Genomic DNA, 57,671 nt, shown 5'->3' with positions numbered 1-57,671 from the left:
GACGAAAAAGGAAGAAAAATTTCAAAAAGCATGGGAAACAACGTTGATCCCGTAGAGATCATAAAAACCTATGGGGCTGACTCGTATCGTTATTTCTTTATGGCTACGTTGACTGAAGGAAAAGATTTGGTTTATTCTGAACAACGATTGAAAGGGTATCAAAACTTTTGTAATAAAATTTGGAATTCTGCTCGCTTTGTGTTTTTGAATTTACCAGAAGATTTTCAGCTAGATTTCTCAAGGCTTTATCAATTAGACCTCGCATTAGAAAACGAAGATTATTGGATACTTTATCATTTGCATCGGGTTGAAAACATAGTTCAGAATCTACTTCATAGTTATAAATTCCACATTGTATCAGAAGAACTCTATGAGTTTATCTGGAATTACTATTGTGATTGGTATATTGAGATTGTAAAGCCACGGCTCAAAAAAGACTCTGACAAAAAAGAATCCGCATTGTATGTCTTGGTTTATGTTCTATATCAGATTTTGAATTTGCTCCATCCTTTTATGCCATTTCTTACAGAAGAATTGTTTTCGTATTTAAAGCCCTTTTTATCAAAAAAAGATGTTCCTTTTTTGATGTGGGAACTGTATGATTTCGAAATAAAGAAATGGGAAGTTTCCAGCTGGAAGGATAAGATCTCATATTTAGATGACCTCAAAGAACTAATTACGAAAACACGTTCCATTCGTGCGGATTTATCAATACCACCCTCAAGAAAAATCCAAGTTCGGATTTTTACAGAAGACCCTAATTTTCAAAATTATATCGAATCCAAAAAAGAAGCAGTTTTACGTTTGATTCAAGCAGAAGAGATCACTTTCATTCAAGAAAAAACCATAGACTCTCAAACCATAGTAGAGGTTTTACGAACAGGCTTTATGGAGGTTCCCCTCAAAGGAGTAGTGAACCTACAATCAGAGCTCCAAAAACTCCAAAAAGAAAAACAAGAATTAGAAAAAATCATTACGATTGCGGACTCAAAATTGAATAACGAAAAGTTCATTAAGTCCGCTCCCGAACAAGTAATAGAAGAACAAAGACATAAAAAAGAAGAAGCAATCGAAAGACTACAATATGTAAATCAAACCATCGAAAAACTTTTAAAGATTCAGTAAGTCTATGAGTAAAAAATATGAACTATTAGCTCCTGCAGGAAATTTTGAAAAATTACAAATCGCTCTTCATTATGGGGCTGATGCGGTATATACTGGACTTCCTGAGTTCAGTCTTCGAAGCCAAATCAAAGAAATGGATTTGGAGATCCTAAAGCAATCCATCGACTACGTAAAATCAAAAAATAGAAAAATTTACATCACAATTAACATTTATCCCCATAACAAGGATTTAGAAGCAATAAAAGAACATTTGCTTTTTTTGAATGATGTAAAACCTCATGCCATCATTATTTCGGATTATGGAGTTTTTCGTTTGGCAAAAAAATATGCTCCTGAAATTCCCATCCACATAAGCACTCAAGCCAATATCACCAACGTAGAAGCTGCGAAATTCTGGGAAGATTTGGGAATAGAAAGAATCATCTTAGCAAGAGAAGTAAGCCTAGACGATATCCGGGAATTTCGTAAAAGCCTAAATGTAGATTTGGAAGCCTTTGTTCATGGTTCTATGTGCATTGCGTATTCGGGACGATGTTTTCTTTCTGCTTATATGACGGGGCGATCTGCTAACAAAGGAGAATGCACAAATTCTTGTCGCTGGAAGTACTCAGTCTACTATTTAAAAGAAGATACAAGAGAAAATGAATTTTTCCCAGTTTTTGAGGATGATCACGGAACCTATGTGATGAGTTCAAAGGATTTGTGTATGATTGAACACCTTCCTTTGTTAGCAGAAGCAGGAGTAAATAGCTTTAAGATTGAAGGGCGCATGAAGGGTATAAACTACTTGGCAGGTGTTGTGAAGGTATATCGTGAAGCCATTGATCTCCTAGAGAAAAACAGTTTTGTTGTGAAAGAGGAATGGTGGGATGAATTAGAACAGTTTTCCAATCGTGGGTTTACCACGGGGATGTATTTTGGACAACCTATTGACGGTTATCAACATAACGGTAAAAGCAGAAATGAACCTGCCTTTTCTTTAGGCGGTGTAATCCAACATGTCGAAGAAGACGGAATTTGGGTATTAGCCAGAGACAAAATCCTATTAGAGGATCGAATCCAAATATTACGAAACGGACTAGAAAAAGAAATATTTCAAATCAAACAAATCAAAACCAGCAACAAGGATATGGATATTTTAAAAAACGGAGAAATGGCAAAATTGGTATTCGATAAAGAAATCCCAAAAAGCGTTCAACCTTTGGATATTTTACGAAAATACAAACATCCAGTGGTTATCACAAAGTGAGATTTTTTGTTTTTTTATTTTTTATTTCATTGCTTGAGGCAATCTCTTGGGAGGTGGGAGTAAACTTACATCAAAGCTATTACCCAAAAACCTCTTTTTTGGATTCTATGCGAAATCCCATTTTTCGCCTTTACGAACTATATGAACCTCATGCAAAGTTAGAACATCAAAAAAATTCTCAGTTCAATGGGGAGCTCTTTATTTCTTTGATTTCTTTTTTTTCTGAGAGGGATTTTATTTCTATCAGTTTTGGAAAGTTTTATTTTCCTTTCATGTGGGTTCAAAAAATTTATGACATAACGCAATACCAAATTGAGTGGAAAGGGGATTACAACGCTATCGTTTTTCAATATGGCATCCAAGCAAGAATCTTAAAGTGGTTTTATCTTGAATTTCCATTAGGGATTGGATACATGCCAGAAGTTCGTTTTTTCTATCAAAGTTGGAGGTTACAATCACTTGGCTTTTTAGATCCCATTACGTTTCATCAAAATTCTTTTTTTAGTGGTGAAGGTTTGTTATGGCGTATCAACGGAAATCTTGTCTATCGTCATCAACAGTGGTCAATAAAATTGGGCATGTCATATCACTACGGAATCTCATCAAGAATGACTTCCAAAAACCAAAATCAAAATTGGTATTGGATACAAAGAAAATACATTTGGATTACAGATGACATTTCTTATTACTTCAAATACCAACAAGAATATTTGGAAACGTTTTATTACGTTCTTCGAAATTTCCCACTCTTGGAGGAGGTAAAACCAATTTGGAGTATGGTTTCCATCCAACTTGGTTTTGGTTTTAGGATGTAGTCTGATTGGGTTCATGAAAAAAACTTCGAAAGGATTTTAATCTATTTGATCTCAAATGGGAATTAGCAAATTTCTTTTTCTATCAACATTTCTGAATTCTTTGTTGATCTTATTGAAATAATCTTTCAAAAGTATCAAGTCTTCATGAGATAGTGTTGTTGGATGAAGATTTGTTATTATGATAAACAGGATAAGTTGAATTCAAAAGCTTGGGATAATTTTCCAAAGAGTCTCGTTGTTGGATATTTTCTATGGCTACTTCATACGGTATTCCATAGGTTTGAGCATTCTTTATGCATTTTTCGATCATTTCTTTTTGAACATCAAAAAGAAATATATGTTTTCTGAAAAATCAACTCTTTCTTTTGCGGGAGTTCTAATATGGGAAGAATCCAATTCCCTTTTCCTGCAAACATATCTACCCAAATATATTGATAGATTTGATTTTTGATCTGAAGAATGAATGTTTTTAATATTTCAGAAGAAGTTAAATGAATCCCTAATACCCTTTTTATTTTCTTGTTAAAAAGGGAACTTCATAATTCTTTTTTATTTTCTATTTCTTGAATTGAAAATTTAACCCAAAATTGGAGTTCAAAAGAAATCAGCATTTCGTAGTTGAGTTCTGAGGTAATCCCAAAATCCCTCAAAAAGACTTTCGTTGAACCAGAAAGACCCATCTTTGGATTTTGATGGTTTTTATCGACCAGCTTTACATGAAAATCAATGCTTATGGGCTTGGTTATCCCTTTGAGAAACAAATTCCCATACGATCGAAATTCGCGATCTTGAAGCACTTGTATGTTGTTACTAAAAAAATAAATATGAGGAAAATTTACTGCATCAAAGAAGTTTTCTGCGTAAAAAGTTTCATCCCTCGTTTGATGTAAAGTGGTGATATTTTTAACGGGAATGAAGATTTGTAAGTTGAGTTTAGGGGTTATATCAACTTGATAGTTTATTTCTATTTCATAATCCTTAGCAATACCCACGAATCTATCTAAAGGAGTCATCAGTAAAAACACAATCTGAGATTGAGATTTATCTACCTCAAAAACAATATTTTTTAGTGAATGTTGAGATAAGTCTTTGTGTTCTATCATTTCCCTTAGAGAAAAGCTCATGGGTTTTTGGAGGTATCGTTTTTGTTCTTCTTCCTTGTTAAGATTAAGTTCTAAAAATTCAAATGCGAGCTGTGGCTGAAAAAGTTCTTTTGATACCACTTTGAATTTTCGACCTATACGAATATAGTCTTTTGCGATGTTATAAAGAGATTCTGAAATCAAAATATGTGTCTGGACTTTTCTATTGACTTTCGTTAAGTAATTTGCCCATTCAATTGTTTTCCCAAAAACCACATTTTCCCAGTTGCCTTTGTAGTTGGCACTGGCGAAAATCACAGCACCAAGGTTTAACCCCATTTGAACTTGGATTCCTTGAAGTTTATTGGTCTCGTTGAATTCTTTTGAGATTTCCAAGATCTCCTTTGTACAATAGAGGGCGTGGAGGGAGAGCTCCAACAATGATTGATTTTCTTTGGGAACAAAAATTGCCATTAAAGAATGTTGATTCAGTTTTTCAATGTAAGAATCAAAATTTGAAAGGACCTTATTTACTCGTTGAAAAAAATGACTCAGCGAAAAAAATACATTAGGAGTTTTTTCTATCAATTCGAAAAAATTTTGTATTTCTATGACTAAAACTGTAGCCTCTTGGTTTTCTTTAGTTTGAGAGTCTGTGATTTCTTTTTGTGCGAGTCGAGAGTCTCCTTCGTCATAGATGAGCCTTCGAACTTTGATATTTCCTTTGGGTATGGTTTGACAAGCTAAACGTATGTTATCCTTCCATCCTTTCTGGTTGGCTATGAGCTTTTCTTGGGAGTTTCTTGGTGGCAGATATTCTAAACCTTCTAAGATTTCCACACGACATGTGGAACAAACCCCATTTCCTAAACAAACGTGATAGTGAGGTATACCGTAATTGAGGGATGCTTCTAAAATCGATGATCCTACTTCGACTTCGATTTCTTTTTGATCTGGTAAAAAAAATATCTTTATCTTAGTCTTTTCGTTGGGATTGGGGACTTCAGTCAAGTCCATAGACGTAAACATCTTCTGGATAACGAACCAAGAATTTTAAATCCAACTTCTTTTCCTGATTTTGCTTGAGGGGAACTTTCCATTTGATGATACCTTGCTTATTTGAAGAAAAATTTTGTTTTGGTTCTAATAGAGAAACTTCAATCATCTCGTGTTTAGAAACTGGGATTTGATCCATCATTTCGACTTCAACCTCTTTAGGAAGAGTGTTCTTGATTTTCAAAGAAAATTCATAATGGATCTGGATTTGTTTTTTGAAGGTTCCCACAATTTCAGTGAATTTTCGTTCGAGTTTTCGTTCAATCTTGATTCGTTCTTCAGTTCCTATTGGGATAGAAATCTCTTCTTTGGGGAGGTAAGGTTTTTCTAAAAAAACTTTATTTTTGTATTTATCATCAAAGAAAACATTTGCCTCACCTACACTTAGAGGAAAATCAAAGGGATTTTCGAGTTTTACCACAACGAAAACTCCAGCCCTCAACTTTGGAACACTCAAATACTGTATTTTTGCCTGGCTTTGATTTGATATTACTTGAACTCTTTGTGGTTTTTGATTGGAAGAAATCAAGTATTTCCCCGGTAATTGAAACTCAAAAGAAGAAATGTCAGAATGTATTTTCGTAATCTGCTGATTTTCTGCCAATGGTGTTTCATCTGGTTGGGTTTCTTTTTTAGCTCTGAAAAATGCTTCGGGTTGATTTCGATAAGGAACAATCACTTCTTTTTGCACCTCCAAATACCATGGAGGAAGCTCAGGCACTATGGACTCAAAGTGTGGTTCTTGGGTGCTTAAAGTCAAAGAAACATCTTTCCAATCCTCACCAGTGTTTTGATAAATTTCTGCCTTCATGCTTACGAAAGCTTTTTCTTTCAATGGATCAATTTTTATCTCATAACTGGGTTTCCAATAGGCATCTTTTTGTAAATATCCCACCTCTAACATAATTTCTTGATCTTGGTTTGAGTTGAGATTGATTTGTATGATTTTTGTTTTTTGGGAATGAGCTTCCCACATGTTGATTTCTTCTTCGATTTTCTTTTTTTCTTGATGGAGTTCGTTGAGTTGATTTTGAAGGTTTGTGATTTTTTTTAGGTTTTCAAGAATTTTTGTTTCTTGGTATTGTAGAAAAGATTTGATGTCTTGAATAGTTATGGACTTTTCTATTGTGAGTTTCTTTAGAGTTTGAATACTGATGTTGTAGGTTTCTTTTTCGTTCTCGAGTTCTAGGATTTTATGAATGAGCTCGTTGAGTTTGGATTTTAGTTTTTCTAATTTCTCGATTTTTATTGGTCGAAGATAAGTATTCCAAATTTGAAGGTTTTGGATTTCTGTATTTCCTTTTGTAATGTGAACTTGAAGGGAAGTGTCGAGAAAACCCTCAGGCAACGGGGAGATCCAGATTTCGTTACTTCCTTTTTTGATTTTTATGCTGCTTTGACGTTTTATAAAAGCATAGTTAGGATACATCACAACTTCTTTGGGTTGAGGATTTAGAATGATTTCTTGGGAATAGAGCTCAAGAGAAACAAAAAAAAGAAAAAGAAAAAAATTAAATATTCTCATAAATCTTCTAAATATTCTTTTTTTTCCTTCATGAAAAGAAAATTTTATTCTCATGACTTTATTGAAGAAAAGAATTCTGTTTAATCTCATCAAACATCATATCCAGCTTACAAAAAAAATTTTTCGTCATTATGCCATCAAAAGAGTCCCTCTTGAGCGAATTCTTTCTTTGACTCAAAGAGTTGGAACAAATCAATTTGATGTTTATACAGGTAGTTTGAATATCTCTCAAATCATTGAAGATCTAAAATGGGAAAATGTATTGTATCACCACCCTTATCTACTACTCTTTCGTTGTAGGGATCATTCGGTTTGGTTATCTCAAGGGATTTGGAAAAACCAAAAACTTTATCATCATATTTTTCCAGCACGAAAAAACATAGCAGAAGCTCTAAGTGAAAATGGCTATTTAGAACCTTTACGAATTCATTCAAATAAATACAAGACTTTACTAATTGCTTACTGGTTGTATTTGAATCAAAGTGAACATAACGACTATCTCTACTATATCGAAAGAGCAAGGGAAATTTTAGGACTCTCAAAAATAAACCATCAACATTCAAAAGTGATGGACGACTTCATACGTTATTTTATTTAGATATTGAGTTTTAATTTAAAATTTTATTATCTCAAAACAAATCAAATTCATAAAAAAAGTTTCATCATAATTTCATAAAATTTGTGAAAAAAACTAATTTTACTTGACTTAAATATTGTTTCATTTAGAAATTGCAAAATTGCTCATGCTCAAAGGAGGGTGTAATATGAAGAAAACTTTTATGCCCAAATTGTTAGCAGTAGCTTTGGTGGGCTTGTTTTTGGGAAGTAGTTGTATTGGTATACCACCAGTAACAAATAAAACAGGAATGGGATCGATTTTTTCTGATCTTACGGAACATTTAGACGGTGTCTCAACGGCAGCACCTAATAAAAAAGGAGAAGCCTGTTCTATAATCGTTCTTGGCGTTGTTGCTATTGGGGACTCTTCAATTGATACAGCAAGAAAAAATGGTGGTATAAGTAGAATTGCATATATCGATAGAAAGTGGTTTAATGTTATATGGGTTGCTTTTGGAAGGAACTGCACGATTGTTTACGGAGAATAAAGCCTATTTTCCCTCAGCGGTTTTCCGCTGAGGATTTACGTTGTTTTTTTCGTTGGCTTTCCCAAACCGTTTCTGGCACATCCAAAACCCAATTACAATACCGAGCCAAAGTAAAAAAATAATCTGACAAACGATTGAAAAATTTTATAAAATCAGGATGAATATTTTCTTTTTTTTCCACAATGGCATAGATGAGTTTTCTTTCTACATCTCGGCATTTGGTTCTGCAAACGTGCAAAAAAGAAGCAATCAGACTTCCTCCCGGCAAAATAAACTTACGTAGTTCTGGCATGTTATTGGACCATTCATCAATCTTTTCTTCCAAGTGAAGAATGTCTTCTTCTTTCAAAATGGTTTGATTGTCTCGATAGTATCCTGCCAATTCCGCAGAATATTCAAAAATAAGGGATTGAATGAAATTTAACTCATCCCAAATTTCTTTGAGTTTTGGATTTGTCTGTTTTTCTTGGATCAAACTGCATACAACACCTATGTAAGAATTCAATTCATCGCAGTTCCCGTATAAATCAACACGGATGTGGAATTTTAAAACCTTTTCTCCACTCGCTAAATGGGTAAAACCTTCATCCCCTTTTTTAGTATAAATTTTTGGCATATATCGAATTTATTGGTTCTTTGATTCTGAAAAGATCATTTCTAAGATTTCTTTTGCGAGCTGATGAGGCTTTTTTTGAGAGTCTAAATCAACCCAAAAGATGTGATGTTTCTGACAAAGTTGTTTGGCAATTGTATAGTTTTGTTGGATTCTTTTTAACTCTTCTTCTTTTTCAAAAATTTCTTTTGCTTGTTGATTCTTTGTGCTTCGAATATCTAAGCGTTTGAGGGCTAAATCTACAGAGATGTTGAGAAAAAAAACCATAGTAGGCTTTGGATATTTGTTGTAAAAAAAATAAAAAATATCTTCGACTTCTTTTTCCTTCTGAGCTTGATATACGGAAGTAGAAATATAATATCGATCCAAAATGATTTTTTTTTCTTGATTGGGTAAAAGGTTTCTTTGGTAATTTTCTCTTCGGTCCCGGTCAAAGAGCTCAATCCATTCTTTGGTTGTCAAAAGAGTCTTTTTTTTTAAATGCTCTCGTATTTGTTTGCCGGTAGAAAAATCTGTTGGCTCATAAAAAAAAGCAAAAGAATCATGAATTTTTAGTTTTTTTATAAATTTTTTTAAATATTCTATCGCCGTAGTTTTCCCAGCTCCATCTAGTCCTTCGAGGACATATAGTTGCATAGGTAAAATGATTATCTATGAAGATGAATTCATTTCTTTTACAAATTTTTGATCACCAAAGCATAAAAAGAAAGGGCAGTTTTAATAGACTCCAATGAGATTCGCTCATTGATGCCGTGCATACCCTGGAGTTCATCTTCAGTGAGATACACGGGCAAGAAGCGGTAAATGCTATTTGAAATTTTACTAAAATGACGTGCATCCGTAGCACCAAGAACCAAATAAGGAGCAATCGAGATTTCTGGATTAATGGTTTTGAGGGAACGAGCAATCAAAGTAAATCCTAAAGAATCCACAGAAGACACAGGAGAAGCTTCCATGGAATAGGGTGTTTCTTCGATTTGGATGGTGGGATCCTGAATGATTTCTTGGACTCGCTTTTTTACTTCGGCAATGGTATCCCCCGGCAGTAGCCGAAAGTTGATGATGGCTTCGGCTTTTTCAGGTATGACATTTTCTTTAATTCCACTTTGGAGGATGGTTGTAGCCATAGTGGTTTGAAGGGAAGCTCTACCTGTGTTGGTGGTGGTTAAGTTCGAAATGATGATAGGTTCAAACAACCAGAGGTTAGCGATCGCCATCTTTTGAAAGAAAGGAAAATCAGCACCAATGAATCGAAACATTGTTTTTTGGATTTCGGTGAATTCATAATCGAACGGATTTTCGTGAAGACGATGTAATGCCGTGATCAATTTCGTTATAGAAGTTTCTTTGGGTGGCATAGAAGAATGACCACTCGTTCCTGTCGTTGTTAACTTCAAACTCAAATACCCTTTTTCGGCGATTCCAATCGTGGCAACAGGTGTATCAATATTGGGAATGATTTTGACTGTGATGGCTCCACCTTCATCTAAAACAAATTCGGGTTGGATGTTCTGCTGATGAAGATATTCGACAATCAGTTTTGCTCCTTGGAATCCGCCGATTTCTTCATCATGTCCAAAGGAAAAATAAATGGTTCGCTCGGGTTGGAAGTTTTGTTGGAGTAAAAATTCTGCTGCTTGTAAAATCCCCAAAACCGTAATTTTATCATCAATGGCACCTCTTCCAAAAAGATAACCTTCAGAAAGGACTCCGTCAAATGGGGGAAATTTCCACTCCGATGGATCCGCAGGAACCACATCATAATGCCCCATAAGAATAACGGGCTTGAGTTCTGGATTCTTCCCTTTCCATTCATACAGAAGTGAAAAATTGAACAGAGTTCTTTTTAGGTTTTTATGAACTCTTGGAAAACTTTTTTCTAAAAATTGTATGAACTTTTGAAATTCGTTTTTATCTATTTGTTTTGGGTCCTGATAGGATATCGTTTGGATTCGGATTGCTTGGGCTAAATGTTCTATAAGTTTTTTATAATGTTCTTCGAATTCCGTTGATTGAAGCCACTCTGTGTTTGGAATAGGTTCATACTTTGGTTCTTGAAGGGTAAAGGTATTGAAGAAAATGACTCCCAAAAAAATAAAAAAAATAAACACAGTGGCAACTAAGAACTTTTTCATGAACTTGAACAAAAATTACTTTGTTTGATTTGACAATCAAATTTTATGTGGGATAACTCCGCTTCTATTCTCTCGAATAGAAGCGGAGCAGGGTTAAATCTCAGAGGTTATGTCCAATAATTTTGATGAATTCTTTTAGAATGGCAGGATGCCCTGGCCATGCTGGGGAAGTCACCCAATTTCCATCTACGACTACTTGATCAAAACCGACTTCTTTATAATTGCCACCTCCTAATATTACTTCAGGTCCAATGGCGGGATAGCAAGTTAAGGTTTTTCCTTTTACCACATTTGCTGCAGTAAGAAGCTGAATGCCATGACAGATAGCAGCAATGGGCTTATTGTTTTCGGCGAAATGTTTGACGATTGAGATAACCCTATCGTTTCTTCGTATGTATTCAGGAGCCCGACCCCCTGGTAGGTATAATGCATCGTAATTTTCAGGCTTTACTTCATCAAAATCTTTATTCAAAGTGAAGTAATGTCCCGGTTTTTCGGAGTAGGTTTGCTCGCCTTCAAAATCGTGAATAGCGGTTTTTACCCTATCGCCTTTTTTCTTGCCAGGACACACGGCATCAACTTCATGACCAAATGCTAACAACGCTTGGAACGGAACCATTACTTCATAGTCTTCTACAAAATCACCAACAAGCATAAGGATTTTCTTTTGCGCCATAACTCTCTCCTTGTATTGATTTGTTTTAAAAGTGATAAATCAAGTTCTCTATATAGACAAATCATTTTTATTTTTCAATAGAAATTTTTTTAAAGGTTTCTTTTACATTTTTTTGAAGTTGGAGAAGGAATTCCTCTTTTGGAATGTTTCTCAGATTGGCTATGAATTCACCAATGTAGATAAGATTGGCAGGTTCGTTGGTTTTTCCCCGTTTGGGGACCGGCGCTAAGAATGGAGAATCTGTTTCAATCAAAAGATTTTCTAAAGGGATTTTTTGAGCAGCTTCTTGAATTACTTTCGCATTCTTGAATGTGACAATCCCACTAAATGAAATCTTCCAATCCAGTTCTAAAAACCACTTGGCTTCTTTATAAGAATAAGTATAACAATGCATAATTCCATTTGGGTATGATACTTCTTTTGCTAAGCGAAAGATTTCTTCTATGGCTTCGGTTTTTTCTTCGTTGTATTGTTTATCATCACGACAATGAACGATAATGGGGAGCTCCAATTTTTTTGCCAATTGAAGGTGTTCAAAAAATGATTCTAATTGAAGTTCTTTGGTTTCAGAATTATAAAAGTAGTCTAAACCTGTCTCTCCAATCCCAACAAAATAGGGATCATCTGAGCTCTGTTGGATGAGTTTTTGGATTTGTTGGATTTCTTCTTTTTTTGATTGTTGGATGGATTCTGGATGTAGCCCTATGGTGTAGTAAACTTTAACATGATCAGTTGGAGCTAAATAATAGTTTTGAATGAATTTTTGATTCCAACGAGAGGACTCTTCAGAAGTGGCAATTTGAATGATCACACTTATGGAGTTTTCTTTGGAGTTTTCTAAGGCGATTTTGATGGGTATTCCGAATGATTCTGTGATATCCAAATGGCAATGGGTATCAATCCACATAAGGGTAAATTTTTTTGATTAGGTTTTATATCAATTTTAATTATTAAAACTTATTAGCTTTGTATGATTTGAAATTCGTTTGCTCATAGTTGATAAACAAAAAAGTTTGCTTTGATGAAGATTCATCCAACGGCTATTGTAAGTCCAAAAGCGGAAATCCACGAAAATGTAGAAATCGGAGCCTATACTATTATCGAAGACGATGTGGTCATTGGAAAAAATACTACAATTGGTGCTTATTGCTACATTCACTCGGGAACAATTATTGGGGAGAATAACCAAATTTTTTCTTATGCAAACATTGGAGGGTTACCGCAGGACATTTCTTTTGATCCCAAAAAAAAAACAAAGATTGTGATTGGAAATCATAACATCATCAGAGAGTACGCAAACCTTCATCGTAGCACAAAAGAAGAACCCACGAGGATAGGAGATGAAAATTATATTATGGGTTCTGTGCACATAGCTCATGATTGTAAAATTGGAAATCGAAATATTTTGGTTCATAGTTCCGTTTTAGCAGGACATGTAGAAATTGGGAACCGAGCATTTATTAGTGGTCATGTAGGGATACATCAATTTTGTCGTGTGGGAGATTATAGCATTATTGGGGGATTAGCAAAAGTGGTGCAGGATATACCCCCATACATGATGGCAGATGGCAATCCCGCAGAAATCGTAGGGATAAATATAGTGGGACTACGTAGAGCAAATTTTACTGAAGAACAAAAAAGAAAAATCAAACAAGCATATAAGATTTTATATAAAAGCGAATTCTCCATATCCAAAGCGTTAGAAGAATTGAAGCTTCAGTTTCCCAATGATCCTGACATCCAAATTTTGATTGATTTTATCGAAAAATCAAAACGAGGGATTGCTTCAAGCTCAAAGACTACCCATGCAGCTGAATTTTAAAATCTCCTTTACATTTCGAAGCGAAACACGAACACGTAATCATGAAGAGTTTTAAAAAACGTTCTCCTCTGTTTGTTGTGGTTATGTCTTTGATTACGTTTGGGTTGTATTTGATTTATTGGTATGCTCAGATTTATAAAGAAATTCGCATAGCCACAGGAACAACTCCTACAGGAAATTCTTTTAGGTTGGATTTTTTGCTATCACTGTTCACGTTTGGTGTGTGGGGAATTTTTGTTGATTATAAAATTTCTACAATCCTACATCAAATCCGAAGTAGGCACCAACTCGAGGGAAGTAATACTTCACTAATAGTTGTGATTTTGGATGTTTTTGCTTATATGACGTTTTTCTTTCTGTGGGTTATCACAAGTGCCATTCAGCAAGAGGAATGGAATCAAATTTCGGAAAAACTAAATTTTGAGTTAGAAAAAACTACAACTACAAAAACTCCTACGTGGAATTCTCCATACTGATTATGAACGTAGAATTGATGGGATTGCTACAAGATGTGATTGAAGTAGGAAAACGGTTATACGAAAAAGGCATGATTGTAGCATTAGAGGGAAACCTCTCGATTCAGTATGAGGGGAAAATCATAATTACCGCATCTGCGGTTCACAAAGGAAATCTAAGTATTCATGATTTCGTGGTAGTTGACTTCGAGGGGAATGTATTGGAATCCCATCAAAAAAAACCCTCAACAGAATTGCCCATGCATCTTAACATTTACAAATCACGACCAAACATAAAAGCCATTGTGCATGCGCATCCACCCTATTGTATTGCTGCTACATTGAATGGAATTTCTTTTATGGATACGGATTTACCTGAGGTTCATTTGATCTTAGGTGATGTTCCAACGGCACCTTATGCTTTAACGGGAACGATAGAGATGTTTCATGCCCTTGAGCCATTTTTGGATTCGGAGGCTATTTTACTTTCTCATCATGGTGCTATTACATTTGGAAGTAGCATCTGGGTAGCCTACAACAAAATGGAGCTCTTGGAACACACGGCTAAGATTTTGTGTATAGCCCACTCTATAGGAAATATCCAAAAACTCCCCGAATACCGAAAACAAGAAATCCGAGAACTCAGAAAAAAACGAATAGGATATGGTAGTTAAATAACTTCTTTCTCCTAAAACAATATTCCAAAGTAAAAAAATCTGAATCCGGTAGAAAAAAATTCCTAAAGAATTGAAACAAAACCTATCTCGTCTTGCTATATATTAGGAGGAATTTATGAAAATTTTGCATACAGCTGACTGGCATCTTGGAAAGAAATTTCATGAAATATCCCTTTTTGAGGTTCAAAGGGAATTACTCAATCAAATCATAGAAAAGCTTAATGAATTAAAGCCAGATGTTTTTGTTTTGGCTGGGGATATTTATCAGCATTATAATCCCTCAGACGAAGCCGTAAATTTATTCGATGAATTTTTAGTAAAAGCAGTGAAATCTCATCCAGGAACCACCTTCATCATCATTAACGGAAATCATGATTCTTCTGACAAGCTCAATTTTGGTTCCCAACTAATGGTAGAAAATCTAAAAATCATATCCAAACTACCATCAACGAAAGAGCCAAAGCCATTAAAAATTCCCATCCACAAAAATGGTTTTGATTTTGATTTTTATGTTATTCCATTTATTCGTATTTTTGATTTCAACCAGCAATTTCCTGATCATAGAGTCGATGATCATAAGGGAGTTTACGAAACTCTGTTCTCTTCTTTAGAAATAGATCATGGGATTCCAATTTTGATTACTCACGCTGCGATAGATTATATGGGTTATTCAGAAGACAAAACTTCTGAAGATGATACTTATGGAAATGTAGGATTGGTCTCGGCTGAGGTTTTTAAAAAATTCAAGTTGGTTTTACTTGGGCATTTTCACAAGCATTTAAAGTTTTCAGATTCAATTTACTATTCGGGTTCTATTTATAAGTACTCTGAGAGGGAAGTTTCTCATACCAAAGGGATTCTTCTGCATGAATGGGATGGGAAAACATTTCAAACAAAATTAATCCCACTTAAACCCATGAGGGACGTAGTCTATATTGAGGACACTAAATCGAATATCATTAACAATTCAAAATATCATCAACACAAAGACGATTTTGTTTTTATCAATATAAAAGATACTTCCCTTTCTTATCATGAACGAGCTCGTTTGAAGGACGAATTATCTAACTATTTTAATAACATAGTATCCATTACGTATGAAGAATTAATTTCAAATTTGAGGAGTTGGCAATATAACCTTACTTATGAAGAAGTTCATGAACTATCGATTGAACAACTATTTTCCAAGTTTTTAGACTATGTAACTCAGACTCAGAAAGAAGAAACTGATGCTACATCACCAAAAAAAGAGCCAACCCTCGAGAAAACATCAGATGATGACACTTCATTACCAAGAGATGAATTCATAAAAATCATTAAGCAATACTATGATGAATTTAAAAAAGGAGATTTAATAATAGGAGGTTAAAATGAAATTGAGAAAGTTAACCTTAGAAGGTTTCAAATCCTATAAAGATCAAATTACAATAGATTTTACAAGATTACCTGAGAATCAAATCTTTCTTATTGTTGGAAACACAGGGGCGGGGAAATCTACAATTTTAGATGCCATACAATTTGCCCTTTTTGGTGAGTATAAAGATGGTTTGAAAAATTATGAGCATATAAATGCTCAAGTACTCAACTCTCTTGGTTATTTGAGTTCTCAGAAAACGAAAAAAAATTATTTATCGAAAGTTGAGTTAGAATTCGAGTATAATGGCAAAATCTATACTATTAAACGATATACAAAATACAATTTTAAAAAAGAAGATAAAAAATTAAAAGGTTCAATAAAGTCTCTACAAGAATTGGATAAAGAGGAATTACTAAAAAAAATCAAATTCGAAACTGAAACAGAAATTCTTAGTACTAAATCGGGACCTATGCAAAAGTTGCCCTTTTTCGGAGGAATTGAAATAAAAGATTTTACTGAAAAATTTTTAGATCAGTTTCAAAAAATTGTGGTAATACCTCAAAATAGGTTTAGCGACTTCTTGAAGTTGAAATCAGACGAAAGAGCTGATTTCCTTGCTAAAGTATTTCAATTAGATTTCTATGAAAAATTTATTAATTTTATTGATGAGAAAAGAAAGCAGTTAGAGAAGGAAATTGAATTAAAAAGAAATGATTTAGAGACAATTTTAGAAAGAAATTTAATCAAGAAATCCATTGAAGACAATCATGTGATTTCGGAATTTGACCTGAAAATACAAGAATTAGAAAATCAAAAGAAAAATTTAGAAGAATCAAAACGAGGTAAAGAAGAAAAGAAAAAAAACTTGAGTCAACAGGAAAATGAGAAAAAAGATGAAAAGAAAAAAATCGAGGACATCATCAAGGATTTGAATAAATATGATAAAAAAGTAAAGGAATACCAGGAAAAAATCTTATCAAAGCAAGAAGAGATAAAGCAAAAAAAAGAAAAAATCGAAAATGCGAGAAAGGTTTCGGATTTATACCCAATCTTCAAACAAATTGAAAAGTTAGAAAATGATATTAAAAAATCTCAAGAAGAGATCAATGCAAAAGAAAAGGAAAAACAGAAAAAACAAAAGGAACTTGATGATAAAAAAAAAAGAGTTAGAAGGAAAGGAAGGGGAAAAAAAATCAAAGGAGTACCAAAAGTATAAAATAGATGATATACTCAATAAAATACCAAATTTTGAAAAACTACAAGAAGAAATCAAAAATTTAAACTCCCAAAAACAAAAAAAAGAAAATATGGAAGAACAAAAAAACCAATACAAAATTAAGTTAGATAAGATTGAACATTCATTAGAAGATATTTTTAAAGTCAAATTTTCAAGTGGTTTAAAAGAAGGAGAACCTTGTCCAGTTTGTGGTTCTTTAGAGCATCCTCAACCGTACAAGTCTGCAGAAACATTTGAGCCTGAAAAATTATTGAAAGAAAGAAATAAATTAAAAGAAAAGATTGATGAGTTAGAAAAACAAATTAAAGCCATTGATGAAAAAATAAATAAAGAAGAAATAATAAATAAATTTTCAGAAGAGCTTTCAGTAAGAAATTCACTAAAAGAATTTGCTAAACAATACTATCCGGATTTACATGATATTATTGAAAAAAACAACGTAATGGAACTAAAGAATAAGTTAAACGAAAGAAAAAAAGAATTAGAAAATGAAATTAAAGAATTTGATAAAATTCAAGAACAAATCATAGGGATATCTGAAGAGATTGGAAAATTAGAAGGGGAAAAATCAAAGTTGAAAGATAATATTAAAGAATATGAAAAAAATTTAGAAGAACTTGAAGAAAAACTTGAAAATCATCTTAAACAAAGGGGATTAAAGAAAAGTGATATTGAAAATTTTTATATCGAAAGTGAAGAGTTAGATAATATAGAAAAGGAAGTAAAAGAATTCGATGAACAAAAAACCGATATAGAACCACAAAAAAATCAATTATACAATCAAATTCTAGATAAACTTCCTGAATTCAATGACAATGAAATTCAACAAACAATTGAACAAAAAAATAGTGAAAAAGCTAAGATTGAAAAGGAAATAGAAGACATAAAAAACTCTACTTCTTCAATAGAAGAAGAATTAACGAGTATCAATCAAGAAATAGGAAAATTATTAAGTAAGATCGAGAGTTTAAAGAAAGATCGTGATGAATTTGTTAATTCAATTGAAAAATATAAACAACAAAAAAATGAATATGATATTGTCAATCAGTTAACCCAGATCCTCAAGGGAGAAGGAAAGAATCTGAAAAGAATTTCTTTTGATAAGTATATTTTAAACGTTTACTTTGATTTAGTTTTGAGGAATGCCAATGAACGTTTAAAATCTATTACGAATCGATATGAGTTGTTTTATACGGATGAAAAAATTGAAGCACGTCAAAAGAAATTAGGCTTAGGGATTAAGGTCTTTGATTCTTATAATGGGGTTGAGCGAAACATTAACGAACTATCTGGAGGAGAAACGTTTTACGTGAGTTTGGCGTTGGCATTGGGGTTAAACGATATGTTTCGACAAAGAACCGCAGGTCTTGAGTTTGATTTTCTCTTTGTTGATGAAGGTTTTGGAAGCCTTGATGAGGGAACATTAGATTCAGTGATCTCAACTCTTGAGGAGTATTTCTTGAAGATGATTAAAAATAGAAAAAGACAAATTGGTATCATTACCCATGTTGAATACATGAAAAAGCGTTTCCAAAACCAAATCATAGTTAAAAACCAAAATGGCGTTAGTAGCATTCTCTATTCTTCATAAATGTAAAGCTTGACTCGGGAAAGTAAGGGAAAACCTTACTTTCTTTTTAAAGCACTAAACGTCAAAAGAGGTAAAAGATGAAAACCATAAGTATCATTGGTGTAGGAATCATGGGTAGGGGGATGGCCATCAACCTTCAAAAAAAAGGATACCGTCTAAAACTTTATGCAAGGAATCCAAAAAAAATTCAGGACTTACAAAACCAACATACAATCATTACGGATTCTTTGAAAGAAGCTGTGAAAGATAGTGATTTGACTGTACTTTGCTTAACTGAGGATTCCGTTGTTGAAAAGATTTTTTTTCATCCTGATTTTTTGGGAACACCACAGAAAGTTATTGTCGATACTGGGACCACTTCTCCTGAGTTAACCCTTCGGATGTTTGAAGAGGCAAAATCAATAGGGGTCCGCTTTTTTGATGCACCCATGACGGGAAGTAAAAACGCCGCCTTAGCAGGTCAGATTTTATATATGATGGGGGGAACAAAAGAGGATTATGAAGCTGGCAAAGATCTTTTTGAAACCTGTGGTAGAAAGACAATTTTTTGTGGACCAGTTTCCTACGGACAAAGAGCCAAGATTGCTTTGAATTTGGTTCAAGCGGGCGTGTATCAAATCCTTATAGAAGGATTTTTCTTAGCTAAAAAGCAGGGAGTTGATTTTGAAGTTTTTTATGAAATTCTCCAAAATTCAGCTGTAAATTCTCCTATTTTGGAAGCCAAAATGTCGTTAGCAAAACAAAAGAATTTTGAACCTCATTTTTCTTTGAAGAACATGAACAAAGATGTCAACCATGCTATACAACAAGCAATCAAGCATCAAGTAGCTCTTCCCTTATCGATGGGACTAAAGTCAATCTACAATGCAGGTATGAATGAAGGTTATGGAGAAGAAGATTTTGCCAGCTTAGTAAAAATCATGGAAAAATTAAATACGATGGAATTATAAAAAGAAATGATTTACAAGGACTAAATGAAATTTTTCTTGATAATTGATTTTTTTGCTTGGGTATAATGTCATGGAATTTCTCAAAATGGCGTTGATAGTTATTTTTATTATACTGAGTTTTGTTTTGATGTTTTTTATTTTAATTCAATCTGGTAAAGGGGGGAGTTTAGGTATTATGGGGGGTGCATCAAATACTCCATTTGGTGCTTCTACTATGGATATTGTAGAGAAAATCACTTGGTGGGGGATAGCTCTTTTTTTTGTTTTTGCGATTTTGTTGGCAATTTTATTTGCTGAACCACGAAGAAAAATCACTATTCCAGAAGAAACACCCCCAAATATTCCCGTAGAAAAATCTAATACCGAACAAAATTCAGGAGAAAAAAAATAAAAATTCTTAAATTCATTAAATTCGTAAAGCGAAAATACCTATAATTAAAAAGAGGAGTGGTTATGAAAGTAAAGATTTGGAAGTATATACTCATTTTTTTTGTGATGACAACCTACGTTTTTGGGCAGCAAAAACTGATTGATAGAGAAGAAGAAAGAAAAGAATACCCGGACCTACAACAAACAGAAAAAATATTGGATAGAAATATAGCGGATGCATACAAACGCTTATCTATATTTGGGCCGTTAATAAATCTTGCCAAAGATGATAGAGCGAAGTTTTTCAAACATAGAGAAGATCCTTTAGATTTTCGTCATACTCTTAAAAATATCATTTATACTCCAAGAAATACCTATATACGCTATGTAAAAGAAACTCCTGAATTCTTGTTAGTTGGTTTTGGTACTACAGAAGAAACCCTAGCAAAAATAAAAGAACGAATTGACTATGTTGTGAGTCAAGGTGTTCAAGTTCCACAATTACAGTTTAAACAAAGAGATGGGATTGAGCTCACTCAGTTTGATTTTATCTATGATGAAAATTCACCAACCAGAGAAGTAATTGGTTCAAGAAGAAAGTCACTAACTTTATTTTATGAAAGAGTAAACCAAGGTGTAATTGATATTCCTCAGGATTTTCGAATGACCATGGTAGTATCTCGTATTGTTAGAGATAACATCAGAGAAGGAATAAAAGATGTTGAATTAGTGATTGATCCAAGTCCAGAAACAGATGGGCTTGATGATGTTGTTATTTTACATCGATATAATCAAAAACCAACGAATGTAATTATACTAGGTAGTATGCATAATACACCAAATTATCCTCATAGGGTTGAATTTAAAAGGGATTTTCATTTGATTCTTCTTGATCATTTCAATATTCTTTACCGAATGGTGGATGGTTTCGCTAAAAGAGATTCAAATGAATATAATCAAAAAGTTCTTGAATACCTAATTGAGTCAATGGAGTACTAAGAGCACTCTTATCAGAGTGCGTCTTAGCTTTCTTTATAAAAGTTGACGTTTTATTGATCATAAAAAATATAACCACATGAGAGAAATAATCAAATTAGAATCAACAGCAAAAACAGGCTATTTTTATACCACAACAAAAAACAAGAAAAAGCAAACTTCGAAATTAGAAGTTCGAAAATACGACCCTATTGTAAGAAAACACGTCAAGTTTGTTGAGAAGAAAATCTCTAAATGAAAGTTTATGATGAGATTTCGAATGCCAAAATCAATTTATTTCTACATGTTTTGAATAAAAGGGAGGATGGATTTCACAACATTTTAAGCCTTTTTCTTCCTGTTTCTTTTGGAGATCGTTTACGAATTATTCTAAATACAGATAACTTTCTTACAGAGCCTGATAAGATAGAATTTCAAAGCATAAACCTCATTTCGTTAAAAAAACCAAGACTTGAATTCGAAGAAGTTTCGGAGAAAGGAAATTTCAAAAAAAATTTGATCTATAAACTTTTTGAAATACTTTTAACGAAAGGATTCAAAATCCCTAAGCTTTCGATAAGGTTATACAAAAAAATTCCTCCGGGCTCAGGTTTGGGTGGTGGTTCGGGAAATGTAGGTGCTTTATTAAGATTTTTGGTAAAAGTAGGGATTTTGAATTTTAACGAAGCTTATGATGTTGCCATTTCTCTTGGTTCTGATATTCCCTTTTTTCTATACAATAAGCCAAGTTGGGTAATGGGTCGTGGAGAAATCATAGAACCTTTGAAAAATTCGGCGATATTCTCTGGTTTATATGGCATTTTGTGTTTGAATGAGATTTCTGTTTCTACAAAATTAGCATATGAAATGTTGAAACGCCCTTTAGATAAGAAGGGATTTGATTATACGAATCAAAAAAAACAATTATCAAATTTTCTTAACGAGAATATAGAAAATTTTTTTAATTTCACAAGAAATGATTTTGAAGAACCAGTTTTGAATCTCTATCCTGAACTTTGGGAATGCAAAGAAAATCTGATGAAAACTCAACCCCTGTTGACAAGAATGACAGGTAGTGGTTCAGCTCTTTTTTCTTTGTATAACGACAAGAAAAAAATGATTGAGTCCCTAAGATTTCTAAATAAAATGGATTCAAGCAGAAGTTTTTCTCCTTTTCGGATACTCACTGGGCAGTCGCCAAGCGGTAAGGCATCAGATTTTGGTTCTGACATTCGGAGGTTCGAATCCTCCCTGCCCAGCCATTAGAAACGCAAGGGTGTTTTCGTCATGGTATCAGAGAAATATGCTGTTGTTCTTGCCGCTGGGAAGGGCACACGAATGAAATCCGATCTTCCTAAAGTACTAATGGAAGTGGCAGAAAAACCCATGATTCATCATGTTTTGGAAAATTTGTTTCATATAGACTTAGAGAAAATTTTGATTGTAGTAGGATATAAAAAAGAATTAGTAGAGGAAAAAACTCAGGAATTTGTTCATCAAAACTATCCAGAAAAATCATCCAAAATTGAATTTGTTGAACAAAAAGAACAATTAGGAACAGCACATGCCTTCTTGATGACTGAGCCATATTTGTCTCAAAAGAGGGGGTTGGTTTTAGTGACAGCTGGAGACATGCCCTTGATCAAAACAAAATCGTTTTTAAAATTGTTTGAGCTTTGTGAGGTTCATCAAACCCCTGGTTCTGTTCTTGGTGCTGTTTTAGAAAATCCCACAGGTTATGGAAGGTTCGTTCGAAACAAAGAAGGCTTATTAGAAGCCATAATCGAAGAAAAAGATGCTGATGAAGAAACAAAAAAAATCAAAGAAATCAATACAGGATGTTATGTATTTCGTCTTCCTGGGGTTTTTCATGTAATCAAACAAATCAACAATCATAATGTCCAGAAAGAATATTATCTTCCTGATGTGATTAAAGTTTATCGAAAGCAAAATCAATTTTTCTCTGTTTATACATTGCAGGACTCACGCGAAGCATTTGGAGCAAACACCATTGATGAATTAAATGAGTTAAATCGTATTTATTACTTGCTCAAATAGAACAAAAAAAAATTTATCTTTTTTTAAATTATGAGTTTTGAACTTTTGTTAATATCAGGCAATGCAAATCGACCCTTAGCAGAAGAAGTCGCTAAGTATTTGAATCTAAAATTAGCTGATGTGAGTATAAAAAAATTTTCAGATGGGGAAATATCAGTAAAAATCAACGAAAACATACGAGGTAAAGATGTTTTTATCATCCAACCTACATCAGCGCCAGCAAATGATCACATAATGGAACTTTTATTGACTGTCGATGCCGTTCGAAGAGCTTCTGCGAAACGAATTACTGTAGTTATTCCGTATTATGGATATGGTAGGCAAGATAGAAAATCTGAGCCAAGAGTCCCCATCTCAGCAAGAGTAATAGCCGATATTTTGCAAGTAACTGGTCCCGATCGAGTTTTAACTGTAGATTTACATGCAGATCAGATTCAAGGTTTTTTTCACATCCCTGTTGATAATATTTATGCAGCTCCTGTGTTCATTAATTACATCAAAAATAAACAATTTGAAGCTCCTGTCGTGATTTCTCCTGATACGGGGGGTGTAGAGCGAGCACGATATGTTGCAAGGCACATAGAAGCAAATTTAGCTATCATAGATAAAAGAAGACCTCAGCCTAATGATGCAGAGATCATGAATGTGATTGGCGATGTAGAGGGTAGAGAATGTATTATTTATGATGATATAATTGACACAGCCGGAACTATTACAAAAGCAGCGAGAGCTCTAAAAGAAAAAGGGGCAAAAAAAGTAATTGCTTGTGCCACTCATGCCGTGCTCTCTGGGAATGCTATAGAAAAATTACAAAATTCAGAACTGGATGAAGTTGTATTTACAAATACAATTTATTTACCACCAGAGAAAAGAATACCCAAAATTGTGGTTTTATCGATTGCAGTATTATTAGGAGAGTCTATTCGAAGAATCCACAATGAAGAATCCATAAGTTCCCTTTTTTTATAAAATTTTTAATGCAAAAGGTTGAGACTGACTTTTTGGTCATTGGTGCTGGGATTATTGGACTTGTCTTTGCTAAAAGACTCAAAGAAGTTTTTACGGATGCAAAGATCATTATTATTGATAAAGAAAATGATGTAGCACTCCATGCAAGTAGCAGAAACAGTGGGGTGCTTCATGCCGGGTTTTACTATTCACCTGATTCCCTCAAAGCAAAATTGACAAAAGATGGAAATCTCTACTGGAAGGACTATTGCCTCAAAAATCACTTACCCTATAAAAACACCCAAAAAGTCGTTGTTACAAAAAACGAAGATGAATTAAAAACCCTCTGGGAGCTCTATCAGAGAGGAAATAAGAATCAAGTTCCGCTAAAACTGATCGACGAAAAAGAACTCAAAGAAATTGAACCCAAGGCAAAAACCTTTCAAAGGGCATTATATTCACCTTTAACAGGGAATGTGGACCCAAAAAAAATCAGTTTTCATTTGAAAGAAGAATTATCAAAAACTTCAGTGTTATTTCTTTTCTCAGAACCCTACATCACTAGAAGAAAAGATCAAGTGATCACGAAAAACTATCAAATTAAAAGTAGGTTCATCATCAATGCTGCAGGCTTGTATGCGGATAGGATAGCTAAAGGTTTTGGAGTGGGAAAAGATTATACGATTTTACCCTTTAAAGGACTCTATCTTGAGGCAGAGAATCAAAACTTTTTTCGAACGAATATTTATCCTGTTCCAGATTTGAACTTCCCTTTTTTGGGGGTTCATTTCACTATTACTATTGATGATAAAATCAAAATCGGACCTACGGCTATACCAGCTTTTTGGCGAGAACAGTATTCGGGTTTTGAGAATTTTCGTTTTGGGGAATTATTAAAGATACTTTATCATGGTTCATCTCTTTTTTTGAGAAGTTCCTTTGAGTTTCGTAGTTTTGCAGCAGAAGAAATAAAAAAATACAATAGATCGTATTTACTGAAAAAAGCCATGATGTTGGTCTCAGAAATTCCAGAACGAAAATTTCGATGGGGCAAAGCAGGGATTCGTGCCCAACTTTTGAATAAAAAGACTTTACAACTTGTGAATGATTTTGTCGTAGAACAAGAAGAAAATTCCATTCATGTTTTGAATGCAGTTTCACCTGCTTTTACAGCAGCATATCCTTTTGCTAAATATGTGATAGAAAAGTATATACGAATTTATTAGGTATTTACTTATTCATAGAAAGCAAAAAACTGTCAGTGATGGCAAAAGAAAAAAAAGAGTTTAGAGAACGATCTTTCCATAATAAAAAAGCAAAAAAAGAATATGAAATTTTAGAAACCTTAGAGGCGGGGATTCAACTTTTAGGATCAGAAGTAAAAAGCATTCGGGCTGGAAGAGTAAACTTGGATGATTCTTTTGTAATTCCCAAAGACGGAGAGATGTTTGTTGTAAATTTAAAAATCGCTCCTTACGAAAATGCAAAGCATTTTGGACATCAAGAAACAAGAACCAAAAAACTCTTAATGCATAAAAAAGAGATTGAGCGCTGGAGCTCAAAGGTAAAAGAGAAACGGCTGACCATCATTCCTTTGAAGCTTTACTTTAATTCGAAAAATATAGTCAAATTAGAAATTGCCTTATGTAGAGGAAAGAAACTTTATGACAAGCGACAAGAAGAACGAAAAAAAGAAACCGAAAAACAAATCCAACGGGTCTTGAAGTACAAACAATATGATTACTAAAAAAAAATTGCTCAAAATTGCCATTGTTGGGAAGAAAAATGTAGGAAAATCCAGCTTAATTAATCTCTTGTCCGGAAAACAACGAACCATTGTTGATGATTATCCAGGACTTACAAGAGATGTGATTGAGGTTGAAATCCAAAATTTTGGGATACATGCTTTGTTTTACGATCTTCCGGGATTGGACGTGATGGATCTGGGGGAAGAGAAAAATGAGCTGGAAAGGTTAGCCAGAGAAAAAGCCTATGAATTCATCAAATCCCAGGCTGATGTCATCATTCACTTGATGGAGCCACCTTCTCCCAGTAGGTTTGATTTTGAATTCCGAGAATACCATAAAAAAGAACTAACAAAACCCATTATCGAAGCTGTGAATAAGATAGATAGTAAAGAACGAGAATTTGAGTTTCTTCCCAATTTTTTTGAAGCTAATTTTTCTCCCATAGGAATTTCAGCACTGAGTAAATACAATGTAAAAAAACTTATCAGTATATTGGCGGAAATGTTTCCTCAGATTCGTCACGACAAAGACTACGAAGAAAAACATCGTGAAAAATCACAAAAAAAGGGCTATTATGATTCGACGGTGGTTTCTGACTTTCTTCAGGATGATATTCGCATTACCATCGTGGGGAAACCCAATGTGGGGAAGTCCACTCTCTTTAACTTGTGGGCAGGAAAAGAAATATCGTTGGTTTCTGACATTCCAGGAACAACAAGGGATACAATTGATACTGTGATTCGTTTTTTTGGAAAGAACATACGAATCTTGGATACTGCAGGTTTACGAAAAAGAAAGGTGATTGAGGATCATATAGAGTTTATTTCTTCTCGTAGAACCATCAGAGCTATTCAAGATTCCGATATTGTGATTTTGGTGATTTCAGCTCCTGATGGAATCACAAAATATGACAAAAAAATCGTAGCTCTCGTAAAAGAATTAAATCGTGCGATGATACTTTTTGTGAACAAATGGGATCTGATTGAAAATAAACATGACAAAATCCAAAAAGAGTACTTAGAGGGTTTATATGCTGAATTGCCTTATTTGAAGAATGTTCCTATTTTGTTTGGTTCAGCAAAAACCAAGAAAAGAGCCACTGAACCTTTGAAAAAGGTTTTGGAGCTCTACGAAAAACTGCACTTTCGGATTTCTACTTCTCAGTTCAACCGCTACATCCAAGAACAGTTGAAAAAATTCCCCCACAATCAGAAATTTAAAATCTACTATGCTACCCAAGTAGCTGAAAAACCTTTAATATTTGTTTTGTTTTGTAATCATAAAAGCTTGATTTCATCAAATTTTATTTCTTTTTTAGAAAATCGGATACGCGAAGACTTTCAATTATATGGGGTTCCAATCCGAATGAAGTTAAAAGAAAAGACAGATGAAGATTGATATAGAAGCTTTAATTGATAAATACCAAGTATTCAGTTTAGATGAAAAATTGCGTTTTGCAAACTGGTTTTACAACAATTATGAAAACTATACTCCACAAGATATCTATTCTTGGCTTTGGTTGGGTGAATTTGGGTATCCAGAACTACCCAAAAATGATTTACATACTTTGCGAGAGCATATTCGTTTGGCTAATGCATTCCCTTCTAAAGTTCGAAAAATTTGGGAACCTTTAGGGATTTCTCAAAAATTTATCAAGATTAATGTAGACTTATATTTTGAAGAAGGTTTTCCCTTATTGAGACTATTAGATCTCGTATCGAAAGCAAAAGTATCAGAGTCAACTGAGAAACTCACTTTCAAGAATAACTGGAACTTGATGAAAATCCAAATTGACTTTACGTCAAAAATTGACTTAAAATCAATCAATGAATTCCAAGAAAAAGTTCCCTTTCACATGACCCCTTACCTTCCTTTTACTGAGAAATTTCAGCAAGAATTTGGAATGTACTACCGAATTGTTCCCTTAGAGGAGTTTTTTTCTTTTTTTCCTGAGTGTATTGATATTTATCCAGATTTGTTTATCAAAGCAGGTATTTCTTATCTTGAAGTTGAAAGTGAGGAGAAGAAAGAATGATTCTATCCTCGTTGGTTTTCGAAAATGATGAATTGAAAATTTTAGATCAGACTTTACTACCTCAAAAGATTGAATACAAAACAATAACAAACATTGATCAAGCCATTGAAGCTATTAAAAGTCTTCGCATTCGTGGTGCACCTGCGATTGGAGTCATGGCAGCTCTTAGTATCTATGTAGAACAAAAACGATTAGTAGAAAATAGGCAAATTCAAAGTCTTGAAGAATTTTATAATGAGTTAAACATAAATCTAAAAAAAATTTCTCAATCACGTCCAACGGCAGTAAATCTCTTTTATGCTATCGAACGGATTCGTGGTGAGGTTCTTTCAATAGCATGGAATGATTTAACTGAAGCCTTAAAAGAATTAAAAAAAGTAGCGCTTTCAATTTTCGAAGAAGATAAAGAACTGTGCGAAAAAATAGGTTTTTGGGGTAGTCAGTTAGTTTTTGATGGTGCAAAAATCTTAACTCATTGTAATACAGGTTCTTTGGCTACGGCTGGAAAAGGAACAGCTCTTGGAGTGATTTACACTGCCGTAGAGCAGAATAAAAAAATATTTGTTTATAATACTGAAACAAGACCTTTGCTTCAGGGTTCCCGATTGACTTCTTTTGAGCTTCAATATGCAAAAATTCCGAATATGCTCATTACTGATAATATGGTGGCGAGTCTTTTTGCGAATAAAGAAATCGACATGGTCTTAGTTGGAGCTGACCGAATAGCGAGGAACGGGGATACAGCCAACAAGATTGGGACATTAGGTATAGCTATTTTGAGTCAATATTTTTCTGTTCCCTTTTATGTGGTTGCTCCTTCAACAAGTATTGATACAAGCATTCCTGATGGTTCTCATATTCCAATCGAATTTCGAAGACCTGATGAGGTAAGAAATTTTCGTGATTGTATTTCTTCGCCCCCTGATGTAGAAGTTTATAATCCTGCTTTTGATATTACTCCCTCTCACTTGATAACAGGTATTATCACAGAGATGGGGATTTTTCGCTATCCCTATCAATTTTAAAAAAGCCACTTCAAAAGTGGCTCATTAACGGAGGAGTTGTAAAACTAATTGAGGTTTTTGGTTAGCTTGTGCCAACATCGCATTCGCGGATTGAGTCAAGATTTGGTATCTTGTAAAGGAAATGATTTGTTCAGCCATATCTGTATCTCGTATACGGGATTCTGATGCTTGGATGTTTTCATAAGCATTCATCAAACCTTTTGCTGCGTGTTCTAATCGGTTTTGATAAGCACCTAAATCCGCTCTTTGTTTTGAAATTCTACGTAGAGCTTCATCTGCTCGACCAATGACCATATTGGCTTTGTCAGGCGTGCTTATTGAGATGAACGTTAGAACTGTGGGGTTCCTTAAACCTAAACCAGCTGTTGTCATGGTGTTAATATAAACTCTCTCTCTTTGATGCATATTCGGACCAATGTGAAACCACATGGAAGCAGATGGGTTGAGTCGAGCAAAAGCTCCGGTCAACATCTTCATTTTGTTGAATTCTGCTTGAGAGGCAATTCGATCAATTTCATCAATCAATTGGGAAATTTCTACTTGGATTTGTTGGCGATCTTCGGCTGTGTAAATTCCGTTCGCTGCTTGGACGGCTAAAACTCGTATTCTTTGGATGATTTCTTGGGTTTCTTGTAAATAACCTTCAGTAGTTTGTATAAAGGAAATTCCGTCTTCGGCATTTCTTTCTGCTTGACGTAGTCCAAGGATTTGGGTTCTCATTTTTTCTGAAACGGCAAGACCTGCGGCATCGTCTCCCGCACGATTAATCCTCAATCCCGAAGCAAGCTTTTCAATATCTTTCCCCATCGCATAGTCATGAAATTTTAGAGTTCTATGCGAAAAGATAGCACTGATGTTATGATTGATGATCATAGACCCTCCGTTCTAAAACTTGTTTTCGGAGGGTTCTCGAAATTTCTGAATTATTTTTTTGATTTCTCTTTTGTTTCATTATGAGTTATGATACCTTCCAGTGGATACACTCTCCAGGACATATTTCGATTTGTTCTTGGATGGCTTCCCAGTCTTCTTCGGGAACATATGCATGATTTATGTTTTCGCCATTGTTATGGCTTTCGGAAAGATCCTCATCATCCATACGGAAATACTGTGGAAGATGGGCAACACAGCTATAGCACGAAGTGCAGTCGAGTTTATTAACAGCTACTATTCTAAATTTCTTTCCTTCAATCAAAAGTTCCATGCTATAAAAAAAATAGGTATTTATTTCAAGTCGATTTTTTTTAATTATTGGTTCTCTGTTAAAATTTTTAAGAATCTACCGAAGGAAATTGAAAACGGAGGGTTTATGCTAAGATCTTTATGGACTGCGGCAACAGGCATGATTGCACAACAATACCAAATGGATACGATTTCTAACAATCTCTCCAACGTAAATACGACGGGTTTCAAAAAAAACCGTGTGGACTTTGAAGATCTGATTTATCAACAACACATTTTGGCTGGAACACCAGCAACCCCAGTTTCAGAAATACCCACGGGTGTTTACGTGGGAAGTGGCACAAGAGTTGCGGCAACACAAAAGCTCTTTGAGATGGGTAGCTTACAAAACACAGGAAATAAATTTGATTTGGCCATTACTTCAGAAGTGGGTTTTTTTAAGATCCTTCTTCCTGACGGGAGTTTTGCTTACACAAGAGACGGTTCATTTAAGATTGATTCGAATCGACAAATTGTGACTTCAAATGGTTATCTGTTGGAACCCCCCATTGTGCTTCCCGAAGGAGCAATCAATCATAGTCTTCAAGTAACTGAAGATGGAGAAGTGTTTGTAAAAGTTTATGATGAAATTCGCCCAATAAAAATTGGACAAATCCTTTTGTATCGATTTGTGAATCCAGCAGGTTTACAAGCTATTGGAAACAATCTCTTTAAAGAAACAGTTGCAAGTGGTCCAGAGATTGAGGGCATTCCAGGAAGAGAAGGTTTTGGTAGTTTGCTTCAGGGATTTTTGGAAATGTCAAACGTGAAGATTGTAGAAGAAATGGTGAACATGATTGTGGCTCAAAGAGCTTATGAGTCCAACTCCAAATCCATCATTACTTCGGACAACATGCTTGGAACAGCCATTGCGATGAAGCGATAAAATGAGGTTTTATTTAATTGAACTTCTTTTTGGCTTATTTTTGATGTTGAATGTTAGCTTTTATTTTGTTTATCATAAAAACTCAATTTTTTTCCTGCAAGCAGAAGATTTATGGAATGGCGAAAACATCTATGCACCCAATCAGGAAAGCTACAAAATTGGTGATGTGATTCTTATTGAATTTCACGAAAACCTTCAATTTCATGCAGAGTTTGAGAAAGGACAACAAAAAAATCTATCAATTAAATTAATACCCGATAAGCTTCTTTTTGATTTTCTTCCAGATGTGAATGATACAAGGAGCTCTCAAAAAAGTCAAAACTTCAAGAAAAAAGATCAATTTCGTTTTCAATCAAAGATTGCTTTGAAAGTTGTAAACAAAGTTGGAGAACAGCTTTTTTTGGAAGGATTTCGACAATATCAATATGATCAACTTCGCTATCTTGTTGGGTTTCAAGCAGAAGCCCATACTCGCTTCATCAAAAACTACACGATACCATCAAATTACCTTTCGAATCTTGTTATCCAAGTCAATGTAGTTGAAGAGTCTAATCAAAATTTACAATTAGAGCAAGAACGCATTATCATTGATGATGCCACAAAAAGAAAAATCTTTTTGGAATACCTAAGAAAAATCTTAGAAGAACAAAATATCAATGTTCCATAAAAAAAGATACTTTTTAGTTTTTTTTCTAGGATTAGTTTTTTCTCTAATTTCTCAAGAAAATACGTTGCAACAAACTCAGAATATCACAATCATCAAAAAAGAAAACAAAGCAAAAATCAAAGATTTAGTTCGTGTTTTAGGATACAAAAACAATCAATTGGTTGGATATGGGATCGTAGTCGGTCTTAATGGAACTGGTGATACAAAATCAAGTCTAAATAAACAAATATTAGAAAATCTCTTTTCGAAGTGGAATCTTCAAGTCAGTATCAGAGACTTTGATACAAAAAATATCGCAAGTGTAATGGTGATTGCTGAAATTCCTCCTTTTGCAAAAAAAGGGGATCGAATATCTTGTTATGTGGCTTCAATTGGTGATGCAAAATCCCTTCAAGATGGAGTTTTACTGCAAACACCATTGTTCGGGGCAAATGGACAGATTTATGCATTAGCTCAGGGGAAAATCCATACCACAATAGAAGAAAAATCTCTTTTTCAAAGGACTGGGACAGGATACATACCAAATGGCGTGATTATCGAAAGGGATTTACAAGAATTGGAATTAGGCAACCAATTTCGTTTGCAACTTTTGGAGTTTGATTTTGATGTATTGACAATCTTACATCATACTATCAAGCAAAACTTTCCAAATATCAACTTGCAAATTGATGGTGGAAGTATTGTAATCATAAACGAAAGGGATGAGGTTTTGAGTTTGATTTCTCAGATTTTGAATTTGGAAGTGAGTATACCTCAAAAAGCGAAGATCTATGTTTATCCAAAGCAACAAACGATTGTTTTGATGGGGGATATTTCTCTTAGTCCCTTTACTGTGATACGAACTCCAAAACCAAAACAATATGATAAAATTCAGAGGGAAGCTTACCAAGGTATTTATATTTATACTCCCGGCTTAGATCAAGTTCGTTCGGTAGTACAAGTAAAAGCAACTAATATCGAAGAGCTTGTAAATGAACTCAATCAAAATGCATTCACTTTTAGTGAGATTGTTTTTATACTTCAATCGTTGGTGGATAGTCGAACCATCAAAGCAGATTTTATTTTGCAATAAAAGCCCTGCCAATGCAGGGCAAGATGAGTTATTCTGTTTTTTGAGGTTCTTCTTTTCTAAATTGCTGAGAAATTTCACCGATTTTTGTTTGAAGTGTATTGATTAACTCATCGACTCTGGATTTGATCTGTTCAAATTGTTCTTTAGGAACAACTTTTTCGATTTCAGCAATTAGCTTTTGATAATTTTCTTGTATTAATTTGCTGAGATCTTCGAAAGTCTGGCTAGCTTTTTGATTGATTTCTTCAATTTGCTTCACAATATCATCGAGATTTTTTCTGATGTTTGTAATAAGTTCGCTGTCTTCGGCAGCTCCTTTTTTCACAAGTTCTTCATAGAATTGATCAAAATCAGATAAAACTTTTTTGATGTTTTCTTCACTGGTCTTATATAAACCAATGCCAGCATTTAGTAAATTTTGTAGTGTTCTTTGAAGTTCCATACTACCTCCTTAAGTAGTGATGTGAAGATTTTTTTGCATTGCACAATTTGTCAAATCAAAATTAGAGGTTGTTTTAGGTCAGAATATTATCATAGAATCAAACTTGTCTTGAGGCGTTAAGAAATGTTTTCAGTGTATCAAAAATGATACATTACTTTTTTGTAGTTATTAAAAAATTTCCTTTTTTTCATATGTACTATTGTTCGTATATTATTTTTACTTCTATATTTTCTAATGGAAATAAATAAAGAAATAAACATAATCAAAATTTTGTTTTGTTATTGTTGTGGCATTTTTTTTGCTTATTTTGTTGCGAAATGAATTCTTTGCTGGTTAAAAATACAATCTTACAAGTTCATGCTCCAAATTATATTGGAAGATATTTTCGTTCTACTATTAAAAATGAAATACATCTACAAGGTATCACCTTGCATCGGGGGACTCAAGCAAAAGTGCGAATTTTACCTGCACCAAGTCATCAAGGGATTATTTTTCGAAATGCAAAAACCAAAGAAGAAATCCCAGCTAATGTCGAAAACGTCAAACATACACAAAACGCAGTGGTTTTAAGTAACGGAAATTGGCAAGTATCTACCGTAGAACATCTTCTCGCAGCATTAGCAACTTTAGGAATAACGGATTTGATCGTGGAATTAGAAGGAGAAGAAATCCCCATTTTAGATGGTTCATCAATAGAATTTTTTGAAATCATGAGCTCTGTTGGAGTGATGGAATACAAGGATTCGCCCATCACACCCATCAAGCTTACCAATCCTGTTTGGGTAGTTTCGAATGATAAATACATTATCGCTGTGCCTTCAGATGAATTCAAAGTAACCTACACAATCCACTATGAACATCCCGACCTAAGGGGGAAAAGTTTATCTATTTCCTTGAATTCGGAAGTGATGAAGAAAGAGATTCTTCCTGCAAGAACCTTTGGTTTTCTTAAAGATGTGGAATTACTAAAGAAAAAGGGACTTATACGAGGGGCATCTTTAGAGAATGCTGTTGTGCTCACAGAGGATGGATATTTAAATCAGCTCCGATTTTCAAATGAATGTATCCGACACAAAATTTTGGATTTAGTAGGAGATTTGTACTTATTAAATCGCCCATTAATTGCTCACATCATTGCTTTCAAAACTGGTCATACTTTGGACATAGCATTAGCAAAGAACATATATCATACTCTCAAAAGTAAAGAGGAATACTTATATTACTAAAAACTACACTTAACTTTTTTTTTAACACTAATATGGTTTCTTAGCTAATTAAATTTTCAATATGTAATTGGCGTTTTGAATTTTTTTTATAATATAAAAATTTGAAAAATGGTTTACATTTTACAAATTACAAATCACAGTTAGCTTAAAAAACAACTGAATGTTAAAAAAAGAAGAGATAAAGGGGGATAAATATAGTTAGGAGGGGGTAATGTTTGATTTCTTAAATTACTATAACATTTTTTTTAATTTTCTGTCATTTGGTTCCCTCTTGATCTCTGCGTTAGCACTTTTTTTTTACTTTTTTTTACTTAGCATCAAAGACAAATCTGAGTATACAAAGGCATTAGCTAATACATATCTTCTACAGGCTTTTTTTTACAGTGGCTATTTCTTTTCTGCTGTTATATATCATCCCATTGCAGCTAATCATAGATTATTGACCGTTGGTTTTATTTATCCTGCACTTTTATATTATTTGCAGTTTATTTTACTTTATCCTGAAAATACTTGGGTTCGTTTTCAAAAATTCATAAAATATACCCAGTGGATTGTTGGATTAGCCATAGTAGGGATATTTTTTTTTGAAACAAGAACTTCAGAATATAAATTTCATTTTACGGGTCATTATTGGGACTTTGATGTAGAACATCTCAGTAAGATTGTTGCCTATTTCATATTACTTTACATTCTTCTAATTCCTATCGTAGGAGTCATTCGTGCTTACAAATTTCGTCAAAATAAAAAACACAGAAATTTGCTCCTACTTTTTGTTTTGATCTTACTTATTGGTACCTTAGCTCCAGGAATCTTGAACACATTAAGTAGAGATGGTGTAGTAGGACGAGATGTGTTTTTGAATACTTTGACCTTGTCTGTGGTGACGATGCTGTTTTTACTTGCTATTCTTTATATCAATACCACCGATGATCGAACGACCTTCATGGCAAAGATTGTCGGAATTACTTTAGTAACATTTTCTTTCTTAATGCAAGGAGTGTCTTACTTTACTCTTAATGAAAAAGAAAAAGAATATGATGAACTAAAAAAAGAACATGTAGAAAAAGCTATTCTTATCAGAAAATATCATCCTGAGATGGTATATCTATTTCAGCATGATTTGAATAAGAATGAAAGTAGGTATCTTTATACACGAGAAGATTATTTTTTTGCTGACCCAAAAGATAAAGTAAATTTCTCGCTCTATCTTACAGATATCAAAAACACAGCTTTTTATGAGAGGATTAAAAATTATGAAGGAGATAATTATTTAGAATATGTATTGAAAGAACTAGATCAAATGCCAGAACATTTTATAGCCTATAAGAAAAGCATACAACAATATATCAATCAATACAAACCAAGCAAGCAAACCCCAAAAGAAGATTTGTTAGAATATATTGATAATTTAAATAAACTTATATTCGTTCATTACAATAGAATTAGTTTTTTAAAGAATGAAACTTTTCGAGAAGAAGTATTAAAATATTTAGATAGAACTCCGAAGGAATTTTTCTTTTTTACAGAAGCTATTAAGAATCTTTTACAAAAAGAAACTTCTCAAGATGGAAAGTATCTCAAAACAAAGATCTATGAATATTTGGCTCCTTTGCGAGCAAGCAATCAAAGAATCTATCGAACAAGTGAAGATGGTTTTACTCATTACGTAAGTTTTCTTCAATATGATCAAGAAAAAAATATCCTATATGAGGGTGGATTTCGATATGTTGATTATCGGGCATTTATACATAAACCGGCGTTACAACAAACATTATTCTACATTACGATATTTTTTGTTGTTACGATTGTTTATCCCCTTTTCTTTCGAGGTAGTCTAATTAAACCACTTGAAGATCTACTCCAAGGTGTAAAAAAAGTAAATCAAGGTGATCTAACAGTTAAAGTGCCAGTTTATGTTCAAGATGAGATTGGATATCTAGCCACTACTTTCAATAAAATGGTGGTTTCTATACGTGAAGCCAAAGAACAGCTACAAGATTATGCCAACAATCTTGAAGAGAAAGTCAGAGAGAGAACCGCAGAACTCAATGCTTCTCTTTTAGAAGTAAAAAGACTAAAACAAATGCAAGATGGTGATTACTATTTAACATCCCTTTTACTAAAGCCATTGATTGTGAATTTGAATAAATCCAAGAAAGTACCAACAGAATTCTTTGTTAAGCAATATAAAGAATTTGAATTTCGAGGGAAAATCTCTGAAATTGGTGGAGATATCTGTGTGACTGGGAATTTACGTTTAGGGAAATCGTTAGAAACTGCAAAACGATATATTGTGGCAATGAATGGAGATGCCATGGGAAAATCAACTCAAGGTGCAGGTGGTGCTTTGGTGATGGGAGTTGTTATGAATTCCATCATTGCTCGTTCTGCAAGAAATGATCGAGTTTTGGATATAACACCTGAACAATGGCTAAAAGAAATCTACGAAGAAATACATGGAATTTTTTCTGCTTTTGGCGGGAGCATGTGTATCTCGTGTGTAGTTGATCTAATAGAAGAAGAAACAGGAAAGATGTATTATTTCAATGCAGAACATCCTTACCAAATTTTATATAGAAATGGGAAAGCTACATTTATCGAAGAAGAAATGAAATTAAGAAAATTGGGTCTGGAGTCTGATTATCCTTTTGAGGTAAAATATTTTCAGTTAGAACCAGGAGATGTCATCATTGCAGGTTCTGATGGAAGAGATGACATAGAAATCGAAAAAACAAACGAAGGGATTCGCATGATCAACGAAAACGAATACTTAATTTTGGAGATTGTAGAAGAAGCAAAAGGGAATTTGCAAGAAATCTATGAGGGGATCAAAAAAAGAGGAAAAATCACAGATGATGTTTCTTTATTAAAAATTCATTATCAGCCTAAAGATGTAAAAGTTTCGTCGGTTTATAAGACTGAAGACAAAAGAGAAGTAGAATATAGTTTCAAAGAATTAGCGAAAGAAGAAATCAGTCTTCAAAAAGAAAACAAACAAATGACTTATCAAAAAATGATTATTGTTCTAGACGAAGAGAATCCAGAGGCTATAATAGAAATTCCCGAAGTTAACGAATTTCATGATTTATTTCTAAAAGGCAATGAAAGTTTAAAGAAACGTAATTATCAAGAAGCATTGTCTTATTTCGAAAAGGCTTATGAAATCAAAAAAGATCATTTCGATTTGAATCGAACTTTGGCAATCTTAGCATTCAAAACAGAAAATTATGAAAAAGCCATCACACTTTTAGAGAAATATTTACAGGCTTTTCCTGATGAGGAGGACTTTTGGTTATATTTGTCAATTGCCTATAAAAAAACAGGAAATTTAGAAAAAGCCTTAGAAACCTGCGAAAGAGCTCATGAACTCAATCCCAATCGAATCCCCGTTTTGCTTCAATTAGCAGATTTGCATTATAAATTAAAACACATAGGCAGAGCAAATATTTTTCTTGAACAAGCGTTAGAAGAAAATCCTAATAGTCCACAAGCTTTGAAGCTAAAAAAACGATTAGAAAAACTCGAAGCTGAATTAAAATCAAAATAAAGGGATAAAAATTTGATTTTAAAATTTGAAAAAGTTTATAAAAAGATCAAACAGATTGAAAGAGAAGCGCAAGAACTCCAAAACATAAAAAACAAAATTCCCAAAGATCGATTTTATAGTTTAGATTTGCATTTGCATTTTGATAAAATCATCAACGAACTTTTGAATCAAAAACTTGAGTTAGAGCAATTAGAGATAGAACATCCTCCTGAAGAACTCGTGCAAAATGTTTTAACTGTGGACTTGGCAACAGCCTCTCGTATTACCACAGTTCCAGAGAAAGTAAGGATAGAAGAAAAAGACAAAACCATTCTTGATTTTCTTACAAAAATCCCCAAAACTGAGATTCACCTTCATATCGAAGCATGTATATCAAAAGAGACTATTATAAAAATCCTTGAGGATCACAAAGAAAAATATAGTATTGAAGAAATCGAGAAATTATATCAATTTAAAAATTTAAATGAATTTATAAAACTTTTTTTATTTATTTTAGATACCATAAAAAAGCCAGAAGACTTTATCTTTATTTTTCAGAATTTAAGGTCGTATTTAGAAAAAAACAATATCAAATACGCAGAAGTATTTTATGCGCCATCAAGATTAATTCAAAATGGACTGGATTTTCAAGAAATTGCTCGGACTTTGGATTATTTAGCAAGTGAATGTAGGCTTGAGGGAGGACCTGATGTGAAATTTTTAGTGGATGTTTCTCGAACCTTTGGTCCAGAAAATGCCAGCAAGAATCTACAAAGACTCATCAAAGCAAAAACAACAAACCATATTGGGATTGGCTTAGGGGGAGCTGAGCTGATGGGACCTGCAAGGGATTTCAAAGATGTATTTGCGCAAGCACGAGCAGAAGGACTACATTGTGTTGCTCATAGTGGAGAAGATGATGGACCGTGGTCGATTTGGGATACGGTGAAGGTTTTGAAAGCAGAACGAATAGGTCATGGAACATCAGCAATCCAAGATCCAGATTTACTTGAGTATCTACGAGATAAACAAATCCCTATTGAAATTTGCTTAACATCAAATATATTCACAGGAAAGTATGTCCGAAGACCTGAGGATCACCCTGTGAGAAGGTACTATGATTATGGATTGATGCTTTCCATCAATACAGATGATCCTGAGATTTTTCAAGTGGATTTAACAACCGAATACTATAAACTCTACAAGCACTTGAGGTTTTCAATCTCAGAAATTGTAGATTTAGTTCGCATGGGGGTTGAATCGACCTTTCATCCCAGGAAATACTTTTTGTGGAATGAGTTTCAGAAAGAAATTCAAACCCTAAGAAAGGAATTATATGTTTAAACTTTACTATAAGTGAATCACAGAAATCTTGACTCAAATGGAGTCCTCTTCATCAATAATGAAAGTTTCTTCGAAAAGTTTTTCGAAAAATTGGAAACAAGAATTAAAGCATTCTATCCAAACCATCGAGGGGCTCATCGAGTTTTTTGGCAAAGATAATATCAAAGCAAGCCCTTATGAATACATCCTAAAAGAGGATTATAAAAAAATTTTTGAACAAATCCATCGAAAGTTTCGTTTCAAAGTAACCCGTTATTATTTGAACCTGGCTAATATTCATGATCCCAAATGTCCTATCTTAAATCAAATTCTTCCCAAAAAAGAAGAAATCGATGATCAAGTCTTTGTTTCTTTCGATCCTTTGAGGGAAGAGGAATTTTCGCCTATCCCTAATTTGATTCATAAATATCCTGATCGGGTTTTGTGGTATGTTTCTCATCATTGTGCTGTTTATTGCCGATTTTGCACGAGAAAAAGGAAGGTATCGAACCCAAGATCCAACTACTTCAAAACGAATTTCGAAACAATCTTAAATTATATAGAAAACCATAAAGAAATCAAAGAAGTGATACTTTCTGGCGGCGATCCGTTGAGTTTGTCAGATCAATGGCTATTTCGAATACTAAAACACTTAAAAAACATACCACATCTTTATAGTATTCGAATCCATACAAGAATGTTGGCAACATTACCCCAAAGGTTTACAAAAAAATTTGCTCTTTTGGGAAGAAAATTTTATCCTCTTACGATTGTTTCCCACTTCAATCATCCGAGGGAACTCACGCAACTTGTATATCAAAAAGTAAAACTTCTTCGTATGAATGGTTTTCTAATTCTCAATCAATCCGTACTTTTAAAGGATATAAATGACCAATATGAGATTTTAGAAGAACTAGTCTTGAAGTTGATATCTTTTGGGATCAAGCCTTATTATCTTCATCAGTGTGATGATGTTTTTGGGGTATCTCATTTTTATGTCCCTATGCAGAAAGGAATAGACATGATAAAATCATTAAGAACCAAAAATCCCGGTATATCTATTCCCTTGTTTGTTTTGGATACACCCTACGTTGAAGGAAAAATCCCAATCGTTCAAGAATATGTTGAGCCATCTTTAAAACCCTAGTTTTCTATGACATATCATATTTACGCAATTCTTTTGGCGGGTGGGATTGGATCAAGAATAGGAGGTGAAGTCCCCAAACAGTTCCAAAAGCTTGATGGTCATACTTTGGCTGAATATAGCATTCTTCGGTTTCAACGTTGGTTTCAGGGTATTTCGCATGTAAGTCGTGAAAAAAAGAATTTCAAACCTGAAAGCATGGTTATGGTTATTCACAAAGATTATTTTGAATACGCAAGAGAATTGTATCGAAACTATGATTTACTATTCACACAAGGAGGAGAAAATCGCCATGATTCCACAAAACAAGGATTGATTGTTGTGAAAGCAGATTCTGAGAAAAAACAACTTAACTTTGAGCAAGTCTTGGTTTTTATCCATGATACCGCAAGACCCCTTTTTCTTTTAGAAGACTTAGATAGATGTATGGAGGCTTTCCTTCAAAGTCCCTCATTAGGTGGGATTTCTTTAGCAGCTCCTATCCATGAAACTGTGGTTCAGAAATTAGACACGATTAAACCTATCGATAGGAATACTCTTTTTGTGATTAAAACACCGCAACTTTTGAATGGACGTTATTTGGAATTATTTTTAAAAAAACCTACAGAAATACGTTATACTGATTTACTTACATGGTGTGATGAACATAAAATCCCATATGATATTGTTGTTTCAGAAAGTCATAATATAAAAATCACTTACAAAGAAGATTTTCCACTTGTAAAAAGTCTATTGGGTTTAAAAAAGTATCAAATAGAATATGAACCATAAAAGGGTTTTTATTGCTTTGGATATACCAGAAGAAGTTCGAGATGAAATAGAGCGATGTCAAATAGGGATACCCACAGCCAAATGGACAAAAAAAGAAAATCTCCATTTGACTTTGGAATTTCTTGGAGAGATTCCTCTTGACTTATTCGAACATATTCGAGAGATTCTAAGAGAAGTTCAAGGAAAGCGATTTCGGATTAGTTTGCAAGAACCAAATGTTTTCATCAAAAAGCAAAAAATCTTATGGTTGAAAGCCATTCCGAATGAACCCGTGATAGCACTTCGAAATGAAATCATAAAATTGCTTCAAAAATACAAAATCCCTTTATCAAAACCAGCACAAAATTTCATCCCACATGTTACTATTGCAAGAATGGATGTCGTTAATCAAAGAAAACTAAATGAATACTTGCTTTCTTTCGAAGGTTTTACAACGATGGAGTTTGATGTTGTGTCTTTTTTTCTTTACTCTAGTATTCTCCACCCTCATGGTTCCATTTATACTAAAGAAGAAGAATATGCATTATTTTGATTTTGTTTTTCTTAATAAGAGAGGCTAAAATATGAAAACTTTAAATCTCGATCAAAAGGTTCCTGATTTTGAATTATATGATGATGAAGAAAACCTTTTTCGCTTGTATGAGCAAAATCAACCATTACTTATCGTTTTCTACCCTGGAGATGACACACCTGTATGCACAGCTCAACTCTGTGACTATAGAGATGGGATAGAGCAATTTCGAGATTTTGACATTGATGTAGTTGGTATTAATAGAGACAGTATTGAGTCCCATAAGAAATTCAAAAAAAAATATCAGCTCCCATTTCGTTTGTTGAGCGATCCCGAAGGTAAAGTTGCAGAAATTTTTGGATGTAAAACTCTTTTAGGAACTGTGAATCGTGCTGTGTTTTTGTTAGATAAGGAACAGAATTTAATTTGGTATCACAAAGAGGTGCTATCACTGTTTCGAAGAACAAAAGAGGAATTATTGAATGTTATAAGAGAACTAAGAAAACAAGGAAAACTTTGATATGCTTATAATTCATGATTTAGACTCTTTTCGTCCTGACTGGAGTCATGCAAATATCACTCTTGGAGTATTTGATGGAATTCACATAGGACATCAGGAACTCCTAAAGAGAATCCAAAGAAAAAGAGATTCTTACAAAAGGATTTTAGTCACATATCATCCGCATCCTGATATAGTGTTAGGGAAACGACGTGAGAAATATGGAATGGAACTTTTCACTTATGAAGAAAAGGTATCTTTACTACAAAAATATGATATTGATGTAGTAGTAGTACTGCCATTTACCCAAGAATTAGCGAATACTACTGCAGAAATCTTTTTAGAAAAAATCTTAGTAGAAAAGTTAAAAGCAAAATACATTGTGATCGGTTATGATCAATGTTTTGGGAAAGGACGTGAAGGTAATTTTGAATTTTTAAAAAAAAGAGAAGAAAAATATGGATATCATGTAGAACAGTTATCTCCAGTAAAGATCGATGATAAGATTGTATCCAGCTCAAGGATTAGAGAACTCCTAAAAGCAGGAGAAATCCGACAAGCTAACCTTCTTTTAGGAAAAAATTTTTTTATCACTGGGACTGTTGTGAAAGGTTTTCAAAGAGGTAAACTTATTGGTTTTCCCACAGCCAATTTGGATGTCCCTCTAACAAAGGTAATTCCGAAGATTGGAGTTTATATTGGTTATTGTGAACTTGGTGGAGTGTTATACAAAGCGATGATTAATATTGGCTTTAACCCTACATTTAATAATCAACTTTTGAGTATAGAGGCTCATATTTTAAACTTTGATAAATTGATTTATGGTGAGATCGTAAAGTTCCATTTTGTGGATCGTATTCGAGATGAAATGAAATTTTCTAGCGTAGATGAACTGCGAAATCAACTCCAAAAAGATAGGGAAATGGCAGATAAACTTCCAGAGTGTGAGAAGTGTTTTTAAATCTTTATGTTTATTTGGTATAGACTTTTTACATTATCAGAGGGAGTATAAGTAGAGATTTCAATATCTCTAAGTTCTCTTGTAGCTACAAGATGTTGGATTTTCCCTTTCTCAAATATTGGGATTAATTTTCCTGTTAAAAACAAAAGAAGTAGTTCTTTTAGCTTTAATTTTGTGTTCTCGAAATAAACAAAAGAGTCCCCATAATATAAATTCAATTTTGTTAATGCTTGATAGAAATAAAAATTCTCATTCCATAATAACAAGGGATGTTTATTGAGATATTCTCGAAACACTTCCTCTAAAGAATAAATTCTTTTTTTCAAAGTTATGAAAGGTAAATTGATAGGAGATAGAAGAACATAAAAATAAAACTTCAGTAAATATTTCTCTTGGGTTTCATGATAAAATTGAATTTGGGTTTCTTTTTCTAACCATGTTTTCCAAAAGAATAGTTCTCTTTTCGGGACTTTTTTTAATGCTCCAATTAGAAAGTGATTCTTTAAGAAAAAACCATCTTCTAAGATGATTTCGTAAAATTCAAGAGGTAAGTAAATATAATCATGAAATTCAATCAAGGGAAAGTCGATTTCGGATATTTCCCACCCTTCTTCTTTTAATAGGAATCCACCCTCTAAAAAGATTTGTTTTGTAATATGGTTTTTATCACTCAAAAGATGTTCTTTGAAGATGGGAAGAAATTTTCGTTTTAAAATGCTTTTTAATTGTTTTTGTAGTTCTTCTTTTTTCGAAGTGTTTCGTAAAACCATTCCAAGTAATTTTTCTATATTAAGTATAGCCTCACCCTTTAAGTATGGAAGTATATCTATGATATAAAAAGACATAATGAAAAGTATACATTAAAATCCAAAATTTGTCAATTCGAATTGACTAGCACTATATAAAAAAAAAAATAGGAGTATGGCAAGAAAATGTCAAATCTCTGGTAAAAGAACCCAAGTGGGAAATACGATATCGCACTCACACAGAAAAACCAAGCGAAAATTCAAAGTAAACCTATTCAAAAAAAGAATCTATATCCCAGAAGAAGATCGGTTTGTCACTTTGAGAATTTCTGCGAGAATGTTAAAATCCTTAAATAAAACAGGAATTAAAACCCTAATCAAAAAATACGGACAAGATCTAAAAGTTTTAGAGAAAAAGTAAAATCATCCCTGATGAAATTACAAAATCTAAAAAAAAAACTTATATCTCTTGATGAGATCAATGAAAAACTAAAAAAACACCTTGATTTTGAAATTTATCACGCTAGCGAAAATCAATTTTTCGTAGAGTTAAAACCCATTGAAGAATACACAAAAGATTCAATAGTTTTTTTAAACAATAAAAAGTTCATTCAATACTTAAATCCTCAAACTCCTCCCAAAGCTGTTGTTACAAATAAAGAAATTTTTTTATCGATTAAGGAAAGTTATCCAAAAACAGTTTTTTTCGTTTCCAAGAATGTGGATGTTTTTCGTGCATTATTTTTGCAACATTTCTTTGATTACGAACTATGGGATGTGAAAGAAGAACATTACGTCCATCCCTCTGCTGAGATACATCCAAGTGTTGAGCTCCCGCAAAAAATCTACGTAGGTCCCAACGTTGTGATTGGAGAAAACGTAAAATTGGGGGAAAACGTATATTTAGGGGCAAATGTAGTAATTGAAGCTGGTGTTCAAATTGGAGATAATACTATCTTATTTCCGAATGTTTATGTGGGGTGGGGTTGTATCATTGGAAAAAATTGTCGAATCCATCCTGGAACAGTGATAGGTAGCGAGGGTTTTGGTTTTGCGCAGGATGAACAGTTTCGGCATTATCGTATACCACAGCTCGGGATTGTAGAAATTGAAGATGATGTTGTCATTGGTGCAAATTGTTGCATTGATCGAGCTACTTATGATAAAACAATCATTCGAAAAGGGGTAATCACAGATAATTTGATCCATGTCGCTCATAACTGCGATATAGGAGAAAATTCCATCCTTGTTGCTCAAGTGGGAATTGCTGGGTCTTCAAAATTGGGAAAGCGCGTTATATGTAGTGGTCAAGTGGGGATTGCTGATCATGTCCAGATTCCTGATGATACAATACTTCTGGGTAGAACTGCTGTGTTGAGTGACATTCCAGAATCAGGGATTTATTTAGGTTATCCAGCGATTCCTTCTGCGAAATTTCATCGTATCCAGCTACACTTACAAAAGCTCGAAGAATACGCAAAAGAAATCAAAGCCCTAAAAAAACGTATGGAAGAATTAGAAAAGAAACATCAATAAAATTCATTAGAGTGTTCCCTATAGTTTGGCTTGACGTTTCCGTTTGATTAAAACCAATGGATAGTGGAGGAGTGGCCGAGTGGTTTAAGGCGGCGGTCTTGAAAACCGTTGTACCCTGGCGGGTACCGTGGGTTCGAATCCCACCTCCTCCGAATGGGGAGAGGTGGCCGAGAGGCTTAAGGCAGCGGTTTGCTAAACCGCCGTAGTACAGAAATGTGCTACCGAGGGTTCGAATCCCTCCCTCTCCGAAGTTGTATAAAAATTATGGCTGATAAGATAAAACAAATCCAACAACAAATCAAAAGTAAAATCGAAAACGGAGATGAACTCTTAGCGGTAATTTCTTACGTTCCTCTCGTAGGATGGATTATTGTTTCTTTGAAGTCCCAAAAAAACGATCCTTTGGTGGAATTTCATAAGGATCAAGCAAAAGAAATCAATTTGTTTATTGTTTTAGTTTATATTGTTCTTTGGTTTTTGGAAAATTTTCCTCTGTTTCGATGGCTGTTTGGTGAAAATCAACTTCTTCATCCTTTAACTGAAACCGTCTGGATTTTGAGCCTTTTGGGTTATCTTTATGTTACTTTTGTTGGTATATACAAAGCCTTTAATGATGAAGTTTGGTCCTATCCATTCCGAGAAACCATAAAGGAAAAAATAGAAGAAATTTATAAAAGGTTCATAAAAAATAAACAAGATAAAAGTTAATTTTGAGTTATTAGAAAATCCCATAAAATCATGAAAACGATTTACTTCATTTTTTTAATAAAAATTTAGCTTTACTTTATGAATCCTCGTTTTTTATTGGATTTTATTTCTTTTGGCATTCTTTAAAACTTTTGATACCTAATCAGGAAGGTTGACAACGCTCAGTTTATTGTTGCAAGGAAATTTAGAGTTAAACGATTACTTTGGGAATCCAGAAGAATATTTAGTGTTAGATTCAAGTAAAGTTGAAAAAAGCCTATTTGTTTTTTGATTATGATGGAAAACTATATTACCTTCCGGGCATGACACTTCTATTCGAGCTATTGGTATTCATTTCACCAAAAACAAAAGTGATTACATTTTATAATTGGAGATATCTTTTAGGTGCTGTTCCTTTTGCTTATCTATTATTCTATGATCATGTAGTTGGTGGTTATTATATACGAAACCAAAAAGTAAAAGAAGATAGCATCAAGTTTAGCTTTGATCAATTCTTTGAAGTCCTATGGCTAAATTTTTTCTCACCTACTACTAAAGAAATATCTGTTTTATGCCATTTTATTAATAGTATATGTGGTCTTATTGTTTGATTTTGTTTATAATAAACAAAAGTAATATTTTTTTGAGTGGGTGATTTTCCATGATTCTTTTTTATGGAAAACTAAAATTAAAGATATAAGATACATTTATCACTTTGCCACTAAAATTCCAGAGAATACGATTTTATTTCAAACTGAAAAAATCATAAAATTTTATAAAAATGAATTCAATAGAAACTTAAAAAAATCTCATTCCTATTCCTGTTTTATGGGATATTAATTTATTTTTTCCCAAAGGAAAATATGAGATTTTACTACTTACTTCTCCAGATAACTTTTTAGAAATCCAAGGGAAACATTTTGAAGTTGTCTAACAAAAACCACACACAATCAAAATAAAAGTTAACGCCTTTACTGAACTAACAATTAAAATTATGCATTCCAAGCCTCATAACTTTGAGGTAAAAGGTATTACAAACACGAAGCTTGATGGATGACTCTTTGATTCTGATTTGACGATGTTAAATTGGCAAAAAACATGTATATTGCAATTATAAGGAGAGGTGACCGAGAGGCCGAAGGTGCAGCACTGGAAATGCTGTGTACTCCCAAAAGGAGTACCGAGGGTTCGAATCCCTCCCTCTCCGAAAAACCCTTCAATTCTTTCAGATAAGTCTCAGAAAAAATTGATTTTTTTGACAAAAACGTAAATCATGTTCATTGAGGGGAACCTATGAAAAAAATCCAAGTATCAAGATATGTTTTAGTGAATTTACTTTTCGCTGCTTTTTTGTTGGGAACCTTTTTTAGTCCCTTATTTTACTCAGGATTTAAGCAATTTTGGAAATCTGGAACACTGCAAACGAATGCTGATCCTATTCCAGCCTCGGATCAGATCAGCGCTGTGGAAATTGAAAAAACGTTCATGAATGTTTACAATAAGGCTCAACCGTCAGTGGTTTATATTAAAACGAACATCTTAGTCCGTCCTCATGCTTGGTTTGATTTTTATCATCAGGTGGAAGGTGCTGGTTCAGGTGTGATCATCGACAAAGAGGGTTATATTGTTACCAATAGCCATGTAGTAAAAGGAGCTTCGGTAATTGAGGTTTATTTTAGTGATGATACAAGAGCTATCGCCAAACTTGTAGGAAGGGACGAAAACTCAGACATAGCTCTGATCAAGGTTCCTGCATCGGATAAACTACAACCCGCAGTTTTGGGAGATTCTGATAAAGTCAAACCGGGACAGCTGGTCTTTGCGTTGGGATCACCCTATGGATTAGCAAGAACCTTTACGTTTGGGATTGTGTCAGCTGTTACTCGATATATTGATAATACGAAGTATTCAAGGATCCAAACTGACGCCTCCATCAATCCTGGAAATTCAGGAGGTCCTTTGTTGAACATCTATGGAGAGGTGATAGGTATCAATCAATCCATAATTTCTCCTGATGGGAAGGGTGGAAGTGTCGGAATCGGATTTGCTATTCCTATTAATGAAATCAAAGAAACCATTGAAATCCTAAAAAAAGAAAAACGTGTCATTGGTAAAGCAGCACTCGGAATCAGTGTAGCAGAAGTCAATGAAGGATTAAAAGAATACTTAGGAATACCAAGAGATCAAAAAGGAGTGGTTGTTCGTTTTGTTGTTCCAGGTTCTTCAGCGGATAAAGCAGGAATCCAAGAAAATGATTTTATTTATAAATTAAACGATCAAAACATTGAATCCACAGAAGATTTAGTGAGGGCAATACAACGTGCCGGTATTGGAGCTGAAGTAGAATTACACATCATACGCAAAGGAAATCGAATCAAAATCAAAGCCATCGTAGGAGAAGATTTGTCATAAATGCTTACCAAAGCTCATTGGATCCACTTTCCTTCGATTGACTCAACCAATGATTATTTGCTCCAACAGGATTTTGAACACGGAACAATCATCACAGCCGATTCCCAACAAAGAGGAAAAGGACGAAAAGAACGAAAATGGAAAGATGTCCCCAAAAAATCGTTTCTTTTCTCACTTGGACTATATATCGACGATTTTGAACGTTATAGCTACTTTTCGCTGGTGGTTGCTTTGTGCGTTGTTGAGTCATTGTATGCCATGATGAAGCAACTCAGTCTCTCAGAGAAGACATTTTATATCAAGTGGCCTAATGATGTTTTGATGAGAGATGAATCTCAAAACTTAGGGAAACTCGCAGGGATTTTGATTGAAACCCAATTCAAAAACAAGAAAACTTGGAAAGTTGTTGTTGGGATCGGACTGAATTGGTCAGCTACACCCTCAATCGATGAACCTGCTCTGTTTCCACCGGTTGCCTTGTTTTCTGAAAATGTGGAATATGAACCTCTATTTTACTTGGACTTTTTGATTCAAAAAATGAACGAACTTTCTCTCGAAAAACCTTATTCTTTTGAGTCTTACAAAGACTTGATACATCGTTATCATTTTTTAATGCATAGAAAGATACGTATAAATACAGAAGAATATGTAGTAGAAAATATTGACAATAAAGGATACTTAAGAATCCGCAACAAAGAAAATCAAATCACAACCATCAAAGATTGGGATGATAGGATTGTATTAGTATGAGCTATCTTTTAGCCGTTGATGTTGGAAATACGAATACCGTTTTTGGTTTGTTTGATGGTGATACTTTGGTTAGATCATGGCGCATTGTAACAAAAAAAGAATGGACCTCTGATGAACTGGGAGTCTATTTGAACAATTTTCTCCAGTCTGCCAATTACCAACCAAATTCTATCCATCAAGCCATTTATTCTTCTGTTGTTCCTTCGTTTAATCCCATTTTGGATAGAATGATTAAAGAATATTATCACTGCGATCCTATAAGAGTTGTATATAACATGAAATTGCCATTAAAATTCAAATATCCTCGTCCCTTTGAATTGGGGGCGGATCGGATCGTAAATGCTGTTGCTGGGATTACTCTTTATGGTAAAGATTTAATCATTGTGGATTTGGGGACGGCAACCACTTTTTGTTTAATCAAAGAAGGTGACTACCACGGTGGTGTGATAGCTCCTGGACTTCGTATGTCTATAGAAGCACTTCACGCTAAAACCGCCTTGCTTCCGTTAGTAGAATTTACGAAACCTCCCTCAGGAATCATTGGCGACAGTACCGTTCATTCTATACAAGCGGGTTTTTTTTATGGATGGGTGGGAATGTTGAAAGAAATCATCAACAACATGAAAGCAAAGTATTCAGAAACTCAATTTCAAGTAATAGCCACGGGGGGATTTTCCCAGATGATCCATCGTGAAGTTCCAAATCTGTTTGATATCGTAGATTATGATTTGACGTTAAAAGGCTTAAAGTTCATTTTTGATTATCAAAAGTCATAGATCAAAAAGCGACTTGAAATTCAATCCCTGAAGTTCTTTCAATGAAGTCCGTATGAAAATATAAGCTCCGTAATTTTTGATAAAATACCCGAAGACGAAAATGATTATGATGCATTACATTTGCATAAGAACCAAGAATCTGAGATACATAAAGAATCACACCAGGCACGAGAAACGCATATGATACAAGGTGTGGTCGCTTTGTTTGGCTTTCTAACTGATAAATATAAATCCCACCACCGAAAAAAATCAAATTCCAAAAAAATGCCAAAGTACCTTCAACATAGCTTCCAGTGTAGAAATACCCACTCCCTGGAATCATTAAAGATAAAAAAGAAGCTATCAAGGGATTTTTGAACTTTTCTTTTTGGAGTTGTTGGGTTTCTTCGATGATGTCTTCTGCTAATTTCTGAACTTCCTGATTTTGGCTTTCGTGTTTTAGTTTTTCGTAATACTCGATTGCTTGATGGAAATTCCCTTCTTCAAAATAGAGACTTCCGAAAATCAGTTTGGCGTAGTCTTTTTTCTCCTCAGGGATAGAAGAATTCATCAGAGCTCTCATTTTGACTAATGCCATAGGGTGAAATCCAAAACGAAAAGAAGCATAAAGTTGAATGTAATTTTCTGAAAAATCATGGCTTTCTTGGGATAAAATTTCTTGGATATATTGTAAATTGGGTTTTAGAAATTCTTTTTCTTTTAGTTGTAGATAGTTTAATAATAGTTTCGACTTTAAGTGATTATTGAAATATTTGTTTTTGTAGAGAAATTCATAATAAAACAAAGCATGAGTATAATACTTCTTTTTGTAGTAATAGTCTCCCAGTTGTAGATATTGATGCCAAACATTCTCAGTTTTGGGGAGAATGGGTTTTAGAGGAAGATTCAAAGGATCCGAAAAGATGGAGTTGTAAGAAATAAGATATAAGAGAAGTCCCAAACTACGAAATTTCATAAACTTTTTCTATTAATTCTTTTAAGTAATCTTGATTTTCTTTTTTTTGGATTTTTTGTAAAAAGTCTTTTAGGTCCTCAAAAGATTTCAAAGATAATCGTAGTTCTATAGGATGGGATTCAAAATCCTCGGGTAATTGTATCGATAAGTTTTGTATTTGTAGTCGATCTTCAAGAGTTTTTTTGAGTTTATAGGTGAGGATTTTTCTTTTGTAAAATAGAGGATATCGAGCTCCTACCACCATCTCGTAAATTTCGCTCTGGGGGAATGTTTTTTCAGGGTTTTCTTGATATTTGATGGCTAATTCTAAACTCGTTTTTGTTATTTCCTTTTGTTTTTCGAATGGAAGATCATAAAGATATTCTATGATTTTCATAATATAGTTTTTTTTGATCCGAAAGATATTTAAGATTTTCAACCAATCATTTTGTAATTCTTCATTTAGACGATCCCATAAACGAACAACCGATATGGGTAGTTCATAAAGCTCTAAAAGTTTTTCTGAGTTGGTATGAAAATCGGACCACTCTTTCCAATCACTCAAGGTTCTGTTGTGATAGCCCCAGTGAAAACTTTTTATAATTCCAATAGGATTTTTTTCAGGGAAGTGTCTATGCCACCATCGGGAAAGCTTCACATAATTCGGTTGATAGAAGTTCCAAAGGAATTCCCAGAATTCTTCTTTCTCGAGGTGATCTCGCTCAATGACTACAAAAAAACGTGATGATGGATTCCCCAAGAACCAATCATCATCAAGAATCACCGAAGGGAAAATTTGCTTCTTTACAGTTAAATCAAGATAGTATTGTTTTGATAGATTTTGGAGTTCCAAAGATTCTAAGAACTTCATAAAAAATGCATTTTCTTTTTTTGTGTTTTTTCTTTTTTGTTTTCTAATTCTGTGTCAAAGAAAAAAGTTCTGATTTTGGGATTTGGATTTACAACAAAATATTTCATTCGACACTTTGATATTGACTTTCGAGTTTTAACCAGAAAACCAGAAGACTTAAAAAAAGAGTGGGTGTGGACTGAAGATTTTTTTCCTGATGTAGTGATCGATACCATTCCGCCAGTTTATGAGGAAAACCAGAGGTTAATGAATCCTTTATACAAGGAAGTTTTGCTCCCTTTGTATCAACAAAAAAAGTTTGTCTATACTCACATTAGTTCTACATCAGTTTATCCAGAAGTTTCAATGGAATTTCATGAACAAACCGAAATTCCTTTTTTTTCGGAAAGAGGGATAAAACGTTGGGAATTAGAAGAAGCTGTCTTGATGTGGTTTCCTTATGCCTTGATAGTTCGATCTGGTGGCATATACGGACCTGAGAGGAATTTGGTTAAAAGTTTGAAAAATCAAGAATATCATTTAATACCGACGGAGAATAAAGTTGTATATCGTATTCATGTATATGATTTATGCCAGATCTTGATTGAGTTTTCATATCAAATCTATGATAGTGGGATTGAGGTAAGTCTTTTCTCAGGATATCAACGAAAGAATGTAATCAATGCCATAGAACCAAAAAATGAACCCATCCAAAAAGTATTGGAATTTATCCACAGGACCTATAAAATAGAAATCCCAAGAAGAAACCTCGAGCCACCCACTACACAACGAAAAATTATCAGTCTTTATACAAAAAACTTTTCTTTTCGTTTTCCTGATTTTCGGTCTGGTTTTTTGGATGTTTTTCCGCCTTCTTATGTTTAACGTGTTGTTTTGATTCCTTCTCTAACGTTATACACAATTTGGATTTTCATTCTGCTTGGGTGATTAGATGGCAGCGATGATGGGATCTTCTAAAAATCTTATTTGCAACATTTTCATAGAAAATCCGAAAGTTTCGATAATATAATACTTAATTCAATGCAGTATTTGTTATAGATGGTTCAAAAGTCAGGAAGCCCGATTTTCGGGCATGGCTGTGAATTCTGTTCCAGCTTGATTATATATTTTTTGTCTTCGTAAATACTATCGAAAACCTCAATCTTGGGGGTCCCAAGTGATTGTATGTAATCTTGCTTCCTTATGTAGGTTGGAGAAAAGACATGTTCCAATTCTTAACAATTTTTACAATCATCTGGTGGAACAATTCCAATTCTTTGTCCCAAAGAAAATAATTTGCATGCAACACAATAATTAAATGCCGCCTCAAGAAAACTGAACAATGCCAACAGAGAAAGAAAAAATACATATAAATTGTTAGGGTAAAATAGAAAAGAAATCAATAGAATGGATAAGCCACAAAACTTGGCAAATCGTTTTGGTCTTGGGGATACCCAATTTTCGGAAAATAACTGATATTTCTGATGGAGAGTTTCTACTAAAGAAGAAAAGAATGAACGATTCGGACCAAAGAGAAAAGTAAACAAAAAGTCAAGAAAAAGAAAACTCGTAATTACCAACGAAACAACGGGATGAATCAACCAAAAAGTGATCAAACTCAAAAGGGTTATCAAACTAACCAAGCTGGCATGCAATCTTACTTTTCTAGTATTTAAAAGTTCTGGATATGGTTTTAAAATTATAGTTTTCATATATACAAAATATGAATTGTGAGAAAAATGTCTACTCAAATTTTGGTTAACGATAAAAAATTTGGATTTGTTGTGGAATTTTGAAAGATTTATGTTCTATGCTTCTATGAGTGCAGAAAAAACAGAAATTCGAAAGGAGGCAAAACTCTACTGGAAAGAGTTTCTTAAAGATACAAAAAAAATTGAAAGGATGTTTGAATTTCTCATTCAAAGTCTCAAAATATATCAGCCTAAACGCATCTTTGCTTATTTTCCAATAGAGAATGAATTTCCTGTAGATAGAATCTTTGGTGTATTACAATCAGAGATTTATCTACCCGTTATCATCAATAATCAAGACATGAAGTTTAGTCTCTATAAGAAAGACGGTCAATTTTTTCCTTTGGGGGTGAATCATTTCGGGATAAAGGAACCGTTGGAAATGAAGGAGGGTATCCCCCAAGAAAATGATTTGGTGATAATTCCTTCTTTGGGATGCAATCAAGATTTTGTTCGTTTAGGAAGGGGAGGAGGTTTTTATGATCGCTATTTTTCGAAAAATCCAAGTTCCCGATTATCAATCAAACTTAGTATCATTCCTGAGGATCTAACTCAATTATCATTTATGGGGTTTGAGCACGACTTAATTTTAGATCTAATCATTACCGAAAATAATATTGTTTACAAACAAAAAAAAATCGAAAATATGTAGTTGTAAAATATGAATATGTATAGCAATGAACAGCAATATTTGATTTTCGAAACAGCTGAAAATATTTATGGGATTGATATATTAAGCATAACTGAAATTCTTAAACCGCTTCCTGTAACAAGACTGCCAAACGCAGAAAATTATGTATTAGGGGTAATTAATTTGAGGGGAAATATAGTGCCCGTTTTAGATGTAAGAAAGATTTTAAAAAATGAATATACCCAATTGACACCATATTCGAGAATAGTCGTTTGTTCTGTTTTTAACAAAAATCTCGGGATATTGGTTGAAAAAGTTCAGGAAGTTGTAACCTTGAAGAAAAGCCAAATTGAAGGAGTTGAGCTCAAGGGATTTTCAGAAAGTTTCATTGAGGGTGTAGGAAGGAGTAAAGAGAAATTGTTTTTGATTTTTAATTTACCTTTACTTGTAGGAGTCTATAGCCCTATGATGGAACAAAAAGAAAAATATCAAAAAGAAGCTTTAACCAATACAAAAGAATTGATAAACTAATTAGAATTCAGGTCTATGGAAGAAAAATACTTAGATCTATTTTTTGATGAGGTTCAAGAACACATTGATGATTTAAATCGCAGTTTATTAGAACTGGAGCAGGATTATACAAATCCAGAAATCATCAATGAAATCTTTCGGATAGCTCACACTTTAAAATCCTCTGCTGGTTTTGTTGGCTTAGAATACCTATCTCGTTTAGCACACAAAATGGAAGACTTATTTCAACTTATCAAAGATAAGAAGATTTTAGTCAAGACAGAACTAATGAATTTACTTTTTTCTTGTTTGGATGCCATAAAGAACTCTGTTGCAAGTTTTCAAGCAAATAGAGAAGAAGAAAAAGAAGTTCTAAACGAATTAGCAAAAAAGCTTGAGGAATACTCCATAAAAGAGGTTCAAAGCTTTAATAGCAGTGATATCACAAAAGCCAAGTCAGAAATTCATGATGTAAAAAAAACAAGTTCAGAGATACTGAAAGAAAAAGAAAAGGAATTTGAAGAAGCAAGATTATCAGAACAAAAAGAATTAATACAACAAGATGATAAAATTAAAATGAAGATTGAACTAACAGAAGAAGACCTTCATCAATTAACAAACATCGTTAGATATGATGAAAAGGTATTTCATGGGTATGTTCAATTAGAAGAAGAAGCACCCATGAAAAATCTACGCTTACTTTTAATTTACAATCGCTTGTTCAAAGCCTTACAAATTTACAAGATAGATCCTAGTCTAAATGAACTAGAAAGAAATTCCAACTTAAAAAGATTAGAATTTGTAGTTTATGGTCCCTTCAATCAGCAGCAGATCATAAAGTTATGTCAAATAGATTTAATAGAAAAGATATCCGTTAAAGAAATTGAACTTCAAAGAGGATTAAGAGATATAATGCCTTCTAAAACCATAAATCAAAGATTATCCCAAGAAATCTCTTCCTCGAAAGAAGGTGGCATATCCAAAGATAAAGAGCTTGATACAGAAAGTGTAATTAAATCAAAAAGCATCCGAGTACCTGCAGAAAAGATTGATTATATTTTAAATAACGTGGGAGAGTTGGTAATTACCAATTCAGGACTTCAAAAAATCTATGATGATTTAGTGAATGAATTTGGGGAAACTCAAACTCTAACGGAGCTGAGAAACAAAATTGAACAAGCTATTCGAATCGCACGAGAACTTCAATCAGGGGTGATGAAGATGAGGATGATGCCTGTTGGTGTCGTCTTCCAAAGATTTCATCGCCCTGTTAGAGATTTAGCTATGGGATTGGGAAAGAAAGTAGAACTGATTATTCAAGGGGAGGATACAGAATTAGATAAAAACATTATTGATTCTTTAAATGATCCCCTAATGCATTTAATCAGAAATGCTATTGATCATGGGATTGAACCTTCAGAAGAAAGAATACAAAAAGGCAAACCTGAGACTGGGACGATAATATTAAAAGCTTATCAAAGTGGGAATCATATCTTTATAGAAGTTCAAGATGATGGTCGTGGATTAAACAAAGAAAAAATTTTAGAAAAAGCAAAAAGTCTTGGATTACTCAATGAAAAAGAACAACTAACTGAGAATGAAATTTATCAATTTATCTTTCAGCCGGGTTTTTCTACTGCTGAACGAGTAAGCAACATAAGTGGTCGTGGTGTAGGAATGAATGTAGTGAAGGATGTTGTTGATCAATTCAAAGGTTCTATACAGATTAATACAACACCTGGTGTGGGAACCAGCTTTATTTTAATGTTTCCTCTTACTTTGGCTATTATTTCTACTATACATGTCAAAGTAGAAGATGAAGAATATGCATTTCCACTTTCTGATGTGGTTGAAACTGTACGGATATCACCTTCTCAAATTACTACATTGCAAGGGAAAAATATAATTAATCTACGAAAAGAAATAGTCCCTGTTTACGAACTCTCAGTTTTGATGGGATTACCTTCGAAATGGAATGGAAATGTTTACAAAAACATACCAGCAGAGGTTGATGAATCTGCAGCTGAAAATCAAAACAAAGAAATCCCAGTAGTTATCGTAAGTATTGGAAGTCGAAAAGTGGGGTATATTGTAGATGAAATGATAGGAAAGAGAGAAATTGTAATTAAATCTTTGGAACAAAATTATAAAAATATCTTGGGACTTATTGGTGCTTGTTTATTAGGGGATGGTAGTATAGTGATGGTTTTAGATGTGAATGGACTTTTAGAAATTGCGACACAAAACTATGATGCACAAATTCAAAAAATAAAACAAGATGAAGAAATTATAAATGCTATAAAAGTTTACAATCAAAAAGTGAAGGAACTATCCACAACATCAAGAAGAATAAAGAAAAAATCAAAAAGCTTACCTATTAAAGAAATTAAAGAAAAAGAAGAATTCATTCAAGAACCACAAGAACCAAAGAAAGAAACAGCAGTTGTCCATATAATAGAAAAAACAACAGATAAAAACAATGATGTATTGTTATCTTCAGCGAATCAAAATGAAGCAATCCAAATAACACAAAAAGAAATACAACAAGAGGATAAAACGTTAGATAAAATTGTTGTAATCGAGGAATTTCGCAAAGAAAAAGAAAGGCGAAAAGAAATAGGGTTAGAAATATTCAAAGAAGGTGATTCTATAGTTAAAGATGAGAAGCAATTTTTATCAGAAAAGGATTATGAAAAATTATACTCTGTTGTGAACTCAGGAATGATAAACGCTGGTTTGGTTTTAACCCAATTATTAGGAGTTACAATTGATGTTTCTGTTCCAGAATTTAAAGCAATTGAATTTCATGATATGGAGGAATTGATTCAGCCCGATAAAAATTTTTATTCTATTTTCTTAGAAACTGGAGGTGAATTCGAATCTTTGTTGTGTTTGGTCTTTGATGAAGATCGAGCAATAGTTACTGCAGGAGAATTAATGGGTATACCTATGGAGCAAAGAAAAGTCGAAAACATCGACATCGAGGATATAAAATCTGTTCTTAATGAGTTGACTAACATAGTTGGCTCTAGTCTACTGAATGAGATTGCTAACCGAACAAACATGACAATAAAACCAAGTGTCCCTGAACTTCATTTATTTGATAGAAAAAAACTAATGGAATATATTTATCAAAAAAAACAAACGAAACAAAATGAAACAATTATCTACATCGGAGCTGACTTTTTAAGAGAAGAAACAGAATTATTA

General features: G+C 33.6%; 60 protein-coding genes and 4 tRNA genes (1 of these 64 running past the window's edge). 48 read left to right on the top strand and 16 right to left on the bottom strand.

The genetic code is table 11. The features are described from left to right. The 3 genes in view from NZ853_11255 to NZ853_11245 are tightly spaced (at most 4 nt apart) and all read left to right on the top strand, a layout consistent with a single transcriptional unit that may run on beyond the window. Positions 1 to 1,125: the end of a valine--tRNA ligase gene (locus NZ853_11255; GenBank protein ID MCS7206261.1), read on the top strand. It extends 1,587 nt beyond the left edge of the window; the window shows 1,125 of its 2,712 coding nt (coding positions 1,588-2,712); the start codon falls outside the window, past its left edge; it ends in the stop codon at positions 1,123 to 1,125. Positions 1,126 to 1,129: 4 nt separating this feature from the next. Continuing rightward, positions 1,130 to 2,374, top strand: coding sequence for a U32 family peptidase (locus NZ853_11250; GenBank protein MCS7206260.1), 1,245 nt, complete (start codon positions 1,130 to 1,132; stop codon positions 2,372 to 2,374). After that, positions 2,371 to 3,189, top strand: a complete 819-nt coding sequence (locus NZ853_11245) for a hypothetical protein (protein ID MCS7206259.1) — start codon at positions 2,371 to 2,373, stop codon at positions 3,187 to 3,189. The genes NZ853_11250 and NZ853_11245 overlap by 4 nt, the downstream gene beginning before the upstream one ends. A gap of 142 nt (positions 3,190 to 3,331) precedes the next feature. On the opposite strand, the gene NZ853_11240 is transcribed toward NZ853_11245, so the two are convergent. The 3 genes from NZ853_11240 to NZ853_11230 all read right to left on the bottom strand — a co-directional run bounded on the left by NZ853_11240 (position 3,332) and on the right by NZ853_11230 (position 6,852). Next, positions 3,332 to 3,499 carry a hypothetical protein gene (locus tag NZ853_11240; GenBank protein MCS7206258.1) on the bottom strand — a complete coding sequence of 56 codons (168 nt, stop codon included), beginning with the start codon at positions 3,497 to 3,499 and terminating at the stop codon, positions 3,332 to 3,334. 226 nt (positions 3,500 to 3,725) lie between these two features. Next, positions 3,726 to 5,288, bottom strand: a complete 1,563-nt coding sequence (locus tag NZ853_11235) for a YceI family protein (protein MCS7206257.1) — start codon at positions 5,286 to 5,288, stop codon at positions 3,726 to 3,728. After that, complete coding sequence (locus tag NZ853_11230) at positions 5,275 to 6,852, bottom strand: mucoidy inhibitor MuiA family protein (GenBank protein MCS7206256.1); 1,578 nt, start codon at positions 6,850 to 6,852, stop codon at positions 5,275 to 5,277. Before NZ853_11230 ends, NZ853_11235 begins: the two co-directional genes overlap by 14 nt. A gap of 52 nt (positions 6,853 to 6,904) precedes the next feature. On the opposite strand from NZ853_11230, the gene NZ853_11225 reads away from it, so the two are divergent. Next, the gene (locus NZ853_11225; protein MCS7206255.1) at positions 6,905 to 7,450 is read left to right on the top strand and encodes a hypothetical protein; all 546 of its coding nucleotides are present in this window, start codon (positions 6,905 to 6,907) and stop codon (positions 7,448 to 7,450) included. A gap of 181 nt (positions 7,451 to 7,631) precedes the next feature. Next, a complete protein-coding gene (locus tag NZ853_11220; GenBank protein MCS7206254.1) occupies positions 7,632 to 7,958 on the top strand; it encodes a TRL-like family protein in 327 nt (108 codons plus the stop codon). Positions 7,959 to 7,971: 13 nt separating this feature from the next. Here the strand turns inward: NZ853_11220 and NZ853_11215 are convergent, their stop codons facing one another. From NZ853_11215 to NZ853_11195, 5 genes are all read right to left on the bottom strand, one after another. Continuing rightward, a complete protein-coding gene (locus NZ853_11215; GenBank protein MCS7206253.1) occupies positions 7,972 to 8,574 on the bottom strand; it encodes a cob(I)yrinic acid a,c-diamide adenosyltransferase in 603 nt (200 codons plus the stop codon). 9 nt (positions 8,575 to 8,583) lie between these two features. Further along, the gene (gene tmk, locus NZ853_11210; protein ID MCS7206252.1) at positions 8,584 to 9,207 is read right to left on the bottom strand and encodes a dTMP kinase; all 624 of its coding nucleotides are present in this window, start codon (positions 9,205 to 9,207) and stop codon (positions 8,584 to 8,586) included. Between the two features lie 38 nt (positions 9,208 to 9,245). After that, complete coding sequence (locus NZ853_11205) at positions 9,246 to 10,706, bottom strand: M20 family peptidase (protein ID MCS7206251.1); 1,461 nt, start codon at positions 10,704 to 10,706, stop codon at positions 9,246 to 9,248. A gap of 100 nt (positions 10,707 to 10,806) precedes the next feature. Then, complete coding sequence (locus NZ853_11200) at positions 10,807 to 11,382, bottom strand: DJ-1/PfpI family protein (GenBank protein MCS7206250.1); 576 nt, start codon at positions 11,380 to 11,382, stop codon at positions 10,807 to 10,809. Positions 11,383 to 11,449: 67 nt separating this feature from the next. Continuing rightward, positions 11,450 to 12,289: a TatD family hydrolase gene (locus NZ853_11195; protein MCS7206249.1), complete on the bottom strand. Its 840-nt coding sequence runs from the start codon at positions 12,287 to 12,289 to the stop codon at positions 11,450 to 11,452. Positions 12,290 to 12,403: 114 nt separating this feature from the next. Between NZ853_11195 and lpxA the strand changes: the two genes are divergently transcribed. From lpxA to rpmG, 10 genes are all read left to right on the top strand, one after another. Further along, the gene (lpxA, locus tag NZ853_11190) at positions 12,404 to 13,204 is read left to right on the top strand and encodes an acyl-ACP--UDP-N-acetylglucosamine O-acyltransferase (GenBank protein ID MCS7206248.1); all 801 of its coding nucleotides are present in this window, start codon (positions 12,404 to 12,406) and stop codon (positions 13,202 to 13,204) included. A 41-nt stretch (positions 13,205 to 13,245) separates the two neighbouring features. After that, positions 13,246 to 13,680, top strand: coding sequence for a DUF4234 domain-containing protein (locus NZ853_11185; GenBank protein ID MCS7206247.1), 435 nt, complete (start codon positions 13,246 to 13,248; stop codon positions 13,678 to 13,680). 2 nt (positions 13,681 to 13,682) lie between these two features. Further along, complete coding sequence (locus tag NZ853_11180) at positions 13,683 to 14,333, top strand: class II aldolase/adducin family protein (GenBank protein MCS7206246.1); 651 nt, start codon at positions 13,683 to 13,685, stop codon at positions 14,331 to 14,333. 118 nt (positions 14,334 to 14,451) lie between these two features. Beyond that, positions 14,452 to 15,705: an exonuclease SbcCD subunit D gene (locus tag NZ853_11175; GenBank protein MCS7206245.1), complete on the top strand. Its 1,254-nt coding sequence runs from the start codon at positions 14,452 to 14,454 to the stop codon at positions 15,703 to 15,705. A gap of 1 nt (position 15,706) precedes the next feature. After that, positions 15,707 to 16,909, top strand: coding sequence for an AAA family ATPase (locus NZ853_11170; protein ID MCS7206244.1), 1,203 nt, complete (start codon positions 15,707 to 15,709; stop codon positions 16,907 to 16,909). Beyond that, positions 16,842 to 18,521, top strand: coding sequence for a hypothetical protein (locus tag NZ853_11165; protein ID MCS7206243.1), 1,680 nt, complete (start codon positions 16,842 to 16,844; stop codon positions 18,519 to 18,521). Before NZ853_11170 ends, NZ853_11165 begins: the two co-directional genes overlap by 68 nt. A 77-nt stretch (positions 18,522 to 18,598) precedes the next feature. Further along, a complete protein-coding gene (locus tag NZ853_11160; protein MCS7206242.1) occupies positions 18,599 to 19,471 on the top strand; it encodes an NAD(P)-dependent oxidoreductase in 873 nt (290 codons plus the stop codon). Between the two features lie 70 nt (positions 19,472 to 19,541). Then, positions 19,542 to 19,862: a preprotein translocase subunit SecG gene (secG, locus tag NZ853_11155; GenBank protein ID MCS7206241.1), complete on the top strand. Its 321-nt coding sequence runs from the start codon at positions 19,542 to 19,544 to the stop codon at positions 19,860 to 19,862. 62 nt (positions 19,863 to 19,924) lie between these two features. After that, positions 19,925 to 20,839, top strand: coding sequence for a hypothetical protein (locus NZ853_11150; GenBank protein MCS7206240.1), 915 nt, complete (start codon positions 19,925 to 19,927; stop codon positions 20,837 to 20,839). A gap of 76 nt (positions 20,840 to 20,915) precedes the next feature. Next, positions 20,916 to 21,074: a 50S ribosomal protein L33 gene (rpmG, locus tag NZ853_11145; protein MCS7206239.1), complete on the top strand. Its 159-nt coding sequence runs from the start codon at positions 20,916 to 20,918 to the stop codon at positions 21,072 to 21,074. A 430-nt stretch (positions 21,075 to 21,504) separates the two neighbouring features. Here rpmG and NZ853_11140 read toward each other — a convergent pair whose 3' ends face one another. Further along, the gene (locus NZ853_11140; protein MCS7206238.1) at positions 21,505 to 21,636 is read right to left on the bottom strand and encodes a hypothetical protein; all 132 of its coding nucleotides are present in this window, start codon (positions 21,634 to 21,636) and stop codon (positions 21,505 to 21,507) included. A 366-nt stretch (positions 21,637 to 22,002) separates the two neighbouring features. On the opposite strand from NZ853_11140, the gene NZ853_11135 reads away from it, so the two are divergent. From NZ853_11135 to mtnA, 8 genes are all read left to right on the top strand, one after another. Beyond that, positions 22,003 to 22,077: transfer RNA gene (locus NZ853_11135), tRNA-Gln, on the top strand. Between the two features lie 25 nt (positions 22,078 to 22,102). Then, complete coding sequence (locus NZ853_11130) at positions 22,103 to 22,873, top strand: NTP transferase domain-containing protein (protein ID MCS7206237.1); 771 nt, start codon at positions 22,103 to 22,105, stop codon at positions 22,871 to 22,873. A 30-nt stretch (positions 22,874 to 22,903) separates the two neighbouring features. Further along, positions 22,904 to 23,842 carry a ribose-phosphate pyrophosphokinase gene (locus NZ853_11125; GenBank protein ID MCS7206236.1) on the top strand — a complete coding sequence of 313 codons (939 nt, stop codon included), beginning with the start codon at positions 22,904 to 22,906 and terminating at the stop codon, positions 23,840 to 23,842. Positions 23,843 to 23,850: 8 nt separating this feature from the next. Continuing rightward, on the top strand, positions 23,851 to 25,047 hold the full coding sequence (lhgO, locus tag NZ853_11120) for an L-2-hydroxyglutarate oxidase (protein ID MCS7206235.1): 1,197 nt from the start codon (positions 23,851 to 23,853) through the stop codon (positions 25,045 to 25,047). A 38-nt stretch (positions 25,048 to 25,085) separates the two neighbouring features. Beyond that, complete coding sequence (gene smpB, locus NZ853_11115; protein MCS7206234.1) at positions 25,086 to 25,568, top strand: SsrA-binding protein SmpB; 483 nt, start codon at positions 25,086 to 25,088, stop codon at positions 25,566 to 25,568. Continuing rightward, positions 25,558 to 26,967, top strand: a complete 1,410-nt coding sequence (der, locus tag NZ853_11110; protein ID MCS7206233.1) for a ribosome biogenesis GTPase Der — start codon at positions 25,558 to 25,560, stop codon at positions 26,965 to 26,967. The genes smpB and der overlap by 11 nt, the downstream gene beginning before the upstream one ends. Beyond that, entirely contained in the window at positions 26,957 to 27,604 is a 648-nt protein-coding gene (locus NZ853_11105; GenBank protein ID MCS7206232.1) for a hypothetical protein, read from the top strand. Before der ends, NZ853_11105 begins: the two co-directional genes overlap by 11 nt. Continuing rightward, the gene (mtnA, locus tag NZ853_11100; GenBank protein ID MCS7206231.1) at positions 27,601 to 28,629 is read left to right on the top strand and encodes an S-methyl-5-thioribose-1-phosphate isomerase; all 1,029 of its coding nucleotides are present in this window, start codon (positions 27,601 to 27,603) and stop codon (positions 28,627 to 28,629) included. The genes NZ853_11105 and mtnA overlap by 4 nt, the downstream gene beginning before the upstream one ends. Before the next feature lie 24 nt (positions 28,630 to 28,653). Here mtnA and NZ853_11095 read toward each other — a convergent pair whose 3' ends face one another. Next, a complete protein-coding gene (locus NZ853_11095; GenBank protein MCS7206230.1) occupies positions 28,654 to 29,502 on the bottom strand; it encodes a flagellin in 849 nt (282 codons plus the stop codon). Positions 29,503 to 29,587: 85 nt separating this feature from the next. Next, complete coding sequence (locus tag NZ853_11090) at positions 29,588 to 29,833, bottom strand: ferredoxin (GenBank protein ID MCS7206229.1); 246 nt, start codon at positions 29,831 to 29,833, stop codon at positions 29,588 to 29,590. A gap of 105 nt (positions 29,834 to 29,938) precedes the next feature. Between NZ853_11090 and flgG the strand changes: the two genes are divergently transcribed. Genes flgG through NZ853_11075 form a run of 3 tightly spaced genes read left to right on the top strand, consistent with a single transcriptional unit; the run spans position 29,939 to position 32,475 of the window. After that, complete coding sequence (flgG, locus tag NZ853_11085) at positions 29,939 to 30,736, top strand: flagellar basal-body rod protein FlgG (GenBank protein ID MCS7206228.1); 798 nt, start codon at positions 29,939 to 29,941, stop codon at positions 30,734 to 30,736. Position 30,737: 1 nt separating this feature from the next. Further along, positions 30,738 to 31,403 (top strand): flagellar basal body L-ring protein FlgH, encoded by a 666-nt coding sequence (locus tag NZ853_11080; protein MCS7206227.1) that lies wholly within the window; start codon positions 30,738 to 30,740, stop codon positions 31,401 to 31,403. Then, positions 31,393 to 32,475, top strand: coding sequence for a flagellar basal body P-ring protein FlgI (locus tag NZ853_11075; GenBank protein ID MCS7206226.1), 1,083 nt, complete (start codon positions 31,393 to 31,395; stop codon positions 32,473 to 32,475). Before NZ853_11080 ends, NZ853_11075 begins: the two co-directional genes overlap by 11 nt. A gap of 28 nt (positions 32,476 to 32,503) precedes the next feature. On the opposite strand, the gene NZ853_11070 is transcribed toward NZ853_11075, so the two are convergent. Further along, entirely contained in the window at positions 32,504 to 32,917 is a 414-nt protein-coding gene (locus NZ853_11070) for a phasin family protein (protein ID MCS7206225.1), read from the bottom strand. Between the two features lie 317 nt (positions 32,918 to 33,234). Between NZ853_11070 and lpxC the strand changes: the two genes are divergently transcribed. The 8 genes from lpxC (at position 33,235) to NZ853_11030 (ending at position 42,878) form a co-directional block, all read left to right on the top strand. Beyond that, entirely contained in the window at positions 33,235 to 34,143 is a 909-nt protein-coding gene (lpxC, locus tag NZ853_11065) for a UDP-3-O-acyl-N-acetylglucosamine deacetylase (GenBank protein MCS7206224.1), read from the top strand. A 211-nt stretch (positions 34,144 to 34,354) separates the two neighbouring features. Then, positions 34,355 to 37,690: a SpoIIE family protein phosphatase gene (locus tag NZ853_11060; GenBank protein MCS7206223.1), complete on the top strand. Its 3,336-nt coding sequence runs from the start codon at positions 34,355 to 34,357 to the stop codon at positions 37,688 to 37,690. Between the two features lie 12 nt (positions 37,691 to 37,702). Then, on the top strand, positions 37,703 to 39,013 hold the full coding sequence (gene add / locus NZ853_11055) for an adenosine deaminase (GenBank protein ID MCS7206222.1): 1,311 nt from the start codon (positions 37,703 to 37,705) through the stop codon (positions 39,011 to 39,013). Between the two features lie 58 nt (positions 39,014 to 39,071). Next, entirely contained in the window at positions 39,072 to 40,139 is a 1,068-nt protein-coding gene (locus NZ853_11050; GenBank protein MCS7206221.1) for a KamA family radical SAM protein, read from the top strand. A 6-nt stretch (positions 40,140 to 40,145) separates the two neighbouring features. Then, positions 40,146 to 40,907, top strand: coding sequence for a 2-C-methyl-D-erythritol 4-phosphate cytidylyltransferase (locus NZ853_11045; protein ID MCS7206220.1), 762 nt, complete (start codon positions 40,146 to 40,148; stop codon positions 40,905 to 40,907). Further along, positions 40,897 to 41,439 carry an RNA 2',3'-cyclic phosphodiesterase gene (thpR, locus tag NZ853_11040; protein MCS7206219.1) on the top strand — a complete coding sequence of 181 codons (543 nt, stop codon included), beginning with the start codon at positions 40,897 to 40,899 and terminating at the stop codon, positions 41,437 to 41,439. Before NZ853_11045 ends, thpR begins: the two co-directional genes overlap by 11 nt. 31 nt (positions 41,440 to 41,470) lie before the next feature. Continuing rightward, entirely contained in the window at positions 41,471 to 41,938 is a 468-nt protein-coding gene (locus NZ853_11035) for a peroxiredoxin (protein MCS7206218.1), read from the top strand. 1 nt (position 41,939) lies between these two features. Beyond that, on the top strand, positions 41,940 to 42,878 hold the full coding sequence (locus NZ853_11030) for a bifunctional riboflavin kinase/FAD synthetase (GenBank protein MCS7206217.1): 939 nt from the start codon (positions 41,940 to 41,942) through the stop codon (positions 42,876 to 42,878). Here NZ853_11030 and NZ853_11025 read toward each other — a convergent pair. Further along, entirely contained in the window at positions 42,875 to 43,723 is an 849-nt protein-coding gene (locus NZ853_11025) for a hypothetical protein (GenBank protein ID MCS7206216.1), read from the bottom strand. The genes NZ853_11030 and NZ853_11025 overlap by 4 nt on opposite strands. 76 nt (positions 43,724 to 43,799) lie before the next feature. Here NZ853_11025 and rpmB point away from each other — a divergent pair, with 76 nt between their 5' ends. From rpmB to NZ853_10975, 10 genes are all read left to right on the top strand, one after another. Then, on the top strand, positions 43,800 to 44,045 hold the full coding sequence (gene rpmB / locus NZ853_11020; protein ID MCS7206215.1) for a 50S ribosomal protein L28: 246 nt from the start codon (positions 43,800 to 43,802) through the stop codon (positions 44,043 to 44,045). An 11-nt stretch (positions 44,046 to 44,056) separates the two neighbouring features. Further along, complete coding sequence (gene lpxD / locus NZ853_11015; protein ID MCS7206214.1) at positions 44,057 to 45,160, top strand: UDP-3-O-(3-hydroxymyristoyl)glucosamine N-acyltransferase; 1,104 nt, start codon at positions 44,057 to 44,059, stop codon at positions 45,158 to 45,160. A 65-nt stretch (positions 45,161 to 45,225) separates the two neighbouring features. Beyond that, positions 45,226 to 45,312 (top strand) — tRNA-Ser (locus NZ853_11010). 5 nt (positions 45,313 to 45,317) lie between these two features. Continuing rightward, positions 45,318 to 45,408: transfer RNA gene (locus NZ853_11005), tRNA-Ser, on the top strand. 16 nt (positions 45,409 to 45,424) lie between these two features. Beyond that, positions 45,425 to 45,868 (top strand): hypothetical protein, encoded by a 444-nt coding sequence (locus NZ853_11000; GenBank protein MCS7206213.1) that lies wholly within the window; start codon positions 45,425 to 45,427, stop codon positions 45,866 to 45,868. A gap of 245 nt (positions 45,869 to 46,113) precedes the next feature. Next, on the top strand, positions 46,114 to 46,458 hold the full coding sequence (locus NZ853_10995; GenBank protein MCS7206212.1) for a hypothetical protein: 345 nt from the start codon (positions 46,114 to 46,116) through the stop codon (positions 46,456 to 46,458). Positions 46,459 to 46,964: 506 nt separating this feature from the next. Further along, positions 46,965 to 47,054: transfer RNA gene (locus NZ853_10990), tRNA-Ser, on the top strand. Between the two features lie 86 nt (positions 47,055 to 47,140). Then, positions 47,141 to 48,259, top strand: a complete 1,119-nt coding sequence (locus NZ853_10985; GenBank protein ID MCS7206211.1) for a trypsin-like peptidase domain-containing protein — start codon at positions 47,141 to 47,143, stop codon at positions 48,257 to 48,259. Next, positions 48,260 to 49,009, top strand: coding sequence for a biotin--[acetyl-CoA-carboxylase] ligase (locus tag NZ853_10980; protein MCS7206210.1), 750 nt, complete (start codon positions 48,260 to 48,262; stop codon positions 49,007 to 49,009). Then, entirely contained in the window at positions 49,006 to 49,785 is a 780-nt protein-coding gene (locus NZ853_10975; protein ID MCS7206209.1) for a type III pantothenate kinase, read from the top strand. The genes NZ853_10980 and NZ853_10975 overlap by 4 nt, the downstream gene beginning before the upstream one ends. Position 49,786: 1 nt before the next feature. On the opposite strand, the gene NZ853_10970 is transcribed toward NZ853_10975, so the two are convergent. Together NZ853_10970 and NZ853_10965 are read right to left on the bottom strand one after the other, a co-directional pair. Next, positions 49,787 to 50,740 carry a hypothetical protein gene (locus NZ853_10970; GenBank protein MCS7206208.1) on the bottom strand — a complete coding sequence of 318 codons (954 nt, stop codon included), beginning with the start codon at positions 50,738 to 50,740 and terminating at the stop codon, positions 49,787 to 49,789. Further along, positions 50,727 to 51,590, bottom strand: a complete 864-nt coding sequence (locus NZ853_10965; GenBank protein ID MCS7206207.1) for a hypothetical protein — start codon at positions 51,588 to 51,590, stop codon at positions 50,727 to 50,729. The genes NZ853_10970 and NZ853_10965 overlap by 14 nt, the downstream gene beginning before the upstream one ends. A gap of 51 nt (positions 51,591 to 51,641) precedes the next feature. Between NZ853_10965 and NZ853_10960 the strand changes: the two genes are divergently transcribed. Next, the gene (locus tag NZ853_10960; protein ID MCS7206206.1) at positions 51,642 to 52,454 is read left to right on the top strand and encodes a hypothetical protein; all 813 of its coding nucleotides are present in this window, start codon (positions 51,642 to 51,644) and stop codon (positions 52,452 to 52,454) included. A 350-nt stretch (positions 52,455 to 52,804) separates the two neighbouring features. Here the strand turns inward: NZ853_10960 and NZ853_10955 are convergent, their stop codons facing one another. Further along, positions 52,805 to 53,281, bottom strand: a complete 477-nt coding sequence (locus NZ853_10955) for a DUF4395 domain-containing protein (protein MCS7206205.1) — start codon at positions 53,279 to 53,281, stop codon at positions 52,805 to 52,807. Positions 53,282 to 53,372: 91 nt separating this feature from the next. On the opposite strand from NZ853_10955, the gene NZ853_10950 reads away from it, so the two are divergent. From NZ853_10950 to NZ853_10940, 3 genes are all read left to right on the top strand, one after another. Then, positions 53,373 to 53,972, top strand: a complete 600-nt coding sequence (locus NZ853_10950; protein ID MCS7206204.1) for a 5-formyltetrahydrofolate cyclo-ligase — start codon at positions 53,373 to 53,375, stop codon at positions 53,970 to 53,972. Between the two features lie 9 nt (positions 53,973 to 53,981). Further along, positions 53,982 to 54,482 (top strand): chemotaxis protein CheW, encoded by a 501-nt coding sequence (locus tag NZ853_10945; protein MCS7206203.1) that lies wholly within the window; start codon positions 53,982 to 53,984, stop codon positions 54,480 to 54,482. 15 nt (positions 54,483 to 54,497) lie between these two features. Next, a partial coding sequence (locus NZ853_10940; protein ID MCS7206202.1) for a chemotaxis protein CheW occupies positions 54,498 to 57,671 on the top strand: 3,174 nt, incomplete at its 3' end.

The sequence above is a fragment of the Leptospiraceae bacterium genome (genome assembly GCA_025059995.1).
Classification (GTDB): Bacteria; Spirochaetota; Leptospiria; order Leptospirales; family Leptonemataceae; genus SKYB61.
Note: the sequence above shows the minus strand (reverse complement) of the source record. Positions and strands in the feature narration are given on the sequence as shown.

Coding starts and splice junctions, on each gene's coding strand:
- NZ853_11250 (MCS7206260.1), top strand. CDS start 1,130: ATGAGTAAAAAATATGAACTATTAGCTCCTGCAGGAAATTTTGAAAAA.
- NZ853_11240 (MCS7206258.1), bottom strand. CDS start 3,499: ATGATCGAAAAATGCATAAAGAATGCTCAAACCTATGGAATACCGTAT.
- NZ853_11235 (MCS7206257.1), bottom strand. CDS start 5,288: ATGGACTTGACTGAAGTCCCCAATCCCAACGAAAAGACTAAGATAAAG.
- NZ853_11230 (MCS7206256.1), bottom strand. CDS start 6,852: ATGAGAATATTTAATTTTTTTCTTTTTCTTTTTTTTGTTTCTCTTGAG.
- NZ853_11225 (MCS7206255.1), top strand. CDS start 6,905: ATGACTTTATTGAAGAAAAGAATTCTGTTTAATCTCATCAAACATCAT.
- NZ853_11220 (MCS7206254.1), top strand. CDS start 7,632: ATGCCCAAATTGTTAGCAGTAGCTTTGGTGGGCTTGTTTTTGGGAAGT.
- NZ853_11215 (MCS7206253.1), bottom strand. CDS start 8,574: ATGCCAAAAATTTATACTAAAAAAGGGGATGAAGGTTTTACCCATTTA.
- tmk (MCS7206252.1), bottom strand. CDS start 9,207: ATGCAACTATATGTCCTCGAAGGACTAGATGGAGCTGGGAAAACTACG.
- NZ853_11205 (MCS7206251.1), bottom strand. CDS start 10,706: ATGAAAAAGTTCTTAGTTGCCACTGTGTTTATTTTTTTTATTTTTTTG.
- NZ853_11200 (MCS7206250.1), bottom strand. CDS start 11,382: ATGGCGCAAAAGAAAATCCTTATGCTTGTTGGTGATTTTGTAGAAGAC.
- NZ853_11195 (MCS7206249.1), bottom strand. CDS start 12,289: ATGTGGATTGATACCCATTGCCATTTGGATATCACAGAATCATTCGGA.
- lpxA (MCS7206248.1), top strand. CDS start 12,404: ATGAAGATTCATCCAACGGCTATTGTAAGTCCAAAAGCGGAAATCCAC.
- NZ853_11185 (MCS7206247.1), top strand. CDS start 13,246: ATGAAGAGTTTTAAAAAACGTTCTCCTCTGTTTGTTGTGGTTATGTCT.
- NZ853_11180 (MCS7206246.1), top strand. CDS start 13,683: ATGAACGTAGAATTGATGGGATTGCTACAAGATGTGATTGAAGTAGGA.
- NZ853_11175 (MCS7206245.1), top strand. CDS start 14,452: ATGAAAATTTTGCATACAGCTGACTGGCATCTTGGAAAGAAATTTCAT.
- NZ853_11170 (MCS7206244.1), top strand. CDS start 15,707: ATGAAATTGAGAAAGTTAACCTTAGAAGGTTTCAAATCCTATAAAGAT.
- NZ853_11165 (MCS7206243.1), top strand. CDS start 16,842: ATGATAAAAAAAAAAGAGTTAGAAGGAAAGGAAGGGGAAAAAAAATCA.
- NZ853_11160 (MCS7206242.1), top strand. CDS start 18,599: ATGAAAACCATAAGTATCATTGGTGTAGGAATCATGGGTAGGGGGATG.
- secG (MCS7206241.1), top strand. CDS start 19,542: ATGGAATTTCTCAAAATGGCGTTGATAGTTATTTTTATTATACTGAGT.
- NZ853_11150 (MCS7206240.1), top strand. CDS start 19,925: ATGAAAGTAAAGATTTGGAAGTATATACTCATTTTTTTTGTGATGACA.
- rpmG (MCS7206239.1), top strand. CDS start 20,916: ATGAGAGAAATAATCAAATTAGAATCAACAGCAAAAACAGGCTATTTT.
- NZ853_11140 (MCS7206238.1), bottom strand. CDS start 21,636: ATGCCATATAAACCAGAGAATATCGCCGAATTTTTCAAAGGTTCTATG.
- NZ853_11130 (MCS7206237.1), top strand. CDS start 22,103: ATGGTATCAGAGAAATATGCTGTTGTTCTTGCCGCTGGGAAGGGCACA.
- NZ853_11125 (MCS7206236.1), top strand. CDS start 22,904: ATGAGTTTTGAACTTTTGTTAATATCAGGCAATGCAAATCGACCCTTA.
- lhgO (MCS7206235.1), top strand. CDS start 23,851: ATGCAAAAGGTTGAGACTGACTTTTTGGTCATTGGTGCTGGGATTATT.
- smpB (MCS7206234.1), top strand. CDS start 25,086: ATGGCAAAAGAAAAAAAAGAGTTTAGAGAACGATCTTTCCATAATAAA.
- der (MCS7206233.1), top strand. CDS start 25,558: ATGATTACTAAAAAAAAATTGCTCAAAATTGCCATTGTTGGGAAGAAA.
- NZ853_11105 (MCS7206232.1), top strand. CDS start 26,957: ATGAAGATTGATATAGAAGCTTTAATTGATAAATACCAAGTATTCAGT.
- mtnA (MCS7206231.1), top strand. CDS start 27,601: ATGATTCTATCCTCGTTGGTTTTCGAAAATGATGAATTGAAAATTTTA.
- NZ853_11095 (MCS7206230.1), bottom strand. CDS start 29,502: ATGATCATCAATCATAACATCAGTGCTATCTTTTCGCATAGAACTCTA.
- NZ853_11090 (MCS7206229.1), bottom strand. CDS start 29,833: ATGGAACTTTTGATTGAAGGAAAGAAATTTAGAATAGTAGCTGTTAAT.
- flgG (MCS7206228.1), top strand. CDS start 29,939: ATGCTAAGATCTTTATGGACTGCGGCAACAGGCATGATTGCACAACAA.
- NZ853_11080 (MCS7206227.1), top strand. CDS start 30,738: ATGAGGTTTTATTTAATTGAACTTCTTTTTGGCTTATTTTTGATGTTG.
- NZ853_11075 (MCS7206226.1), top strand. CDS start 31,393: ATGTTCCATAAAAAAAGATACTTTTTAGTTTTTTTTCTAGGATTAGTT.
- NZ853_11070 (MCS7206225.1), bottom strand. CDS start 32,917: ATGGAACTTCAAAGAACACTACAAAATTTACTAAATGCTGGCATTGGT.
- lpxC (MCS7206224.1), top strand. CDS start 33,235: ATGAATTCTTTGCTGGTTAAAAATACAATCTTACAAGTTCATGCTCCA.
- NZ853_11060 (MCS7206223.1), top strand. CDS start 34,355: ATGTTTGATTTCTTAAATTACTATAACATTTTTTTTAATTTTCTGTCA.
- NZ853_11050 (MCS7206221.1), top strand. CDS start 39,072: ATGAAAGTTTCTTCGAAAAGTTTTTCGAAAAATTGGAAACAAGAATTA.
- NZ853_11045 (MCS7206220.1), top strand. CDS start 40,146: ATGACATATCATATTTACGCAATTCTTTTGGCGGGTGGGATTGGATCA.
- thpR (MCS7206219.1), top strand. CDS start 40,897: ATGAACCATAAAAGGGTTTTTATTGCTTTGGATATACCAGAAGAAGTT.
- NZ853_11035 (MCS7206218.1), top strand. CDS start 41,471: ATGAAAACTTTAAATCTCGATCAAAAGGTTCCTGATTTTGAATTATAT.
- NZ853_11030 (MCS7206217.1), top strand. CDS start 41,940: ATGCTTATAATTCATGATTTAGACTCTTTTCGTCCTGACTGGAGTCAT.
- NZ853_11025 (MCS7206216.1), bottom strand. CDS start 43,723: ATGTCTTTTTATATCATAGATATACTTCCATACTTAAAGGGTGAGGCT.
- rpmB (MCS7206215.1), top strand. CDS start 43,800: ATGGCAAGAAAATGTCAAATCTCTGGTAAAAGAACCCAAGTGGGAAAT.
- lpxD (MCS7206214.1), top strand. CDS start 44,057: ATGAAATTACAAAATCTAAAAAAAAAACTTATATCTCTTGATGAGATC.
- NZ853_11000 (MCS7206213.1), top strand. CDS start 45,425: ATGGCTGATAAGATAAAACAAATCCAACAACAAATCAAAAGTAAAATC.
- NZ853_10985 (MCS7206211.1), top strand. CDS start 47,141: ATGAAAAAAATCCAAGTATCAAGATATGTTTTAGTGAATTTACTTTTC.
- NZ853_10980 (MCS7206210.1), top strand. CDS start 48,260: ATGCTTACCAAAGCTCATTGGATCCACTTTCCTTCGATTGACTCAACC.
- NZ853_10975 (MCS7206209.1), top strand. CDS start 49,006: ATGAGCTATCTTTTAGCCGTTGATGTTGGAAATACGAATACCGTTTTT.
- NZ853_10970 (MCS7206208.1), bottom strand. CDS start 50,740: ATGAAATTTCGTAGTTTGGGACTTCTCTTATATCTTATTTCTTACAAC.
- NZ853_10965 (MCS7206207.1), bottom strand. CDS start 51,590: ATGAAGTTCTTAGAATCTTTGGAACTCCAAAATCTATCAAAACAATAC.
- NZ853_10955 (MCS7206205.1), bottom strand. CDS start 53,281: ATGAAAACTATAATTTTAAAACCATATCCAGAACTTTTAAATACTAGA.
- NZ853_10950 (MCS7206204.1), top strand. CDS start 53,373: ATGTTCTATGCTTCTATGAGTGCAGAAAAAACAGAAATTCGAAAGGAG.
- NZ853_10945 (MCS7206203.1), top strand. CDS start 53,982: ATGAATATGTATAGCAATGAACAGCAATATTTGATTTTCGAAACAGCT.